Raw genomic sequence first — 55,799 nt, 5'->3', positions numbered from 1 at the left:
GATCGACAGTTTTCCCATGGACGCGAGTTTAACAAAGGCTTGACCCGCCCTGCGCCCTCCGAACAAAATGCCTTGAAACCCATAACAGGAAGGCATCATGCTCGATACCAAGCTCCCCGACTTCACCCTCCCCGCGACCAGCGGTACGTCGTTCAGGCTGTCTGAGCAGCACGGCAAGATCGTCGTCATCTACTTCTACCCCAAGGACAGCACGCCGGGCTGCACCACCGAGGGTCAGAATTTCCGTGACCTGCACGACCAGTTCGTCGCCGCCGGCGCCGTGGTTCTCGGCATTTCCCGCGACAGCCTGAAGGCCCATGAGAACTTCAAGGCCAAGCAGTCCTTCCCCTTCGAACTCGGCTCGGACGCTGATGAAGCCGTGTGCACGCTGTTCGACGTGATCAAGCAGAAGATGATGTACGGCAAAGCCTGTCGCGGCATCGAGCGCAGCACCTTCGTGATCGACCGCGACGGCGTTCTGCGCCGCGAATGGCGCGGCCTGAAGGTGGCCGGCCATGCCCAGGAAGTCCTCGATTTCGTGAAGTCCCTCTGACCCCTTCTCCAACCCCGCCGAGACCATTCCATGCCGCGCCAACCCGCCGCCAAGAAATCCACGATGACCAAGATTTTCGTGCTCGACACCAACGTCCTGATGCACGATCCCAGTTGCCTGTTCCGCTTCGAGGAACACGACATCTTCCTGCCCATCATGACGCTGGAAGAACTCGACAACCACAAGAAGGGCATGTCCGAAATCGCCCGCAACGCCCGCCAGGCCTCGCGCACGCTCGACGAGATGCTGGCCGGCGCCGATGTCGACATCGACGAGGGCATCGATCTCAGGGGCCCGTCGAGCAAGCTGGCCAGCGGCCGCCTGTTCCTGCAGACTGAGGCAATCAGCGCCGAGTTGCCGCAGGGCCTGCCAACCTCCAAGGTGGACAACCAGATCCTGTCAGTGGTCATCCACCTGCAGAAGAAATTCCCCAAGCGCCCGGTGATCCTGGTGTCGAAAGACATCAACATGCGCATCAAGTCGCGCGCGCTCAACCTGCTGGCCGAGGACTACTTCAACGACAAGGTGCTCGAGGATACCGACATCCTCTACGCCGGCACGCGCGCCCTGCCCGAGGATTTTTGGGACAAGCACGGCAAGGGCATGGAATCCTGGAAAAAGGACGCCAAGACCTACTACAAGGTCACCGGCCCGCTCTGCCCGCAATTGCTGGTCAACGAATTCGTCTGGCTGGAGAAGGACGGTTTTTCGGCCATCGTCAAGGAAGTCGCCGGCAAGACTGCCGTCCTCGAAACCCTGATCGATTACACGCATCCGAAAAATGCCGTGTGGGGCATCACGGCGCGCAACCGCGAGCAGAATTTCGCGCTCAACCTGCTGATGAATCCGGATATCGACTTCGTCACCCTGCTCGGCCAGGCCGGCACCGGCAAGACCCTGCTGACGCTGGCGGCGGGCCTGACCCAGACGCTGGAAGGCAAGCAGTTCGCCGAGATCATCATGACCCGTGTCACCGTACCGGTCGGCGAGGACATCGGCTTCCTGCCGGGCAGCGAGGAAGAGAAAATGGCACCGTGGATGGGCGCCCTCGAGGACAACCTCGAAGTCCTCACCCACACCGACGAAAGCAGCCCCTACGGCGGCGACTGGGGCAAGGCGGCGACGCATGACATCATCCGCTCGAAGATCAAGGTCAAGTCGCTGAATTTCATGCGCGGCCGCACCTTCCTGAAGAAATACCTGATCATCGACGAGGCCCAGAACCTGACGCCGAAGCAGATGAAAACACTGGTCACCCGCGCCGGCCCCGGCACCAAGGTGGTCTGCCTGGGCAATATCGCCCAGATCGACACGCCTTACCTGACCGAGGGCAGTTCCGGCCTGACCTATGTCGTCGACCGCTTCAAGGGCTGGACGCACTCCGGTCACATTACCTTACAAAGAGGCGAACGTTCGCGTCTGGCAGACCACGCGGCCGACGTGCTATAGTCGCTGCAAATATTGAGCCACAGGCCGTGTCCACGACACGGCCTTTTCATTTCGAATTCGACATCCGCTCGAGGACAGCCTTGAAACGCAGAGACTTCCTGGCCAGCACCGCCCTTTTTTCCCTGTTTGCCGGCGACGCCCTGGCCGACACCAGGAAAAAGGCCAGTACAACCAAGAAAAAGCCTGCGGCAAAACCGAAGAAAAAAGCCAAGACTCCGGCAAAACGACCAGCTGCCGCAGCTGCTGCAACACCCAGCGTCCACAGCGCCAGCAATCCGCTCATCGACAATCCACCGGACGGCACTTCGTCATCACGCCTGCCGCCGGTCAGGGCACAGGAACTCCCCAGCGAGTGGCAGCACTACCAGATCGTCACGACACTGCAACTCAACGCGCCTGGCAAATCGCTCAAGCTCTGGTTGCCCCTGCCTTCGTCACGGGAAACGACCTACCAGCGAACCACCGGCCACACCTGGCAGGGCAACCCCCACAGCACGGCGATGCAGCGCGAGCCGGACGAGCGGCTTGAAGTCCTGCACTGCGAATGGAAGGATGCGGCCAATGCCAAGCTGCAGCTGGTCACCACCATCAGCACCGCCGACCGTCACTTCGACATCACGCGTCGCACTGTCGCTCCCGACCGCGACGACATCCTGCGTGCCAGTCTCCGCGCCAGCAACCGGATTCCCAACGATGGCCCGGCCAGGAGCCTGGGCGAAAGCATCGTCGGCCGGATCAGGGATCCGATTGCCCAGGTCAAGGCAATTTACGACTGGGTCTGCGAACACGCCATTTACGACCCGAACGCCCCGGGTTGCGGCATCGGCGATGTCCGCGAGCTCCTTTATTCCGGGCGATACATGGGCCGCTCCGCCGACATCAATGGACTGTTTGTTGCCATCTGCCGCGGCATCGGCATTCCCGCACGCTGCGTATTCGGCATCCGCACCGGCCCTTCCCGCCTGTTCCGCAGCCTGGGATTGCGCAGCGACGATGCCAGCCAGGGACAGCATGTCCGCGCCGAGTTCTATCTGCCCGGCTACGGCTGGATTCCGGTCGATCCGAGTGATGTCTGCCGGGCCGCCAGCTACGAAGTCATGTCCAGAAACGACCCCCGCCTGCAATCGCTCAGGCGCGTGCTGTTCGGCGTCTGGGAGATGAACTGGGTGGCCTTCCACAACGGCACCGACCTGCAATTGCCGGGAGACGGCAAGCTCCTGCCCTTCTTCATCCAGCCTGAGTTGCTGCTGGATGGAAAAGCGGCCGGCGAACCGAAAATCGGCGAACGAATCTGGTCGATCAGCGCCCGCCGCATCGCGGGCTGAGCAAAAGAATCAGTCCCGCGCGTCCTGGAAACCGCCCGACGCGAGATTCTCGAAACGCGTGTATTCGCCGAGGAAGGCCAGGCGTACGGTCCCGGTCGGTCCGTTACGCTGCTTGCCGATGATCACTTCGGCCATGCCCTTGTCGGGCGAATCCGGCTTGTAGTATTCGTCACGGTACATCATCAGGATCACGTCGGCATCCTGCTCGATGGCGCCTGATTCGCGCAAGTCGGACATCATCGGGCGCTTGTCGGTGCGCTCCTCGACCTTACGCGACAACTGCGACAGGGCAACGATGGGTACCTGCAGCTCCTTGGCCAGCGACTTGATCGAGCGGGAGATTTCGGACACTTCGGTGGCCCGGTTCTCGCCCTGCTTGTTGCCGCTCATCAGCTGGATGTAGTCGATCACCAGCAGGCCGAGCTTGCCGCCGTACTGGCGCGCCAGGCGCCGGGCACGGGCGCGCAGGTTGGCCGGACTGAGGCCGCCGGTCTCGTCGATGTAGATCGGCGCTTCGTGCAGCTTGCCGAGCGCAAACGACAGGCGCGACCACTCGTCGTCGCTCATGCGGCCGGTGCGCAGGCTTTGCGAGTTGAGCCGGCCGATCGACGCCAGCATCCGCATGGCCAGCTGGGCACCACCCATTTCCATGGAGAACACGCCGACCGGCAGGCCGGTATCGACCGCCACGTTCTCGGCGATGTTCAGCGCGAACGCCGTCTTGCCCATCGACGGACGGCCGGCAACGATGATCAGGTCACCGGGCTGGAACCCCGAGGTCTTCTGGTCGAGGTCGGCGAACCCGGTCGGCACACCGGTAATGTCGGACGGATTGTCGCGGTCGTGCAGTTCCTGGATACGCTCGACCACCTGGGTCAACAGGGGATTGATATGCACGAAGCCTTCGGCATGGCCGGCACCGGCTTCGGCGATCTTGAAAATCTTCGACTCGGCTTCGTCGAGCAGGGTGGCGGCATCGCGGCCGAGCGGGTTGAGCGCATCGCCGGCGATTTCGTCGGCCGTCGCCACCAGCTGCCGGAGAACGGCGCGTTCGCGGACGATTTCGGCATAGCGGCGGATATTCGCCGCCGACGGCGTATTCGCTGCCAACTCGCCGAGGTAGGCCAGACCGCCGGTCTGCTCCCCTTCCCCGGCCGCATCCAGCGCTTCGGCCACCGTGACCACGTCGGCCGGTTTGGCCTTTTCCAGCAGATTGCGGATCTGGCGGAAGATGCGCCGGTGCTCGTCGCGGTAGAAATCGGTTTCGGCTACCTGGTCGCCGATACGATCCCAGGCATTGTTGTCGAGGAGCAGGCCACCGAGCACCGACTGCTCGGCCTCGATCGAGTGCGGTGGCACGCGCAGCGCGTCCAGTGAGGGATCGGTGGTTCTCTGCTTGCTCTGACGCTGATTCATGGTGATGCCCGAAATGAAAAAGGCCTCGCGATTGCGAGGCCCTGAAGCGTAAGTTAAACCGTCTTACTCGGCAACTACCGCCACGCTGATATTGACCACCACATCGGTGTGCAGGGCAACATCAACCGGGAATTCGCCGATTGCCTTGAGCGGGCCGTCCGGCAGGCGGATGGCCGACTTGTCGACGGTGAAACCGGCACCGGCCAGTGCTTCGGCGATATCGGCATTGCCGACGGAACCGAACAGACGACCGTCCATGCCAGCCTTGCGGGCGACGGAAACGGCAACGCCGTTCATCTTTTCGGCAACGCCCTGGGCAGCAGCCAGCTTCTCGGCGGCAGCCTTTTCCAGTTCGGCGCGGCGTGCTTCGAACTCGGCCATGGCAGCCGGCGTGGCACGCTTGGCCATACGTTGCGGAATCAGGAAGTTACGGGCGTAACCGTCCTTGACCTTGACCACATCACCCAGGTTACCCAGGTTGACAACCTTCTCGAGCAGAATGATTTGCATGTTTCGTCTCCCCGGAAATTATTGATGATTGTCGGTGTAGGGCAGCAGGGCCAGGAAGCGGGCGCGCTTGATCGCGGTGCCCAGCTGGCGCTGATAGCCGGCCTTGGTGCCGGTCAGGCGAGCCGGCATGATCTTGGCGTTTTCCTGGATGTATTCCTTGAGGACGTCGACGTCCTTGTAGTCGATCTGTTCGACCTTTTCTGCCGTGAAGCGGCAGAACTTGCGACGCTTGAACAGGCTGTTGCCGCGACGCTTTTTCTTGTCATCAATCTTCTTCTTGAAGAATCGTGCCATTTTCGTTTCCTTCCAAATATTCGATAGTGTTCGCGTGGATCACGGGTGTTCTGCTGTTGCGTCCCCGGGCGGCAATGAATCCTTCGATTCGCATCATGCCGCCGAGCGGTGCTGCCTCCAGCCAGCGTGCTGCATCACCGAGCGCCAGGACTGCCATTTCAACTTCCACCTGTCTTTCGCTGCCGTTTTCGATCAGCGTCGAGTGGTGTTGCAGCCTGCCTTCACTGACCGGTATGCCTGCCGGTGTGTAGCGCAAGGCTTTGCGCTCGACCAGGCTGCCGGACAGGGTGATGGTATTCAGTACGCGCTTCCCCGTGAAACCCGGATCAGGCAGCAGCGTCGGCTGCAGCTTCGGTTTCGCCAGCCAGCAGCGACTTCGACTTTTCTTCCTTCATCATCGGGGAAGGCGTCGTCACGGCGGACTTCATCTTGACGGTCAGATGACGCAGGACTGCATCATTGAACTTGAAGGAATGCTCGAGTTCGCCCAGCGTCTCGCCGTCGCATTCGATATTCATCAGCACGTAGTGTGCCTTGTGGATCTTCTGGATCGGGTAGGCCAGTTGACGGCGACCCCAGTCCTCCAGACGATGCACCGAACCACCCTTGGCGGTCACGATGGAACGATAGCGCTCGACCATGCCGGGCACTTGCTCGCTCTGGTCCGGATGGACGATGAAGCAGATTTCATAATGGCGCATGCAAACTCCTTTTGGGATAAACCCCCCGTCATGCGTTAGCGGTGGGGCAAGGTGGAAAAGCCCGCGACTATATCACAGATCGCGGGCATGATGAAGCATTTCAAGAATCGGGAACAAACAGCCGAATCAGGCTTGAGCAGCCTTTTCCTTTTCCATCCGGTTGGCTGTTTCCTTCAGTTCGATCAGGAAAAGAATTTCCTCGACCACCGGCAACGGGAAGCCCAGACGCTGACCGCCGCGATTGTCGCGAAGCAGCTGGTACATGTAGGCGACCACATCTTCCGCCTCCCACATCCGTACAATCGTGGACATGATGCGAGGCATCTCCTCGACGCCTTGCGGCTTCGGCATCGCCGGCGCCGCACCGGTCACACCATCGCCATCGAGTACCAGATCGACCGTTGCCGAGGCGGAGACATCCCAGGGCTGAATCTCGACATTGAACTGCTGGTTGAGATTGCGAGCCAGGACATCGAACTCTTCCCGCATACCGGCCATCCGGTAGACGTCCATCAGGCGCAACCAGGGCTGCAGCGCTTCCGAAGGATTGTTATCGACATATTCCTGCAGTGCCTGCGCAGCCCCCTTGACGCGGCCGAACGAGAGCATGATGTCGGCCAGTTCCATGACCGGGTTGGCTTCGAAATGCTCATCCAGCGTCGTCGCGTTGATCGACAGGATGGAATCCCCCGGACGCGCCGGCAAAGGTGCAGGCGCCTCCTGCGCCGGGGCGCCACCTCCCTCAAGCTCGACATCGACCTGCGCCTTGGCACCGGCAGTATCCGCATCGAGGTGAAGGTCGATGACGGCCTTCTCCTGCAATTCCTCATCGCGCGGAGCATCCATCACCGGCTCGGGCGAAGCGGCCAGCAGGGAACTCAGCGCTTCGTCGTTTGCCGCATGCTGCTGACGCCGGCGCCAGAAAAGCCAGCCAGCCAACCCCAGCAAAAGCCCAAGCAGCAAACCATAGAATCCCCAGCTGGCGAACAGGTCATCGCCGTGAACAGGTGCCGGTGCAATCGTTTGCGCCGGCGTTTCGCGCGCCGGTGGCGTGGATGCAGCCTGCCCGCCCGCTTTTTCAGTCAGAGCAAGCGTCTTGCTCTGCAACTCGTCCAGCGCGGCTTCCATGCCGCGCAACTTTTCCGCCGCCGCCAGCTGACTACTGGCCTGCTCGTGCAACGCCGCGAGCATGCGGTATTCCAGGCGGAGTATTTCCCGTTGCGCCTCGGCGATCTCCCCGGCCAGCATGTGCTCGCCAAGGACCGCATCGAGCCGCAGCGCACTTTCCCCATCACCGCCGCCAGCCGAAAGCATCAGCCGGTCACCGCCATCCCCGGGCACCGCGGGCAGCGCGACAGCTTCCCTCGGCGGCGCCGGCTGGGACTGCCGGGCTTTCGGAACAGCCTGCGTTCGCGGCGGCCTGGGCGGCGCCTTGACCGACTGCCGCTCCATGGACTCGCTCACCCGGGCCGGCACATCGACGACACCGCCAACCGGCAACTCGACGCGAGGTGACGCAAACAGGGTGTATTCCCTGTACACCTCATGTCCGCAGGCAATGTGCAGGGCGACCTGGATAATCGGTTCGCGGACCCTTTGCCGGCCGGCAATCGACAATACCGGCGGCTTTCCTTGCTGAATACGCAGGTCAGCGTCACGCAGCCAGGGCAACTGATCTTCGCCGCGCGGCTTGATCAGCCGGAAACAGGCGGCGTCGAGCACGATGCCGTCGGCACCCAGGACACTGACGGAAAGTTCGGGATGATCGCCAAGAACGAGTTGTCCACGCAAATCGCCAAGGCCAATAGCCGCCGCCGCACCTGATGCGGCGAATGCTAGTGCGCCCAGCGTTAAGCGAAACCCCTGTCGATTCAACGACACACCCCTCAATGACGATCCAATATCTTAATTGTAGCGCTTATTTATCGGAAAGATAACGAGAATCTTCGAAAGAATCCACCCAATTGGGTCTGTACACGACAAAAAGTGTCAACACCATACCGGATAACCACGCCTCTGAAAATGCCAATAGCAAATAATAGAGGAAATATTCGTCGAACAGGTATGCCCATGAATAGGCCCCCGCCGCCCCTAACAACAGGGTCGACGCCAAACCGACAGCCATGATCACCAAGCCGCCGCAAAGGAAGGCATTGACGAAGACGTAGATGAAAAAATGCGGGGGCAACAAGCGGGCAACCAGCCTGTATAGCTGATGCGCGACGAACACCGAGACACCGGCCAGCAAGAGCGCGTTTGCCGCAAAGGCAAAACCACCGGCGGCGCCGTTCAGGGTGATGCCCAGCGTCACCAGCGACAGGCCGATGAAGGCCAGGTGCGGCCCGAAAGCCAGGGTAAAGACATTGGCACCGAGCAGGTGCAATGAGAGACCGGGCTTGACGCCGGCCTTGAGGCTCCAGACCAGGATCAGCAGGACAACCATGCCGAGCCAGAGGTTGGATTGCTCCGATTCCCGGAAGCGCTTCCACGGTGCCCGCCAGACACTATGGGCGAAAAGCGGCAGCCAGACGGCCCAAGCCGCCCAGTACCACATTTCGCCCAGCAGATCGTCGGTCAGATTCACCCGGGCATTTTAGCCCAGCGACTGCTCCAGTTGCGGCACCGTCTCGAAAAGATCGGCGACCAGACCATAGTCGGCCACCTGGAAGATCGGTGCGTCCGGATCCTTGTTGATCGCCACGATCACCTTGGAGTCCTTCATCCCGGCCAGGTGCTGGATGGCGCCGGAAATACCGATGGCCAGGTAGAGTTGCGGCGCAACCACCTTGCCGGTCTGACCGACCTGGTAGTCGTTCGGCACGAAACCCGCGTCGACGGCGGCACGGCTGGCGCCGAGCGCAGCACCGAGCTTGTCGGCCAGCGGCTCGAGCAGCTTGTGATAATTCTCGCCGCTGCCCAGACCACGACCACCGGAAACAATGATCTTGGCGGCCCCCAGTTCGGGACGCTCGGACTTGGTCAGTTCGCGACCCTGCAACTGGGTCGTGGCGGTATCGACCGCGGCCGCAATCGCTTCGACCGGCGCATTGTTGCCGGCAGCGACGGCGTCGAAAGCCGTCGTCCGCACGGTGATGACCTTGACCGGATCGGCACTCTGCACGGTGGCCATGGCATTGCCGGCGTAGATCGGGCGGACGAAGGTATCGGCCGATTCCACCGCGGTGATTTCGGAAATCTGGGCGACGTCGAGCAGTGCTGCGACACGCGGCAGCAGATTCTTGCCGAAGGTCGTAGCCGGCGCCAGGATATGGGTACGACCGGCAGCATTGGCGAGCACTAGCGCGGCCAGGTTTTCCGCGGTCTGCGCTTCGTAGTGGGCGGCATCGGCCACCAGCACCTTGCTTACCCCCTGCAGGGTGGCGGCCTGAGCGGCGGCAGCCGCACAACCGGCACCGGCGACCAGGACATGGATATCGCCACCGATCCGGGCGGCGGCGGCAACGGTATTGAGCGTTGCTGCCTTCAGGGTTTGCTGGTCATGTTCCGCAATGACGAGAATGCTCATGTCAGATCACCTTCGCTTCGTTCTTGAGTTTGTTCACCAGTTCGGCCACATCGGCCACCTTGACACCGGCCGAGCGCTTGGCCGGCTCGACCACCTTGAGGGTCTTCAGGCGCGGCGTCACGTCGACGCCCAGGTCTTCCGGCTTGACCGTGTCGAGCGGCTTCTTCTTGGCCTTCATGATGTTCGGCAGCGTCGCGTAGCGCGGCTCGTTCAGGCGCAGATCGGTAGTCACGACCGCCGGCAGGGCAAATTGCAGGGTTTCCAGACCGCCGTCGATTTCACGGGTGACCGTGGCCTTGCCGTCGGCAACGACCACCTTCGAGGCAAAGGTGGCCTGCGGCCAGCCGGCCAGTGCGGCCAGCATCTGGCCGGTCTGGTTGGCGTCGTCGTCGATGGCCTGCTTGCCGCACACGACCAGTTGCGGCTGTTCCTTGTCGCACAGGGCCTTGAGCAGTTTGGCGACTGCCAGCGGCTGCAACTCGACATCGGTTTCAACGAGGATGCCGCGATCGGCGCCGATGGCCATCGCAGTACGCAGGGTTTCCTGGCAGGCCGCCGGGCCGCAGGAAATGGCGATGACCTCAGTGGCAATACCGGCTTCCTTGAGACGAACCGCTTCTTCGACGGCGATTTCGTCGAACGGGTTCATGCTCATCTTGACGCTGGCCAGATCGACACCGCTGCCATCCGCCTTGACCCGGACCTTGACGTTGTAGTCCACCACCCGTTTGACGGGAACGAGAATTTTCACTGGCATCTCCTTTATCGGTCAGTAGTTATCAGGATTGTCGCTGTTTGACAGACGACCTGGCAAACCGCACAATCGCCATACTGTGTCGTATGGAAAAGCATACGGTAGCGTATGGAAAATAAACCTGTCAAGTCCCCCGCCCGAAACCGGCGCATCACGACCGGCGACAAGCCCGCCGGCAGCCGCACCCAGCTCGATCCGACGCGCTGGGTGGATGTTGCCATCGACCTGCTCGCCCGCGAAGGCATTGCCGGCCTGCGCGTCGAAGTTCTGGCCAAGCGCTGCGGGGTCACCAAGGGCAGTTTCTACTGGCATTTCAAGGATCGTCAGGCGCTGCTCGACGCCGTGCTGGAGCGCTGGCGCGAAGGCCGCATCCGCGACATCGAGAAAACCACCAGCGTACTTCCCGGCAAGGAGCTCGAGCAACTCCATTATGCCATCGAGGTTTATGGCGCCAGCCGTAACCGCAAGGGCATGTCGATCGAACTGGCGGTGCGCGACTGGGCCCGTCATGACGCGCGCGCTGCCGCCGTGGTCGAATCGGTCGATCTTTACCGCCTGGAATGCACGCGCCGGCTGTTCGTCGCTTCCGGCATGAGCGATGCCGACGCCAAGAGCCGCAGCCTGCTGCTCTATGCCTGCGTGTTCGGGCTGTCGCTGATGCACTACAGCCATTTCGACGACCGCCTGGACGATCTCAAGCAACGGATCGCCGAGCGCATCGTCGCCCGCTGACGCCCGCCTATTTGCGGGCGCGGACCAGGAACTCGCGTCCGATCTGCTTCCAGACCACCGTTTCCTCGCTCAAGGCGGCAGCCGTCCAGGGGTTTCCGGCCAGCCAGGCATCGGGTAGTTCCAGCAGATAACCCCGCTCGGTGGTGGACACGCGCCAGGCCGGCAGCGCACGGTCATCGCGCGTGCGGTGCAGCGAAACCGCCAGCCGCAAGCAGAACACCAGGCGCCAGATGCTGTCCTCGGCCGGCACCGCCCCCAGTTTTTCCAGCTTGCCCCGGTGACCGAGCACCAGCATCGCCAGGCGCGCCTGTTCCTTCTTCGAGAAACCCGGCATGTCCGCGTAAGTCAGGATGTAGGCACCATGCTTGTGGTAGGCGTTGTGGGCGACGGAAATGCCGATCTCGTGCAGGCGGCAAGCCCACGACAGGTACTGCAGGTCGTTTTCGTCGGGTGTCCCGCCGGACAGCTGGGTCAAGGCGGAAAGCGCCGTCGCCTCGACGCGCTCGACCTGATCGCGCTCAACCTGGTAACGCTTGCGGAAGCTCTTGACCGTCGAATCGCGCATGTCGTGATGATGGAAACGCCCGAGCAGGTCGTACAGCACGCCAAGGCGCAAGGCACCGTCGGCATAGGTCATTCGTTCGATGTCCAGCTCTTCGAATACCGCCGCCATGATGGCAATACCCCCGGGCAGGACCGGCAGACGGTCCCCCTTGACGCCGCGCAGTTCTAGCGCGTCGGCCGAACCCGCCTTGACCATCAGCGAGCACAGACGCTCCAGCCCGACCCGGGTGATGCCGCTCTCGCCGCCGGGATTCATGTCGTTCATCTCGAGGATGTCGGCAATGGCACGCGCCGACCCCGAAGAGCCGACGGCTTCCTTCCAGCCAAAGCGCTGGTAGTCGTGAGCAATCAGTTCGATTTCCTTGGCCGCGGCGACCTGTGCCTCGCGCAGGCGGCGCTTGTCGACCTTGCCGCCGGGGAAGTAGCGCATGGTGAAGCTGACACAGCCCATGTACAGGGATTCCATCAACTGCGGATCGTGGCGCTTGCCGATGATGAACTCGGTTGAGCCACCACCGATATCGACGACCAGACGCTTGTGCCCGGCGGTCGGCAGGGAATGCGAGGCACCGAGGTAAATCAGGCGGGCCTCTTCGCGCCCGGCGATGACCTCGATCGGAAATCCCAGGGCTTTTTCCGCCTGCGGCAGGAAGGAAGACACGTTCTTGGCCACGCGCAGGGTATTGGTGGCGACAGCACGAACGGCAGCGCCGTCGAGACCGCGCAGGCGCTCACCGAAGCGACGCAAGGCGGCCAACGCACGCTCCTGGGCTTCGACATCGAGCAGTTTGTCGGGCGTCAGGCCGGAAGCCAGGCGCACCGGCTCCTTGAGTGCATCGAGTGGGTAGATCTGGTCGTCGACGACACGTCCGACCTGGAGACGGAAACTGTTGGAACCCAGGTCGACCGCAGCTACGGTTTCATAAATCATCGCTTGGCATCATCGCTAAGATCAGGCAGCCGGGGATTTTAGCACTGTGACCGGCGCCGGATTCTTACAGTGGAAGACATAAAAAACCCGCCGGTTTCAAGCGGCGGGTTTTTGCGGGCAGGAAAACGATCAGCCGGCCAGCAGCTTCTTGATGTTTTCCAGCGTGGACGGATCTTCGATCGTCGTCAGATCGCCCGGATCGCGACCTTCAGCCAGCGCCTGCAGCGAACGGCGCAGCATCTTGCCGGAACGGGTCTTCGGCAGGCCGGTGACGAAATGCACGCGGGCCGGACGACCGATCGCCCCCAGAATGCCGTCCACCGTGGCGAACACTTCCTTTTCCAGGGCCTTGACCATTTCGGGCGTTGCCACCTTGCTGGCATCCTTGACCACGGCAAACGCCATCGGCACCTGGCCCTTGAGCTTGTCCTCGATGCCGACCACGGCCACTTCGGCGATGGCCGGGTGGTTCTGCACGGCTTCCTCGATTTCACGCGTGCCCAGACGGTGGCCGGCAACGTTGATCACGTCGTCGGTGCGGCCGAGGATGGTGAAGTAACCGTCTTCGTCCTTGATCGCCCAGTCGTAGGAGGAGTAAACCAGCGGCTCCTTGAACAGCGTGAAGTAGGTGCTGACGAAACGGTCGTCCTGCCCCCAGACGGTGGACAGGCAGCCCGGCGGCAGCGGCGGGATGACCGCGGCGATGCCCTTCTCGTTGGCGCCGCACTCGGAACCGTCCTCGCGGAAGATCTTGAGGTTGTAGCCGTAGACCGGGAAGCTCGGCGAACCGAACTTGATCGGCGTCTTTTCGACACCGTGCAGCGCAGCCAGCATCGGCCAGCCGGTTTCGGTCTGCCAGTAGTTGTCGATGACCGGACGGCCCAGTTCGTTCTGGAACCACTCGTGCGTCGGCTGGTCGAGCGGCTCGCCGGCCATGAACACGTGCTTGAGCGACGACAGGTCGTACTTGTGCATGTAGGCCGGATCCTGCTTCTTCAGCACGCGGGCGGCGGTCGGTGCGGAGAACATCACCGAGACCTTGTACTTCTCGACGATCTGCCACCAGATGCCCGGATCGGGACGCAGCGGCGTGCCTTCGTACATGATCGTGGCCATGCCGGCGATCAGCGGACCGTAGATGATGTAGGAGTGACCGACGACCCAGCCGATATCCGAAGTCGAGAAATAGGTTTCACCCTCGTTGCCGCAATAGATGTGCTTCATCGACGAAGCCAGGGCCACGGCGTAACCACCGGTATCGCGCTGCACGCCCTTCGGCTTGCCGGTGGTGCCGGAGGTGTAGAGGATGTAGGACGGCTCGGACGATTCCAGCCACTCACACTCGACGCGGGCATTCAGATTCTGCTCGCGCAGCGTGGCGTAATCGACGTCACGCCCGGCAACCTTGTTGAATCCCTTGTCCAGGCCGCGATCGACCATCAGCACATGGGCCGGCTTGTGTTCGGCAATCTCGATGGCTTCGTCGAGCAGGTGCTTGTACGGCACGGCCTTGCCGCCGCGCATGCCGGCATCGCTGGAAACGATCAGTGCCGGCTTGGCATCGTCGATGCGGGTGGCCAGCGAGCCGGAAGCGAAACCGCCGAACACCACCGAGTGGATGGCGCCGATGCGGGCTGCCGCGAACATCGCGAAGGCTGCCTGCGGAATCATCGGCATGTAGATCAGGACGCGGTCGCCCTTCTTGACGCCGAGACCTTTGTAGATCGCCGCCATGCGCTCGACTTCGGTCTGCAGTTCGGCGAAGGAGTAAATCTTCTCCTCGTCGGTCTCGGTCGACACGAAGATCAGCGCCTTGTCGTTCGGACGCTTCGCCGCATGGCGGTCGATGGCGTTGTGGCAGAGATTGGTCTTGCCACCGACGAACCATTTGGCAAACGGCGGACGCGAAAAATCGCAAACCTGGGTGAACGGTTCCTTCCAGTCGATGAGCTGGGCCTGCTCGGTCCAGAAAGCATCCGGTTGCTCGATCGAATACTGGTGAAACTCCTTGTAAGTCGCCATATAACTCCCTCTAGCTAGTGGTTTCCTGCACATCAAAACAAAAGAACGGATTATTTTTTGGCCTGTGCCCGTTCGCTCAAATAACGCTCGATCCGCTCGATCGGCAGATCCAGGCCCATTTCCTTTTCCATCAGCGCCAGCAGCGGCGTCAGTTGCCCAAGCAGGGCATCCAGATGCGACATGACCGGTCCCGGGCGATTGGCACGCAACAGTTCAAGTGCGTGCTGCAGGGAAATCGGCCGCGTTGCCGGCAGACTGCCGCCGGCCTCGGTACGGTTACCGCCAGCCTGCATCGCCTTCTGCATCCGTTGTTCGGCGAGTTCGAGCAAGGCGCCAGCCGAACTGACCAGATCGGTCGGCACGCTGGCCAGACCGATACTCACCGTCAACCCGAGCGACTGCCCCTGCACCGAGAGCCGCGACGCCTCGACCGCCTGGCGGACGCGCTCGGCGAAACTGACGCAGTAATTTGCCGCCGTTCCCGGCGAAACCACCGCAAAACGCCCTTCGGCGACATGTCCGAGGCTGTCCTCCTGACGCATCTTGCTGCCCAGCATCTTGGCGAAACGGTTGCCGACTTCCTCGGCCAGCGCCGGCCCGAGCTTGTGCGTGAGGACGTCGTAACCGTCGAAGCCGAGCACCATCAGGCTGACGTCGATGCCGTGCCGGGCCGAATGCGACAGCGCCTGCGCCGCCTGCAGTTCCAGATACTTGCGAGTGAACAGCCCGGTCGCCGGGTTCTGCACCATCTGCTCGCGACCGGAGTCGAGATTTTCCTGGGCCTGCTGCAAGGCCAGCAGATTGCCGAGCCGGGTCAGGATTTCGATCGCGCCGCTGCCCTTGGTGATGAAATCCGACGCCCCCAGGCCGCGCGCCTTGCCGCGCTCCTCCTCGGTCTCCTCGCCGGAAACCAGGATGAACGGCATTTGCTGCAGACGACGCAGGCGCGAGGTGCGCAGGCGCTCCAGCAATTCGTAGCCGTTCATTTTCGGCATCTGCAGGTCCGACACCACGGCCCGGATCGACTGATCGAGCACCAGCGTCTGCCAGGCAGCTTCGCCGTCAGCCTCCTCGCGCACCTCGTACTGTGCCTTGATGTGCTGAGCCAGCGACGCCCGGACGACCTTGGAGTCGTCAACAATCAGGACGCGGGGCAACTCGGCCATCTCAGCCACCGGCCACTTCAACCACAACGCGGCCCTTGGCCCGACCGCCGATGTATTCGTCGAAGGTCGCCGGCAGGTCGGCAAAGGGAATCGAGCGGGACATGCGGGCCAGGTGCGGCGGCCGCAAATCGCCGGCCAGTCGTTGCCAGACGCCGCTGCGGTAAGGCTCGCGGATGTAGCCGGAGTCGATGCCGAGCAGCGAGACGCCGCGCAGGATGAACGGCGCGACCGTGGTATTCAGCGACATGCTGGCGGCCAGGCCGATGCTGGCAATGGTGCCGCCCTGTTCCATCGTGCTGGCGATCCAGGCCAGCACATCGCCGCCCAGATTATCGACCGCCCCGGCCCAGCGCGCCCGGTCGAGCGGACGAATCCGGCTCAGGTCGAGGTCCTGGCGCAACATGACTTCCGCCGCCCCCAGACCGCGCAGGTAATCGGCTTCGCTCTCCTTGCCGGTCAGCGCCACGACGCGGTAACCGCGCTGGGCAAGCATATCCACGGCCAGACTGCCGACACCACCGGTGGCGCCGGTGACGATCACGGGCCCCTTGTCCGGGGTCAAGCCATTTTCTTCCATGCGCACGATGCCGAGTGCCGCGGTAAAACCAGCGGTTCCCAGGGCCATGGCGTCGTAGAGACTCAAACCGGCCGGCAGCGGCACCACCCAGTCGGCCGGCACGCGTGCCAGTTCGGCATAACCGCCGTGATGGGCCACACCGATATCGAAACTGGTGGCGATCACCGGATCGCCGGGTTTGAATCGCGGATCGGCACTTTCAAGCACGGTCCCCGACATGTCAATGCCGCCAACACAGGGAAAACGCCGGATGATCTTGCCGGCGCCGGTCGCTGCCAGCGCATCCTTGAAATTGATGCTCGAATAGGCGACCCGGATGACGACTTCGCCTGCGTCAAGTTCATCACGCGTCATGTCGACGAAACGATGTCCGACCTTGCCTTCGTGTTCCTCAATCAGCAATGCCTTGAAGGAATCCATTGTGTTGTGCTCCTCACTTCTCAGGGTTCAAATTGTATTCATAATTACGGATTATGAACATAGTTCCTCCGTCATCCGCCTAGGCAGATCGCGTTCGAGACTTTACAGGCCGGAAAATTTCAAATAGATTAAGCGCCCATGAAATCCGGCTTCGCCCCTCTCCTGCTCGCCGCCTGTCTGGCCTTGAACGTCCAGACGGCCGTTCACGCCAGCGAAACGACGCGCCAGCAGGAAGCGCCGATGTCCTTGTTCGAACGTTACACCAACGCCACGCAGGATGTCATCCTTGAAGGCCTGAAGCTGGTTGGCGTGCGTTACAAGATGGGCGGCAACAGCATCGAGGCCGGACTGGATTGCAGCAGTTTCGTGCAAACCGTGTTCAAGGAAAGCATCGGTGCCTACCTGCCGCGCACAGCCCGCGAACAAAGTCAGGTTGGCGAGCAGGTGGACTTGAGCCAGTTGAAACCGGGCGATCTGGTGTTCTTCAACACCATGCGCCGTGCCTTTTCGCACGTCGGCATCTATCTTGGCGACAACCATTTCCTGCACGCGCCGCGCGCCGGTGCCGAAGTCCGCGTCGAGAACATGAACAACAGCTACTGGATGACCCGCTTCAACGGCGCCCGCCGGATCATCGAAGCCCAGTAAGCCAGTTGGAACAAACGACCTGCGGGTCGTTTTTTTTCGCCACAACACAATAACAGTTCTCATTAACCAAAAAAACCAATACAATGAAAAAGAACCATTCTCATATCGTTTAACTTCAGGAGCTGTACATGAAAACGAAAGCCACGCTCATCGCGTTGACCCTTGTTGCCGCGTTCCAGCCAGCCATCGCTCAGGAAAAAGTGCTCAATCTGTATTCGGCACGCCACTACCAGACCGACGATGCCCTCTACGCCGACTTCACCAAGCAAACCGGCATCAAGATCAATCGCATCGAAGGCAAGGAAGAGGAACTCCTCGAGCGTATCCGCAACGAAGGCGCCAACAGCCCGGCTGACGTGCTGCTGACGGTTGACGCGTCGCGCCTGGCCAAGGCCCGCGAACTGGGGCTGTTCGCCCCGCTCAAGTCGAAGGTGCTGGAAAGCCGCATTCCGGCCCATCTGCGTACCGACGAATGGGCTTCGTTCTCGACCCGTGCCCGCGTCATCGTCTATAACAAGGCCCGCGTCCAGGCTGCCGACGTGCAAAACTACGCCGACCTGGCCAACCCGAAGCTGAAGGGCATGGTCTGCTCGCGCTCGGGCTCGCACCCCTACAACCTCTCGCTGCTGGCTTCGGTCATCGCCAATGAAGGCGAAGCCAGGGCCGAGCAACTGGCTCGCGGCATGGTGGCCAATTTCGCCCGCAGCCCGAAGGGTGGCGACACTGACCAGATCAAGGCAGTGGCCGCCGGCGAATGCGGCGTCGCCATTTCCAACAGCTACTACGTTGCCCGCCTGATGCGCTCGACCAAGCCCGAAGACCAGAAGGTGATCGACAACATCGGCATCGTCTGGCCGAACCAAGGCACCACAGGCACCCACATCAACGTTTCCGGCGGCGGCGTGCTCAAGCATGCGCCGAACAAGGAAGCGGCAATCAAATTCCTGGAATACCTGGCCTCCGATTCGGCACAGCGCTACTTCGCCGACGGCAACAACGAGTGGCCGGTGGTCGCTTCGGTCAAGGTTGCCAACCCGGCATTGACCAAGCTGGGCGCCTTCAAGGCCGACAAACTGCCGGTCAACAGCCTGGCCATGTATCAGGTCAAGGCCCAGATGATCTTCGACCGCGCCGGTTTCAAATAAACGACATTGTCGCCAGGCCTCGCCAAAGCGGTTGGCTTCCCCTAGAATTTCCTCAATTGAAGAGAAGGAAACCATGGGATCCAACAGCTTTGGCACCAGCCCACTGATTGAAGCGATCCGGGCAAACAGTCTGCCCCGGGTCATCGCCGCTCTTGAGGACGGCGGGGATGTCGAAGAAAAAGACATCCACGGTTATGCCGGATTGCCGTTACGAACTGCCTGTTTTTCCGGCAATGTTCCGATCATCCGGGAATTGCTCAAGTTTGGCGCCGACGTCAACGCCCCCACCGCCGACGGGCCGGGCGCGCCGCTCCGGGCCGCCATGCGCGCGGGCAATACCGAGATCGTCGCCCTGCTGCTCTCCCACGACGCCCAGATTCCCTTCGGCCTGGAAATCCCGATGGCGGTCTATGAGCGCGCCAAGGAGCTGACCGCCGGCAACACAGAAACGCTTGACGTTCCCATGCTGGAATTCGAGCGACACGACCTACCCCCGGCATCCTCCGCGCCCGCTGCCGAAAAGACCGACGCCAAGCAGTTTCGCGGCAACGTGATTGAATTCACACCCGTCGAAGTCAATGTCGAGGAAGTCGATCTGCGGGGCGTTTACGGTGTGGACACCAGCGTCCTGGCGCTCGATTTCGAACGTGCCAGCGGTGCCTGGGAAAAGGTCGAGGGCGTCGTCAAGAAGGACGACACCTAGAGTTGCCAGGCCTCGCCACCGCCCTGCAGGGTCATCTCGATTACCCGCTTGTTGAGATGCGGCGCAAACAGTTCGATGAAGTCGTAGTCGAAACGGCGTAAATAACTACCTCGGCGCACCGCCAGCCGGGTCGTGTTCGACTCGAACAGGTGGCCGGCGTCGATGGCCACCAAACCGGCGTCGCGCTGCGCATCGAAAGCCAGCTTGGCGATGATTCCCAAACCCAGCCCCAGGCTGACATAGGTCTTGATCACGTCGGCATCGAGTGCGGTCAGCGCGATGTTCGGTTCGATTTCCAGGCGCTCGAAGGCGCGGTTGATCCGCGAACGGCCGGTGAACGCCGCGTCGTAGGTGATCAGCGGCCAGCGCGCCAGTTCCTGCAGCGACAAGGGCTGGCTGGAGAGGATCGGATGACCGGCCGGCGCGATCACGCAATGTGACCATTGCTGCACCGGGAAGGAAACGAGCTGCGGATGCTGGTCGAGCGACTCGGTGGCAATGCCGATATCGGCCTCGCCCGACGCCACCCAGTCGGCGATCTGCAGCGGATTGCCCTGATGCATCTCCAGCTTCACATTGGGGTGGCGGGCCACGAAATCGCGGACCACGGTCGGCAACGCGTAGCGCGCCTGCGTATGCGTTGCCGCCAGCACCAGCTTGCCGGAATCGCCGCTGGAAAACTCGGCACTGGCCCGCTTGAGGTTTTCCGCCTCGCGCAGGATGCGTCGGGCGATGTCGATGACCACCCTGCCCGGTTCGGTGACGCCGGTGAAACGCTTGCCGCTACGCTCGAAGATGGCGATGCCGAGTTCGTCCTCAAGCAGCTTGATCTGCTTGGACACGCCAGGCTGCGACGTGAATAGCACCTCGGCCGCCTCGGAGACGTTGAGTCCCTGGCGTTCGATCTCGACGATGTAGCGCAGCTGCTGAAGTTTCATGAATGTCTTAATAACAAAATACGATAACAATCTAACGCAATATTCTTTTTGATTCAATGCTCGCCGGTTACGATGCGCTCCTCGAATCATTGCCGCAATTGCGCGCGGCCAGCAGAGGAAACGCATGTACAAATACGACGCCATCGACCGCCAGCTGATCCTCGACCGGGTCGAGCAGTTCCGTGACCAGGTCCGCCGCTGGCAGGCGGGCGAGCTGACCGACGACGAATTCCGCCCGCTGCGTCTGCAGAACGGGCTCTACATCCAGCGTCACGCACCGATGTTCCGCATCGCCGTGCCTTACGGCATGCTCAATTCGGCGCAGCTGCGCAAGCTCGCCCACGTCGCCCGCAAGTACGACCGCGGCTACGGCCACTTCACCACCCGCCACAACCTGCAGCTGAACTGGCCGAAGCTGACCGACGTGCCCGAAATCCTGGCCGAGCTGGCCGAGGTCGACCTGCACGCCATCCAGACCTCGGGCAACTGCCTGCGCAACATCACCACCGACCAGTTCGCCGGCGTCGCCGCCGACGAGATCATCGACCCGCGCCCGCTGGCCGAAATTCTCCGCCAGTGGACCACCTTCCACCCGGAATTCGCCTTCCTGCCGCGCAAGTTCAAGATCGCCATTTCCGGCACCGAGGAAGACCGCGCGGTCACCTGGTTCCACGACATCGGCCTGCATCTCAAGGTAGTCGACGGCGTTGTCGGCTTCACCGTGATCGTCGGCGGCGGCCTCGGCCGCACCCCGATCCGCGGCCAGGTGGTGCGCGAATTCCTGCCCTGGCAGCACATCCTCACCTATTGCGAGGCGATCCTCCGCGTCTATAACCGCTTCGGCCGCCGCGACAACGCCTACAAGGCGCGCATCAAGATCCTGGTGCAGGCGCTCGGCGTCGAGGAATTCGGCAAGCTGGTCGAAGCCGAATGGGCGCATGGCAAGGATGGCCCGGCGACCATCACCCAGGCCGAGTACGACCGCGTCGCCGCGCATTTCGGCGCCCCGGCCTACGAGACGATCACCACGGTCGACGCGGCCTACCAGGCAAAAACCCTTGCCGACAAAGCCTTCGCCCGCTGGGTCGAGCGCAACACGCAGCCGCACAAGGTGCCCGGCTACGCGGCGGTGACGCTGTCGCTGAAAAAGCATGGCGTCGCGCCGGGCGACATCACGTCCGACCAGATGGAAGTCGTCGCCGACCTCGCCGATCGCTACAGCTTCGGCGAACTGCGCGTCAGCCACGAGCAGAACGTCATCCTCGCCGACGTCCGCCTCGCCGACCTCCCCGAGGTCTGGCGCGTGGCCAAGCTCGCCGGCCTGGCGACACCGAACATCGGCCTCCTGACCAGCATCATCTGCTGCCCCGGCGGCGATTTCTGCGACCTCGCCAACGCCAAGTCGATTCCCATCGCCACCGCCATCCAGCAGCGTTTCGACGACCTCGACTACCTGTTCGAGATCGGCGAAATCGACCTCAACATCTCGGGCTGCATGAACGCCTGCGGCCACCACCATGTCGGCCATATCGGCGTGCTCGGTGTCGACAAGAACGAGGCCGAGTTCTACCAGGTCACGCTCGGCGGTCGCCAGGGCAACGACGCCAGGCTCGGCAAGGTGATCGGCCCGTCGTTCTCGGCCGAGGAGATGCCCGACGTGGTCGAGAAGATCATCAAGGTGTACCTGGAGAACCGCCACCCCGACGAGCGTTTCATCGACACCTTCGACCGGATCGGCATCGACCCGTTCAAGAACCGCGTTTACGAAGGCCGCGCCCACGGCAAGGCCAAGCAGAAGGAGGCCGCATAAATGGCACAACTGATCAAGCAGGGCAATGTCACGGCCGACACCTGGAAAACCCTGGAAATCGGCGAGGGTGAAACCCCCGAAACCGTCGTCCTGCCCGCCGGCGACGTCATTTTCCCGCTCGCCGTGTGGCTGGCGCGCAAGAACGAGATCGTCTCCTGCCACAAGCGCATCGGCCTGCTGCTGCTGCCCGACGACAAGGTCGAGGACGTTGCCGCCGACCTCGAGTACTTCGTCGTCGTTGCCGTGCATTTCCCCAAATTCGTCGACGGCCGCGGCTACTCGACCGCCGCCCTGCTCCGCCAGCGCTATCATTATCAGGGCGAACTGCGTGCCGTCGGCGACGTGCTGCACGACCAGCTGTTCTTCATGCAGCGCGTCGGCTTCGACAGCTACGCGCTGAAGGACGGCAAGGACGCCATCCACGCCATCGGCAAGGGCTTCGCGCCGTTCTCCGAGACCTACCAGGCCTCGACCGACCAGCCCGAACCGCACTTCCGCCGCCGCACCGCCTGAAAGCCCAGCCAGCCATGACGCCAGCCCTGCTCAACATCACCCCTGAACTCGCCGCCAGCACCGCCGCCAAGGCAGACGCTGCGCGCGCGCTGCTCGCCGACATCGCCGGCGCGTGGTCGCCGGCCGCCTTCGCCAACAGCCTCGGCGCCGAAGACATGGTCCTCACCGACCTGATCGTCAAGGCCAAGCTGCCGATCGAAGTCTTCAGCCTCGACACCGGCCGCCTGCCGGCTGAAACCTACGACCTGATGGCGGCGGTCGACCGGCACTACGGGCTGAAATTGAAGCTCTACTTCCCGCAAGCCGAGGAAGTCGAAAGCTACGTCCGCCAGCACGGCATCAACGCCTTCTACGACTCGGTGACGCTCAGGAAGGCCTGCTGCTACGCGCGCAAGGTCGAACCGCTGCGCCGCGCCCTGGCCGGCAAGCGCGCCTGGATCACCGGCATGCGCGCCGAACAGGCGGCCACCCGCGGCCAGCTGGCGACGCAGGAATACGACGAAGGCAACGGCCTGGAAAAATTCAACCCGCTCGCCGCCTGGAGCGAGAATGAAGTCTGGACCTACATCAAGCAGAACGCCGTGCCCTACAACGCCCTGCACGACAAGTTCTACCCCAGCATCGGCTGCGCCCCCTGCACTCGCGCCGTCTCCCTCGGCGAAGACATCCGCGCCGGCAGATGGTGGTGGGAAGCACCGGAATCCAAGGAGTGTGGACTGCACGTAAAGGCGTAATCGCTGTCAAAGCGGCTGAACCTCAACGAGAAAGGACGCTGCAATGAAAACGAAGTGGTTACGCCGACTGGGTTTATCGAGCCTCCTGGCCCTCCTCGGCCTGCCGCTGGCGCAGGCACAACCGGCCTGTCCGGGCTTGCTCAACCACCAGTTCGCCAATCTTCAGGATGGCTCGCCGATGCCGCTCTGCCAGTACGCCGGCAAGGTCATCCTAGTCGTCAACACGGCCAGCAAGTGCGCCTTCACCTCGCAGTACGAAGGCCTGGAGAAACTCTACGCCGAACTGAAGGATCGCGGCCTGGTCGTGCTCGGTTTTCCGTCCAACGACTTCGGCGAACAGGAGCCGGGCAGTAACCAGCAGATCGCCGACTTCTGCCGGATGACCTACGGCGTCGAGTTCCCGATGGTCGCCAAGACCGTGGTCAAGGGACCGCAGGCCAACGGCTTCTACCGCCAACTGGCCGAACGCACCGGCAGCACCCCGAAATGGAACTTCCACAAGTACCTGATCAACCGCGATGGCAGCCAGATCGTCGCCTACACCAGCCTGACCTCGCCCGACAGCAGCAGCCTGCGCAAAAAGATCGATCAGTTCCTTGCCCAGCCCTGATGCATCAAGGTGGATGAAGATTTCATCAATGCAAAGATTTGGTTGTCGCCCTCTCCTGTTGCATAAGCACCAGAATAAAAAACCATTTTCGCATTATGGAAAAACAACGTACGATGCTGCCTAGGTAACGAACGGGGTCGCATCGGTCTCCGCGTGCCGCCACTGCGAATTCCGGCCTCCCGGCCGGGCCTGATCGATTCGCACAAAAACCAAACAGGGAAGGTGGCACCGCAATGGGGTTGTCAGAGGAAGACATGGGTGAAGCATCCCGCGTGACCGGGATCGCCGAACCGGACGATGAACCAACGCGTTTCAATCCGACGCGTCCGCGTTATGTGGTCGGCATCGGCGCGTCTGCCGGTGGACTGGAAGCGCTGACCGCACTGATTTCGCACCTGCCGGTCGATCTCGGCATCTGCTACGTGGTCATCCAGCATTTGTCGCCGACCTATCGCAGCATGATGGCCCAGTTGCTGGGTCGCGATACCGAAATGGCGGTACGCGAAGCCGAGGAAGGCGGGCAACTCGAAGCCGATACCATCTTCATCGCCCCCGCCAATCGCAATCTGACGCTTGAAGGCGACACTTTCGTCCTGGTCGAGACGCCCCCCCGGGTGGCGCCAAAGCCCTCGGTCAATGTCTTCCTCGCTTCGCTGGCCGAAGCCCGTGGCAGTGACGCCATCGGGGTCATCCTTTCCGGCACGGGCAGCGATGGCGCGCAGGCCATCGGCAGCATCAAGGCCGCCGGCGGTTTCACTTTTGCCCAGGAACCCGCCAGCGCCAAGTATTCCGGCATGCCGCAAGCGGCCATTGACAGCGGCACCATCGACTGGGTGCTACCCCCGGAGCAAATCGCCCGGCGGATTGCTGAAATCGCCCGTTCCCGCGAACATCTGGCGCCGCCTGAAAGCAACCTGGGCAGCGCTTCGACGCTGAAGAAACTGCTGGCCAAGGTCCGCCAGCACACCAAGGTCGACCTCAACGGTTACAAGGAAAACACCATCTGGCGACGGATCGAGCGACGGATGGCGGCGAATCGCATGGTTTCGCTCGAGGAATATCTTGCCCACGTCGATGCGGTACCTGATGAACTGGACCTGCTCTACAAGGATGTCCTGATTTCGGTGACCGCCTTCTTCCGCGACCCGGCAGCCTTCGATGCCCTGGGCAACGTACTCGAAGGCCTGCTGCGGGAGAAGCGCCCAGGCGACGAATTGCGCGTCTGGGTCGCAGGCTGCGCCACCGGCGAGGAAGCCTATTCGGTCGCCATGTTGCTGTGCGAACGTGGCGGATCGGCGCTGAGCAATCTGCGCGTGCAGATATTCGCCACCGATCTCGATCTCAACGCGATGTCCATCGCCCGCAAGGGGGTGTATTCGGCATCGGCCATCGCAACGCTCGAAAGCGAAATGGTTGCCCGCTATTTCGTTCCCCGGGGTGATGCCTACGAGGTTTCGAAAACCTTGCGCGAAATGGTCGTCTTTGCCCGCCAGGATCTGGTCCAGGACCCGCCCTTCCTGCGTCTTGACCTGATCACCTGCCGCAATGTGCTGATCTATTTCCAGTCGGAACTCCAGGCCCGCATCCTGTCCGTCTTCCACTATGCATTACGGCCCGACGGCTATCTATTCCTTGGCAAATCGGAGAATGTCTACCAGCAGGACTCACTTTTCGGCTCGGTACACAAGGATGCCCGGATATTTCGCCGGGAAAACGTGCTGACGCGTCCCAACCTGTCTGCCGGCGCCTTCATCCTGTCGCCGGCGGAACGGGCCGGCACCGAAATCGACAAGGTGGTCGAAAAAACCGCCGCCACCCTTTATCAGGAGTCGGCTGCCCGCTTCTATCAGCCGCCCGGCATCCTGATCAACGGCAATTTCGACATCCTGCACCTGCAAGGCAATGTCAGCGACTTCCTCAACGTCGCCGAAGGCCGGCCGAATTTCGACCTGCCCCATCTGATCCGCAAGGAATTTGCCGCCGATCTGCAGACACTGACGCACCAGGCAAGGCACAAACAGGGATCGGCCTGCGGTCGGGCGCGGACGCTGAAACTGGCCGACGGCAAGCGCGCCGTGCGCATGGTCGTCCATGCCGTCGAAGCGAACCAGAGCAATGCCATGTTCCTGGTTGTATTCGAACCTGTCGCCAGGATTCGCAGTGTCGCTGGCCCAGGCAATAGTGAATCCGGGGCAACCGTACGCGAACTGGAGGACGAAATCGTCGCCATGCGCGAGCATCTGCAGGCGGTGATCGAGGAACTGGAAACCTCGAACGAGGAAATGCAGGCCCTCAACGAAGAGGTGCAGGCGGCCAACGAGGAATTGCAGTCGTCGAACGAGGAACTGGAGGCCTCGAACGAGGAGCTTCAGGCGACCAACGAGGAATTGACCACGGTCAACGAAGAATTGCAGATCAAGAGCACGCAGTTGCTGGAGTTCAACTACGACCTCGAAAGCATCCAGAACTGCATCGGTTTCCCGCTGATTTCGGTCAATCGCGGCCTGGAGATCGAGCGCTTCAACCAATTGGCTGCCGGCCTGTTCTCGCTGGGTACGCCGGCGGTCGGCATGTCCCTGAACCGCATCAAGTTGCCGCACGGCATGCAGGACTTCAGCCATCTGGTCCATCAGGTGATCGTGGACGGCGAACCGGTCGAACAGGCCATCAGTTCAATCAGCCGTCACTACGCCCTGCACATCGCGCCGAACATCTCGCCGCGCGGAATCCGGGGCGCCATCGTCCTGCTCATCGACGACACCGAACTGCACACCTCGGAACAGATCCTGCGCACCAACCAGCAGAAGCTGACGGCAATCATGAACGCCTCGCCAACGCTGTCCAGCCTGAAGGACACGGCCGGCCGCTATGTTTTCGTCAACCACAAGTTCGAGGAGCATTTCGGCGTCAACGCCGACGACATTATTGGCAAGACCGATCGCCAGATATTCGGCGGACGCATCGCCGACGAATTCCGTCAGCGCGACCTGGAAGTGCTGCGCAACAATTCAGCGCAGGAGGTTGAGGAAAGGGTGCCGACGGCCCGCGGCGAACGCATCCTGAACTCGGTGCGTTTCCCGCTGCTCGGCGACGACGGCGTCGTTTATGCCATATGCACACAATCGTCGGACGTCACCGAGCGCAAGCATGCCGAGGACCAGCTCCGACTTGCCGCCCGCGTTTTCGATCACTCCGGCGAAGGCATTGTCGTCACCGACGCCAATGCCCGCATCCTCACGGTCAACGACGCGTTCAAGCGGGTCACCGGCTACAGCGAACGCGAGGCGATCGGGCGCAGCCCGTCGATGCTCAGTTCGGGCAAGCACGGCACCGAGTTCTTCGAGGAAATGTGGAAATCGATCCAGAATAACGGCTGGTGGCAGGGTGAAGTGTGGAACCGGCGCAAGAATGGCGACCTCTACCCGGAATGGCTGACCATCAACAGCGTCCGCGATGCCGAAGGCGAGCTCGTCAACTACGTCGGCATCTTCAGCGACATCAGCGTCGTCAAGCAGTCGCAGAAACGTATCGAATACCTGGCCACTCACGACGAACTGACCGGCCTGCCCAACCGCATGCTGTTCAACGACCGCCTGAAAATGGCGATCAGCAAATGCGAGCGCAACCAAAGTCAACTGGCCGTCCTGTTCGTCGACGTCGATAACTTCAAACTGATCAACGACACCATGGGCCACGATGTCGGCGACATCCTGATCAAACAGGTCGCCGAATCGCTCAAGCTCTGCATCCGTGCCGGCGACACGGTCTCGCGCTTCGGCGGGGACGAATTCACGATCATTTTCGAGATCGAGAATACCAGTGAAGTGGTCGTTGCGGCCCAACGTATCGTTGACAGCCTGTCGCTACCGCACCAACTCGACGGCAAGCAGGTGTTCACCACCGCCAGCATCGGCATCAGCCTCTACCCCGACGACGGGGCGGATTGCCAGACCTTGCTGAAAAATGCGGACATCGCCATGTACAAGGCCAAGGAGCGCGGCAAGAACAACTACCAGTTCTTCACCGGCGAACTGCGCACCCTCTCGCACGATCGCATGTACCTGATCAACGATCTGCGCCAGGCGCTCGCCAGCAACGCCTTTCATCTGGTGTACCAGCCCCAGCTCGACATGCAGACCGGCGAACTCACCGGGCTCGAAGCACTGCTGCGCTGGCGGCATGCCGAGCGCGGCCTGGTCTTGCCGGGTACATTCATTCCACTGGCCGAAGAGATCGGCCTGATCGGCGCCATCGGCGAATGGGTGCTCGACGCGGTGTGCACCCAGATCGTCGCCTGGCGCGAGGCCGGCCTGAAACCGCCGAAGGTGGCAATCAACCTGTCGCCCAAGCAGTTCCGCAAGTCCCATGTGCCGAGCCTGATTTCACGCATGCTGTCCGAGCACGGACTGCAACCGGACTGCCTGGCGCTGGAATTGACCGAATACGCGCTGATGGACGATACCGATTACACCCTGCAGATGCTCACCGAATTGCAGCAGCTCGGCGTGCATCTGGCCGTGGACGATTTCGGCACCGGTTATTCGTCGCTGAGCTACCTGAAGCGCTATCCGATCAACGAAATCAAGATCGATCACAGCTTCGTCGACGGCATCGCCGACGACGCCAACGACGAGGCGATTGCGCGCACCATCATCGCCATGGCCAATGTCATGGGGATGGATGTCGTCGCCGAAGGCGTGGAAACGGAGGAGCAGCGGCAGGCATTGCTGAGCAACGGATGCCGTGTCGCCCAGGGCTACCTGTTCGCCCGGCCCATGCCGGTCGGTCAGGTTGAAGCCTGTTTCAGCGGCAATACGCTGCTGGCCCCGGGTGCCTGATATTTCCATCAACCCGAGCAGACCGGATAATTATGTTGCAGTGCACAATATTCTTCCGTTATACTGTACAGCGAACACTTTCATGACCATTCAAGGAGACAGCAATGTCCATCAATACCGAGCAATTCGCCGCCGCCAACAAGGCCACCGTTGATTCCCTGCTGTCCGTCGCCAACACGGCACTGGCCTCCGCAGAGCGCATCGCCGCCCTCAACCTGAACACCGCCCGCGCCGCTCTGGAAGACACCGCTTCCGGCGTCAAGACCGTGCTCGAAGCCAAGGACCCGCAAGCCGCCCTGGCCGCCCAGAAGGCACTGGCCCAGCCGGCCGTCGAGAAGGCTGTTGCCTACTCGCGTTCGGTCTACGAAATCTCCAGCCAGACCCAGCAGGAACTGGCCAAGATGGTCGAAGCCCAGTTCGGCGAATTCCAGAAGTCGATCGCCAACATGGTCGACCTGGCCGCCAAGTCCGCGCCGGCCGGTTCCGAAGGTGCCGTTGCCGCCGTGCAGAGCGCCATCGCCGCTGCCAACTCGGCCTTCGGCAACATGAACGCCATCGCCAAGCAATTCTCCGATGCCGCCCAGAAGAACATCGCTGCCGCGATGAAGCAGGGCAAGTAATTCCCGGGCTTGCATGACGAAAGGCCCCGCGCGACCCGCGGGGCCTTTTCTTTCGTATCGCCGCAAGACCCACGGAGCCCCCCATGCCGGAAGAAAAGACCGACGCAGAAATCGACAGCATGCTGCACGCAGCGCTGGGCGGTCTGACGCCGCACCAGGCACTGCTGCAGGCATCGCTCGCCGACGCTGCCAAGGTAGACGAACGCGCTGCCGCCATCGCCAAGAATCGCGAGCGGGCATTGCGATTGCTGGCAGCCCTCGAAAAATCGCAGGGCTGACATCGCCAGCAACTTTCCCGAAAAACCCTCTATACTCAAAACGCTCGACAGGAACACAACAGCCACTTCCCTGGAGGCGTGTATGCACTTGATCTGTAACGATGCCGTGGATCGTATGCACCGCGACCACGACTATCTGCTCGACCTGATCCAGCGCATCAAGGCTGTTTGCGACCGTGGCGAAGGGATAGACAACTGCCGCGATTGCCCCTCCGGCCACCGCGAGTCTTGCCACAGCAACATCGAGCAACTGGTCCGAACCTTCGTCGAAGCCACGCTCAAGCACAACGCGGTCGAATCGGTCTATATGGCCGACAACGTCCCCAAGGCCCATCGTCTTGCCCACAACCAGGCCCACCAGGCCATCGGCGAGCAGTTACGGGCCATCCGCCTGGTCTTCTCGGCCGACGGCAATTGCGTACTGGCCATCCAGGGAATCGACGAAGTCCTGCACACCCTGCAGGCACACTTCCGGGAATTCGACCAGCATCTGGAAACCTTCCTGAACACCCCGACCTGAGCCAGCCCCCCAAATACGCAAACCTACGCAATCTGACGTATTTGCCCGGAAGCTCGCCCTCCTTAATCTGACGTTGCACCGCAGCAAACGCTTTTTCCGAAACGTCAGTCAATTCAGATCAAGGAGTTTTCATGAGCACTCGTCGCAGCTTCATCAAGGCCACCGTCCTCGCCGCCGCCCTGTCGTCGATCGGCATGGCCGCCCACGCCGCCGACACGATCAAGGTCGGCATCCTGCACTCGCTGTCCGGCACCATGGCGATTTCCGAAACGGCGCTGAAGGAAACCGCGCTGATGACCATCGAGGAAATCAACAAGAAGGGCGGCGTCCTCGGCAAGAAACTCGAGCCGGTGGTCGTCGATCCGGCCTCCAACTGGCCGCTGTTCGCCGAAAAGGCCCGCCAGCTGCTGACCCAGGACAAGGTTGCCGTCACCTTCGGCTGCTGGACCTCGGTGTCGCGCAAGTCGGTCCTGCCGGTCTACAAGGAACTCAACGGCCTGCTCTTCTACCCGGTTCAGTACGAGGGTGAAGAACTCGAGAAGAACGTCTTCTACACCGGCGCCGCGCCCAACCAGCAAGCCATCCCGGCCGTCGAATACCTGATGTCCAAGGACGGCGGCGAAGCCAAGCGCTTCGTGCTGCTCGGCACCGACTACGTCTATCCGCGCACGACCAACAAGATCCTGCGCGCCTTCCTGAAGTCCAAGGGCGTTGCCGACGCCGACATCATGGAAGAGTACACCCCGTTCGGTCACAGCGATTACCAGACCATCATCGCCAAGATCAAGCAGTTCGCCTCCCAGGGCAAGAAGACCGCCGTCGTGTCGACCATCAACGGTGACTCCAACGTGCCGTTCTACAAGGAACTCGGCAACGCCGGCCTCAAGGCCACCGACGTGCCGGTCGTCGCTTTCTCGGTCGGCGAGGAAGAACTGCGCGGCGTCGATACCAAGCCGCTGGTCGGCCACCTAGCCGCCTGGAACTACTTCCAGTCGCTGAAGAACCCGGAAAACACCAAGTTCATCAAGATGTACAAGGACTGGGCCGCCAAGCAGAAGCTGCCGAACGCCGCCACCGTCGTCACCAACGACCCGATGGAAGCCACCTACATCGGCATCCACATGTGGGCCCAGGCCGTCGAGAAGGCCAAGTCCACCGACACCGACAAGGTCATCGCCGCGATGGCCGGCCAGACCTTCAAGGCGCCGTCGGGCTTCACCGTCAAGATGGACGAAAAGAACCACCACCTGCACAAGCCCGTATTCATCGGCGAAGTGAAGGCCGACGGTCAGTTCAACGTCGTCTGGAAGACCAAGGGTCCGGTCCGCGCCCAGCCGTGGTCGCCTTACATCCCGGGCAACGACAAGAAGAAGGACGTGCCGGAAGGCAAGTAAGCCGGCATTTCAGCCACAACGAAAAACGGGGGCCGCGGCCCCCGTTTTTTTTGGCGTTGCAGCAAGATCACTGCTTGAGCAGACCGACCACGTCATCAACCAGATCGGCCTTCTCCTTGATCAGGTCGGACACTGGATGACCACGCCCAGCCAGTTCAATCTGGACCTTGGGTTCGGCAGACTGGGTGAAGGCCTTCGGCTGCCACGCGGCCCAGCGATCGTTCTTGTTGTAGGCAAACAGTTTCTTGGTCTGGGTCATCGGCAATCCGCGATCATCCACCGAGGCGAACTGGATCACCGTATTGAAGACCCCGTCATCCTGACTGCGTGCATAGTTGGCAGCCAGTTCGCCACCACGGCTATGGCCCATCAGGGAAATCTTCGTCGCCCCGGTTTCCCTGGCATGCGCGACCACCGCTGCAACTTCGTTGAAACCGGCACCGGCCTGACCGGCCCAGCTCGGGGCAATCACGCGAAAGCCGGCGGCAGCGAGCGCCTGCCCCATCTCACCGCCGTTCTTGCCGAAGAAAAAGCGTCGGTCGTTCCCGCCTGCGCCATGCAATGCGATGACGACATGCTCGCCCGCCCCCATGGTCATCACCGAGACATTCATCTCGCCATGCTTGATCACAGACTCTTCCTGGGCTTGCAACGGAGCAGCACCGAAAGAGACCACACACCCCATTACCGCCATCCATTTCCTGAACATTATTGTCACTCCCTAGAACGGTCATTGAAAGACTGCATTGGCCCGCCCTGGAGGCGATGACGCGCCCAGGACTTGCCAGCAGCATCATAGCCAATCGCAAGAAATCCAACAGCCAGCAATTACCCCAGTGGGTTCGAATTCAGGCGTCGGGGTGCGCGGCACGCCAGGCCCGGTAAAGGCACAGGGCGACATGGGCGTCGTTGGCGGCGTAGCGCAGTTGCCGCTCGTCGAGACGGCGTGCGGCCCAGTTGCTGGTACCGGTCTTTTTCGACTTCTGGAGTCGCAGGCCGAAAAAGTGCGCGACCGCGACCTTGGCGCCAACGGTACCCCGATGACCGGGACCGCGCAGTTTTTCGCCAAGATCGAGCAGGTTGCGCGGCACGATGTCGAGACGACGCTTGAGGGCGCTGCGGTCGTTGCCCAGGCCGAAGCCGACCTTGAGCAGCGTCGGCGATTCGAGTATCTCGCGCAGCAAGGGATGAGCTTCGGCATTGGCCACCTGGAACAACCAGGCATGATCGTCGGTGGCAAGCTGGATCAGGTGTGGCCCGGTCGATTCCTCGCCTTTGCGGAAGGTCGGCTTGGATTCGCTGTCGAAACCGATCACCGCTGCCGCCCGCAGGGCGTCGGCGGCCGCGGCCAGGGCCGCCTCGCCTTCGACCAGGATGATCCGGTCCAGATCGAGCCCGGGATACGGCGGCAGATCGTCGGTCAGACCGGCGCGACTGACTTCCGCCGCGCTCATGCCAGGCGCACCTGCAGCCAGTGGCCGATATCGGCAATTTCCTCGACGCAGACACTGTGTGGCATCGGGTATTCATGCCAGTCGACGGCATAGCCTTCGCCCAGCAGCAGGTCGCGCGCCTGTTTGCCGAGAACGGGCGAGACCACGTCGTCGTCGCTGCCGTGGGCCGCAAATACCGGGATCTGGCGGTTGGCCGGCGCCGCCTCGCGTACCAGCAAGGACGCCGACGGAATGTAGGTCGATAGCGCAATCACGCCGCCAAGTGCCTGCGGATGCGTCAGCGCCCCCAGGTAAGCGACCGCCCCGCCCTGCGAAAAGCCGGCGACGAAAATCCGCGAACAGGGAATGCCACGCTCGTTTTCCCGGGCAATCAGGCAACGCAGCGCTTCGCGGGAAGCAAGCAGGCCGGCTTCGTCGATCCGCCGTTCGTTCGGCGACAGCGACAGGATGTCATACCAGGCCGGCATCACCCAGCCGCCGTTGCAGGTCACCGGAATTTCCGGTGCGTGCGGAAAGATGAAGCGGACGCCGACCCTGTCGGGCAGGCCCAACTCGGGGACCACCGGCACGAAATCCGAACCGTCGGCCCCCAGGCCGTGCAGCCAGATGACACTATGGCTGGGCGGCATGCTGCCGTGTTCGACTTCGATGGCGGGCAAACAATCCTGCATGGCAACTCCTGACGGCAAATGAACTCGGCGGCGAATGACGCTCAGGCGCAGTATAGCGGCAGTGACACCGACGCAAGCCAGGCGCTGCGCCTACCCGGTCGGTATACTGGCGAACCTTCCACCGACCGCGAGACGCAAGCCATGGCCTCCTCCGCATTTTTCGCGCTGCTGCGCGACGTCAGCAAACTCGCCGCCAGCGCAGCCGACGACCTCGCCGCGCAGAGCGCCAAACTCTCCGCGGCGGCCGACGACATCGCAACGCTGACCGGCAAGGCGGCGGTCAAGACGGCTGGCGTCGCTGGCGATGATCTGGCGGTCGGCGCCGGCCAGGTCGCCGGCGTCTCGCCCAACCGGGAACTGCCCGCCTTGTGGCGGATCACCAAGGGCAGTGCGGTGAACAAGGTGTGGCTGGCCGCATTGCTGCTGGTCGTCGGCTACTTCCTGCCGCCGGCGATCACCATCGCCCTGACCCTGGGTGCGCTCTACCTCGCCTTCGAGGGCGGCGAGGGCCTGCTCGAGTATTTCCACGATGACAGCGACGGGGCTGCCGAAGCGGCGCCGATGACCGAGGACGAAAAGGTCCGAGGTGCCATCAAGACCGACATCGTGCTCAGCTTCGAGATGCTGGTGATCTCGCTCGCCGCCACCGGCGACGCCCCACTCGGCTACAAGATCGCCGTGCTCGCGCTGGTCGGCGTGGTGATGACGGTCGGCGTCTATGGCCTGATCGGCCTGATCATCCGGCTCGACGACATGGGACTGGCGCTCGCCCGTAAAGGCGAAGGCTGGCGCCGCCGCCTCGGCCTGGCAATGGCCAACGCGGCACCGGTCATCCTGAAGGTGCTCGGCCCGGTCGGCATGGTCGCGATGTTCGCCGTCGCCGGCGGCATCCTCGGCCACCTGCTCCATCTCGAGATCGGCCACTGGGCGCTGGCGCTGCTCGCCGACATCGCCATCGGCGTCGTCGTCGGCCTGCTGCTGGTCGGCCTGCACCACCTCTGGGCCAAGTGGCGCGGCAAGCACTGAGCGGCGCAACGGTTGCGGTTTTAGCGGAATCATCCCTCGGCTTTTCCGAGGCCCGGCGCATTGACCGGCCCCGACCCACCGCCTATTGTCGACGGCATTTTTCGGTAGCCGCCCGGCCACCGCTCATCGTCGGGGAACACTTTGGAAACTGTAGGTAGCTGGGGCCTGTGGGCCACGTTTTTCGGCATTGTGCTGACGATGCTGGCCATCGACCTGTTCGTCGTTGGCGGCGGCAAACAGCACCGCGTCTCGGTACGCGAAGCCGGCACCTGGACGCTGATCTGGATCACCGTCTCGATGCTCTTTGCCCTGGGCTTGTGGGCCTATCTCGACGAGACCGCCGGCCGTGCGATGGCCAACCAGAAGGCGCTGGAATTCGTCACCGGCTACCTGATCGAGAAATCGCTGGCCGTGGACAACCTGTTCGTCTGGCTGATGCTGTTCAATTTCTTCGCCATTCCCATGGAGTTGCAGAAACGGGTGCTGATCTACGGCGTCCTGGGCGCCATCGTCCTGCGTACCGGGATGATCTTCGCCGGCGTCTGGCTGGTGGCGCAGTTCCACTGGCTGCTCTACGTCTTTGGTGCCTTCCTGCTGGTCACCGGGATCAAGATGTGGTGGTTCGCCGACCAGGAACCCGATCTCGAGACCAATCCCATCCTGCGCTGGATTCGCGGCCACATGAAGGTCACCAATCAGCTCGAAGGCGAGCGCTTCGTGGTGTATCGCGAGGAAGGCGGCAAGCTGGTGCGCTACGTCACCCCCCTGTTCCTGGTGCTGGTGCTGGTCGAGTTCTCCGACATCATCTTCGCGGTGGATTCGATCCCGGCGATCTTCGCGATCACCACCGACCCGTTCATCGTGCTGACTTCCAACATCTTCGCCATCCTCGGCCTGCGCGCCATGTACTTCCTGCTCGCCGACATGGCCGACCGCTTCGCGCTGTTGAAATACGGCCTGTCGATGGTGCTCATCTTCATCGGCGCCAAGATGCTGTTGATCGACATCTACAAGATCCCCGTCTTGTTCTCGCTCGGCGTCGTTGCCGCAATCATCGGCACCTCGGTGATCCTCTCGCTGCGCCAGACCCGCCAGCGCTGATCGACCGGGCCGGCGGTCCGCCGCCGGCCCTACGCAATTCATCGTATTCCCCGTCGGGGGCCCGCTCCGTAATCTGTCGCTGCACTGCACAAATTGCGGACGGACCCGATGAAAAAAACCCTGTTATCCCTGCTGCTCTGGGCCTTCGGCCTGAGTGCCCTGGCCGCGCCGGATCCGGCGCTGCTGCGTCAGCTGGCTGCCGACGACAATTCCGACAAGATCGCCGCCATCCAGCAACTGGCCGCCGATGCCGAACCCGGCACGGCAAAAATCCTGCAGGCAATGGCCGACGACAGCCTGTACGCGCTCGACGACAAGCTGTTCGTCTTCGACGGCGAGAACACGTTCGACGCCTTCAGCGGCGAAGCCGCCGAACTGCCCGAAGGCGCCGACACGATCACGGTCAACAACCGCCTGCGCGGCGAACTGGCCAACGCGCTGGCCGCGCTCAGGCTGTTCGACGAGGATCGCAGCCAGCGCCTGAGCGCCGCCCGCGAACTGCAGAGCAATGTCGGCGCCGAACTGGCGCCGGTGCTGGCCAAGGCCAAAGCCAGCGAGAGCGACCCGCAGATCCTTGAACTGCTGACCACGGCCCACGCCAAGGCCACTCTTCAGGATGCCGACCCGGCCGTCCGCCTTGCCGCCGTGGCGGCACTCGCCGAAGTCAAGACGCCGGCGGTGCGCAGCCTGCTGCTGCCGCTGACCGATCCGGCCAATGAGGCCGACAAGTCGGTACGCGAAGCGGCCAGCCAGGCGCTCAAGGCCATCGAACGCAGCCTGGCCTGGGGCGATACCCTGGCCGCCGTCTTCTCCGGCCTGTCGCTCGGTTCCATCCTGCTGCTGGCCGCGCTCGGCCTGGCCATCACCTACGGCGTCATGGGCATCATCAACATGGCCCACGGCGAACTGCTGATGATCGGCGCCTACACCGCCTACGTGACGCAGAGCCTGTTCCGCACGCATTTTCCGGAGCTGATCGACTGGTATCTGCCGGCGGCGATTCCGGTCGCCTTCTTCACCGCCGCCGCGGTCGGCGTGCTGATGGAACGCACGGTGATCCGCTGGCTGTACGGCCGTACGCTGGAAACCCTGCTCGCCACCTGGGGCCTGTCGCTGATCCTGATTCAAGCGGCGCGCGTGATCTTCGGCGCGCAGAACGTCGAGGTCGCCAATCCGAGCTGGATGTCGGGTGGCGTCGAACTGTTGCCCAACCTGATCCTGCCGTGGAACCGCGTGATCATCATCGGCTTCGCACTGTTCGTGCTGTTCCTGGTGTGGGTGCTGATGAACAAGACCCGGCTCGGCATGTTCGTCCGCGCCGTCACCCAGAACCGCCCGATGGCCGGCTGCGTCGGCGTGCCGACGGCGCGCATCGACACCATGGCCTTTGCGCTCGGTGCAGGTATCGCCGGCCTGGGTGGTGTCGCCCTGTCGCAGATTTCCAACGTCGGCCCCGACATGGGCCAGGGCTATATCGTCGATTCCTTCATGGTCGTCGTCGTCGGCGGCGTCGGCCAACTGGCCGGCGCGGTCTGGGCGGCGCTTGGCCTGGGCATCTTCTCCAAGCTGCTCGAAGGCTGGGCGGGCGCGGTGATCGCCAAGATCATGATCCTCGTCGCCATCATCATCTTCATCCAGAAGCGTCCGCAGGGCATCTTTGCCTTGAAGGGCCGCTTTGCCGACCAGTAAGGAGCGACACATGTCCGCCATTACTTCCGCCCTCCCGCTCCCCGCGACCGGCCGCGTGCCGCTGACCCTGCGCGTCTTCGCCGCGCTCGACCGCAAGGCCTGGATCGCGCTCGGCGTCTTCCTCGCCCTGGCGCTGGTCGTCGTCCCGGTGCTGCACCTGGCAGTACCGCAGGACAGCGTCTTCCATGTGTCGACCTACGCGATCACGCTGATCGGCAAGATCATGTGCTACGCGCTGGTTGCCGTGGCGATGGACCTGATCTGGGGCTACGGCGGCATCCTGTCGCTCGGCCACGGGCTGTTCTTCGCGCTCGGCGGCTACGCCTTCGGCATGTACCTGATGCGCCAGATCGGCCGCGACGGCAGCTACGGTGCCGACCTGCCCGACTTCATGGTCTTCCTCGACTGGAAGGAGCTGCCGTGGTTCTGGCTCGGCACCGACAGTTTTGGCTGGTCTGCCTTCCTGGTCCTCGCGGTACCGGCCGTGGTCGCCTTCGTCTTCGGCTACTTCGCCTTCCGCTCGCGGATCAAGGGCGTCTATTTCTCGATCATCACCCAGGCGCTGACTTACGCCGCCATGTTGCTGTTCTTCCGCAACGAAACCGGCTTCGGCGGCAACAACGGCTTCACCGATTTCAAGCGCATCCTCGGCTATTCGATCACCGCCCCGGAAACCCGGCTGGTGCTGTTCGGACTGACCGCCATCGCGCTCGCTGCGACGCTGGTTTTCGCCGCCTGGCTGGTCAAGTCGAAGTTCGGCCGGGTGCTCACCGCCATCCGTGACGCCGAATCCCGCGTCATGTTCATCGGCTACAACCCGCTCTGGTACAAGCTGACCATCTGGGTCATCTCGGCCGTGCTGTGCGGCATCGCCGGCGCACTCTACGTGCCGCAGGTCGGCATCATCAACCCGTCGGAAATGAGCGCCGCCAACTCCATCGAAATCGCCATCTGGGTCGCCGTCGGCGGGCGCGGCACGCTGATCGGCCCGGTCATCGGCGCCTTCACGGTCAACCTCGCCAAGAGCTGGTTCACCGTGTCCTTCCCCGAATACTGGCTGTTCTTCCTCGGCCTGCTGTTCATCGTCGTCACGCTGATGCTGCCGCAAGGCCTGGTCGGTCTGTGGAAGAAAATCATCAGCAAGAAACAAGGAGCCCAGGCATGAACGCCCAAGCAGCCCTCATCGATCAGCCGGACGGCGGCGACAGCGCCACCCAGCTCGGCCACGTCGTCACCGGCGAACTGGACCTGTCGCACGGCGTCGCGCTCTACCTCGAAGACATCACCGTCAGCTTCGACGGCTTCAAGGCGCTGAACAATCTCAGCCTGGCCATCGACGCCGGCGAACTGCGCTGCATCATCGGCCCCAACGGCGCCGGCAAGACGACGATGATGGACGTCATCACCGGCAAGACCCGGCCCGATTCCGGCAAGGCCTTCTTCGGCCAGAGCATCGACCTGACCCGGCTGACCGAACCGGAAATCGCCCACGTCGGCATCGGCCGCAAGTTCCAGAAACCGACCATCTTCGAACAGCACACCGCTTTCGAGAACCTCGAACTGGCGATGAAGACCGACAAGCGCGTGTGGAAAAGCCTGATGGCCTGGCTGAGCGGCGACGACCGCGACCGCATCGCCGACACGCTCAAACTGATCCGCCTCGACGGCGAAGCCGACCGCCCGGCCGGCCTCCTGTCGCACGGCCAGAAGCAGTGGCTGGAAATCGGCATGCTGCTGATGCAGGAGCCGAAGCTGCTGCTGCTCGACGAACCGGTCGCCGGGATGACCGACGACGAAACCATGCGCACCGCCGAACTCTTCGTCTCGCTGGCCGGCAAGCATTCGCTGGTCGTCGTCGAACACGACATGGCCTTCGTCGAAAAACTCGGCGGCAAGGTCACCGTACTGCACGAAGGCTCGGTGCTGGCCGAAGGCGACCTGGCCACCGTGCAAAACGACCAACGGGTCATCGAAGTCTATCTGGGACGCTGAACCATGCTCAAAATCGATAACCTCCATCAAGCCTACGGCGGCTCGCACATCCTGCGCGGCCTCAGCTTCGAGCTGCAGAAGGGCGAAGTCACCACCCTGCTCGGCCGCAACGGCGTCGGCAAGACCACGCTGCTGAAAACGTTGATGGGCCTGGTCAAGCCGAAATCCGGCAGCATCACCCTGGCCGGCCGCGACATCACCGCGCTGCCGCCGCACGAACGGGTCAAGGCCGGCATCGGCTACGTGCCGCAGGGGCGCGAGATCTTCCCGCGGCTGACGGTCGAGGAGAACCTGCTGATGGGCCTAGCGACCAAGCCCGGCAGCACCAAGATTCCGCAGCGCATCTTCGACATGTTCCCGGTCCTCAAACAGATGATGCACCGCCGCGGTGGCGACCTCTCCGGCGGCCAGCAACAGCAACTGGCAATCGGCCGCGCGCTGGCCATGGGCCCGTCGCTGCTGATCCTCGACGAACCGACCGAGGGCATCCAGCCGTCGATCATCAAGGACATCGAGCGCGCCATCCGCATGCTCGCCGAAACCGGCGAAATGGCCATCCTGCTGGTCGAGCAGTACTACGACTTCGCCGAGTCGCTGGCCGACCAGTATCTGCTGATGGAACGCGGTGAATTCATCATGCGCGGGCGCGGCGAGACCATGCCGCAGGACGGGGTACGGGAGGCGCTGGCGGTGTGAGCGTCAGCCGTGGCAATCAGATCCCGAATTCCCGCATGGCGGCAATGACCGCCTGCGGATCGCTGAGGTGGGGGAGATGGCCGGTGGCATCGATATGGGCAAGCCGGCTGTGCGGGATATGCCGGTGCATGTAATCGGCAACCTCGTGAGGCACGGCGATGTCCTCGCCGGACTGGATGATCAGGGTAGGAACGCTGACCTTGCCGAGGTCCGCGCGATGATCCGACTTGAGGATGGTGAACAGGATTTTGGCTGCCCGGGAGAACGGGATGCCGCTGAGATGGCGGGCGAAATATTCGTGTAGCTCCGGTTTTTCCGGATGCGCCATCGCCGACATGGCGTAGGTCTTCGTCCAGTCCTGATAATTCTGATACATCGCCATGTGGATGCCGCTGAGCATATCTTCGGTGAACCCGCCGTGATAGCCCGTGTCATTCAGGTAGCGCGGGGAAGCCGCGATGAGCACCAGGCGCGAAAACATCGCCGGATTCTGCAAACTGGCCAGCAGCGAGATCATTCCCCCGACCGAGTGTCCGACCAGGGTGGCATCGCGCAGTTCGAGAAGCTGCCCGACCTCGACCAGATCCTCGGCGTAGCCGCGCAGGGTCAGATAGCGTGCCGACGCGCGCTCGAAAGCTTCGACATCGGAATCCCCGGCGCCGGCATTGTCGAGCAGGACCAAGCGATAACTGTCGGCAAACGCCGGGGTGACCGCCGACCAGACGTCCTGATCCGTCCCGAAACCATGAACGAAGACCAGCATCTTGCCGGCCTCGGGATTACCGGCGACGTTCACATTATTGCGGCGCAAGGAGGCAGACTGTTCCATGGCGATTCCTCTGCAGGCAGAATGGAAGGACGATTGTGCCAGAGACGAAAGGGTCGCGTCGAACGGGCCCGGATTGAACGATCAGGAGGAATCATGGACGCATTCATGCAGGCCGCCATCGACGAAGCGCGTCGCGGATTGGCCGAAGGTGGCATCCCCATCGGCTCGGTGATCGTGCATGATGGGCGCATCATCGGCCGTGGCCATAACCGCCGGGTCCAGAACGGCAGCGCCATTCTGCATGGCGAAATGGATGCCTTCGAGAATGCCGGGCGCCAGCCGGCTTCGGTGTACCACCAGGCGGTGCTGTACACCACGCTGTCGCCTTGTGCGATGTGCAGCGGGGCGATACTGCTCTATGGCATTCGCCGGGTCGTCGTCGGGGAAAACAAGACTTTCATGGGCGAGGAGGAATTGCTGCGCTCGCGCGGTGTTACGGTCGAGGTCCTGCAGGACGAGACCTGCATCGGCCTGATGCGAGATTTCATCGTCGCCCACCCGGCGCTCTGGAACGAGGACATCGGCGTCGAACCGGCGTGACCAAGGCGACCGACCCGGTGGCCGGCACAGCTTACCTGCGCCGCCCTTCGTGCAAGCAGCGCAACAGCGCCTGGAACAGGCTGGCAGGATCGACCGGCTTGCTGATGTGTTCGTCCATGCCGGCGTCGAGGCAGGTCTTGCGGTCTTCCTCGAAGGCATTGGCCGTCATCGCCAGGATCGGCGTATCGCGGTTCATCGATTCGCGGCGGATTTCCCGGGCGGCATCCAGCCCATTGAGATTCGGCATCTGCATGTCGAGCAGGATCAGCTGGTAGGACCTGCGTCGCGCGAACTCCACCGCCTCGCGTCCGTCGTTGGCCAGATCGACGCAAAGGCCCACGTCTTCCAGCAGGCTGCGCGAAACCTCCTGGTTGACCGGCTCGTCTTCGGCCAGCAACACGCGGGCGCCGGCATATTCCTGACGCAGACGAAGCTCGGCCGAGCCGTTCGGGTCCGTCGTCCGGATGTGGCCGGCACCGCCGCTGACACGGTTCAAGCAGGCGGTGAACCAGAAACGACTGCCCTCGCCCGGCGTGCTGACGACCCCGATCTCGCCGCCCATCAAGTGCGACAACTGCTTGCAGATGGCCAGCCCCAGTCCCGATCCTCCGTACTTCCGGGTCATCGAACTGTCGGCCTGCTCGAATGGCGAGAACAGGCGCTGCTGATCCTCGGCGGCGATACCAATGCCGGTATCGACAACATCGAAACGCAGATGCAGGCGCTCGCCGTCCTCGCCCAGCAAACGGACACCGAGGGTAATGCCGCCTTGACTGGTGAACTTGACCGCATTGCCGGTCAGATTGAGCAATATCTGCCCGAGCCGCAGGGGATCGCCCTCGAAACGGGCAGCCGCCAGTTCGGGCGGCAGATCGACGGACAACGACAACTGCTTGTCGGCGACCCGCTCCGCCATCAGGCTGGTGACGTTCTCGAACACCTCGCCCAGCCGGAACTCGACATGTTCCAGCACCAGACGCTCGGCCTCGATTTTCGACAGGTCGAGAATATCGTTGATCACCGCCAGCAAGACCTTCGACGATTGCTTGGCCTTGCCCAGCTGGGTGCGGACCTTGTCGTCGGCGGTCTGACGCAGCGCCAGGTCGATCATGCCCATGATGCCGTTCATGGGCGTGCGCAGCTCATGGCTCATGTTGGCCAGGAAGGCGCTCTTGGCACGGCTGGCGGCCTCGGCCGCCTCCTTGGCCACGGACAGCGCCTGGGTCCGCTCGGCAACCTGCGTTTCCAGTTGGTCGCGGTGATGCAACAGGGCCTCCTGAGACTGTTCCCGCTCGCGTTCCCAGCGCATGGACTGCCGGGCACCGACGGCAATCCCGGCCAGGCCGACCAGCCAGATCAGCGCATGACTCAGGCCAAGCTGCAGGCGCGATTCACCGATCCGCTCCAGATACGGTGCCAGCGGCAGGCTGAGTCCGGTGGCGCCGCGCATGTCGCCGGTCTTGTACCCGAGGACCGCGTGACATTTATCGCAACCGTCCTCCATGTACATCGCGCGCAGATAGCGCAGGTAAGGCTGACCATCGATCTCGGAAACCTCCCAGATCTCCTTGCGCTCGCCACGCTCGAAACCTTCGAGTTGCCGGCGCTCCCAGTCGTCCGGTGCGTTGCCCGGGTTGAGGTATTTAAGTCCGGTAATCCGTCCGCGGACCCCGTATTCCTCGGCGTAGAAATCCATCATCTGGCGCAACATCGAGGCCGGATTGAGCAAAGTCAACCGGCGACCGTCGTTGGTCACGACGTCGCGGCCGGGAACGTGTTCCAGCCAGGGAACCGACTTCTGGGTTTCGGTGACGGGCACATACACCCCGCCGTGCATCGTTCCCCAGCGCCGGAAGGAAATATCCTTGTTGAGGTTGGCGCGCGCCTCGGCATACGCCATCGACATCGCCTGCTTGCCGGTCTGGTCCAGGTTCCAGGCCAGTGAAAGTGCCAGCACGGCGGTCCACACCAGCGCTGCCAGGGTCGACATGCGTAGCGAGAAGTTTCCGTAGGCCAGGGCCATTTCTGCCACACTCAAATCTGTTCGTGATGGCTTAAGCATATACCGCTTTGCAGAATTCCTGCGGCATTTTCTGCACTGACGCACGACACGGTGCTTGCAGTAAAATGCCGGCCATGACCGATCCCAGCATTCTCTCCCCGCTCGGCAAGCCGACCGAATACCGCGCCGACTACGCCCCCGAACTGCTTTACCCGATTCCGCGCCAACTGAAGCGCGACGAATTGGGCATCCAGGCCGGTTGTTTGCCTTTTGTCGGCGAGGACCTTTGGAACGCCTACGAACTTTCCTGGCTGAACCCTCGCGGCAAGCCGGTGGTTGCCGTCGCCAGTTTCCGGGTGCCGGCGGACAGCCCGATGCTGATCGAGTCGAAATCCTTCAAGCTCTACCTGAATTCCTTCAACCAGACGGTTTTCGCCGATCTGGCGGCGGTCGAGGCCTGCCTGGTCCGCGACCTGAGCAGCGCCGCCGGCGCCCCGGTAGCGGTGGCTATCGCCGATTTGCGCGACCGACCGCAGGCCTTCATCGGCAGCCCGGCCGGCATCCTGCTCGACGACCTGGACATCGATTGCGATTGCTACCAGCCCAGCCCGCAGTTGCTGGGCACCCTGCCGGGTTCGCCGGTCGAGGAAACCCTGTACTCGCACCTGCTCAAGTCGAACTGCCTGGTCACCGGCCAACCGGACTGGGCCATGGTCGTCGTCCGCTACCGCGGCCAGCCGATCGACCGGGCCGGACTGTTGCGCTACCTGGTTTCCTTCCGCAATCACAACGAATTTCACGAGCAGTGCGTCGAACGCATTTTCTGCGACATCCGGCGCGCCTGCGCGCCCGCCGCGCTCGCCGTCCATGCCCGGTATACCCGACGCGGCGGCCTGGACATCAATCCCTTCCGCAGCACCGGCGATTTCCCCCCGCCGGACAACACGCGCGAAATCCGGCAATAAACCTGCTGCACCGCCATGGTGCCAAAAGCATGTAAAGCGTTAAACTGACGACTCGTTTCAGGGGGAGGAACGAGTGAGCGCAAAATTACAGAAAATTCTGGCCATCATCGGACTGCTACTGCTATCGGCCTGTGGCAATCAGGAACCGATCCGCATCGGCCTGCTCGCCGGATTGTCCGACCGCGGCTCGGACTTCGGCGAGAGCGTGCGCAACGGCGTCATTCTGGCCATCGAGCAACAAAATCGTGCCGGCGGCATTCATGGTCGGCCGATCGAGCTCATCGTCCGCGACGACGGCCAGGAGCGCGAGCAGGCGATCCGCGCCGCCGAGGAGCTGATCGCCCTCAAGCCCGAGATCATCATCGGTCCGGTGACCAGTTCGATGGCCAGCATCGTCGTGCCGATGATGAACCGTGCCGATCAACTGATCATCAGCCCGACCGTGGCCTCGACCGACTTTCACGGTAAGGACGACAATTTCTTCCGGGTGAACCGGACCACCCGCGAGGCGGCGATCCATCACGCCGGCGTGCTGTTCGAACGCGGCTCCCGGCGGGTCGGCATCGCTTTCGACGCCTCCAACCTGCAGTACTCGGAAACCTGGGTGAAGGCATTCCGCGATCAGTTCGAACATCTGGGCGGTCATGTGACCGAAACCAGCCGCTTCGAATCGGCGGCAACGCCGAGCTTTGCCGAGGTCATCGCCAAGCTGCTGCCATCGACCCCGGACACCCTGCTCTTCGTCGCCAGTTCGCTCGACACCGCCCGTCTCAGCCAGCAGGCCCGCCGCCAGGCGCCGGGGCTGCTGATCACGTCGACCGAGTGGGCGGCATCCGGCGAGTTGCTGAGCGAAATGGGCGGCGAGTCGGTCGATGGCCTGCTGATCGCCCACGCCTACGACCGCAACGACTCGCGCCAGCCCTACCAGTCCTTCCGCGAGGCCTACAAGCAGCGCTTCCAGCGCGAATTCGGTTCCTTCTCCCTGCTCGCCTACGACACCGCGAACATCGTCATCACCGCGCTGCAACGCCGTCAGGACGGCGAAAGCCTCAAGCAGGCCCTGCTCAGGTACGGCCCTTACGAAGGCACGCAGCAGCAGATCGTGTTCGATGCCAACGGCGACACCACCCGCCAGGTGTACTTCACCGAAATCCGCAACGGCAATTTCGAGCAGGTCAGATGAGCAGATCGCAGCGGCGCGAATGGCGCCTGCACAACTTCCTCGGCGTCCTGCTGGCACTGACCTCGGTGCTCAGCTTCACCATCGTCGCCTCGGTCTTCCTGTTCAACCGGATTCCGCAACTGGAACAGGAAATCCGCAGCAGCGCCGAAGGCGACGCGCGCGAACTGGCCTTGCGCATCGAACTGCAACTCGGCGCACTGCAGGACCAGCTGCTCCTGCTCGGCGAAGCGCTGGACAACCATGGCCGGACCCGCCAATTGATGGACAAGGCGGTTGGCGAGGGCAAGACCTTCCGCGCCCTCTACCTGCTTTCGCCGGACGGCCGGGTGACCACCGCCAGTCTGGCGCCGAGCTACCGTCACCTGCAGGCCGAAGTGGTCGGCAGCGACCTGTCGTCGGCACCGATGTTCCTCGAGGTTCGGGACAGGCGGAGCGTCGTCTGGAGCGACAAATACCTGTCGTCGTTGACCGGCATCGTCACCGTCGGCCTGGGCATACCGCTGGCCGACCGGGGAATGCTGCTGGCCGAACTGCCGCTGTCCTACCTGCTCGACCTTGGCCGGGGCAACGAAACCCACCAGCGCGCCATCTGGGTCATCGACCAGCGTGGCGAGGTCCTGGCCGATACTGCCTCGACCGCCCGCACCGGCAGCGCCCTCAACCTCTATTCGTCGCCGCTGCTGGCCGCCGTGCTGGGCGGCACGCCGCTGCCCAGGCAGTTCGCGGTCGACGGCGAAAACTACTATGTAGGCGGCGCCCGCTCGCAACAGCTCGGCTGGTCGTTCATCGCCCGCGTACCGGCCGGCCTCGCCCACCCGGAAATCCGCATGACCGTATTCACTGTCGTCGGCGGTTTCCTGGCCTCGCTGATGATCGGTACGCTGCTCGCCCTGTACGGCGCATCGCGCCTGTTGCGTCCTTTACGGGCCATCATCCTGCGCGCCGACCGGCTGGCCCGGGGCGAAAAGGTCGACGAATGGCCGCGCGGACGGATCGCCGAATTCAACCGCCTGTCCGGCGACATCGGCCGCATGGCGAAGGCCATTCTCGACCGCGAGCAGACGCTGCGCGAACTGAACGCCAGCCTGGAAGCGCGCGTCGCCGAACGGACCACCGCGCTGCAGCAGGCCAAGGAAGCTGCCGAAGCCGCCAGCCGCGCCAAGAGCACCTTCCTGGCCAACATGAGCCACGAAATCCGCACCCCGCTCAATGCCATCAGCGGCATGGCCCACCTGATCCGCCGCGGCGGCCTGCCGCCCGAACAGGGGGTCCGCCTGGACAAGCTGGAAGCCGCCGGTCAGCATCTGCTCGAAGTCATCAACATGGTGCTCGACCTGTCGAAGATCGAGGCCGGCAAGCTCGAACTCGAGGAAACACCCTTCCGCCCGGGCAGCCTGTTCGAAAACGTGCGCTCGATGATCCAGGAAAAAGCCAGCGCCAAACGCTTGCGCCTGCTCGTCGACGCCGCCAACCTGCCCGACCAGTTGATTGGCGACTCGACCCGCCTGCAGCAGGCCATGCTGAATTACGCCAGCAACGCGATCAAATTCACCGAACACGGCGAAATCCGCCTCGCGGGCCGGATCATCGATGAAACGCCGGACGACCTCCTGCTACGCTTCGAAGTCAGCGACACCGGCATCGGCATTTCCCCGGAGGCCTGCGAACGCCTGTTCAAGCCGTTCGAGCAGGCCGACACCTCAACCACGCGCAAATACGGCGGCACCGGCCTCGGCCTGGCGATCACCGCCAAGATCGTCGAAGCCATGAACGGCATAGTCGGGGTGAGCAGCGTGCCGGGACAAGGCAGCACCTTCTGGTTTACCGCCAGGCTGAAAAGGATGCCGGCAGCCACGGCCAATCCGGAACCGACGCCGCTCGATCACGAAACCCGGTTGCGCAGCCTCTACGCCGGCCGCCGCATCCTGCTGGTCGAGGACGAACCGATCAACCGGGAAATCGCCCTGATGCTGCTGACCGATGCCGGCCTGGTCACCGATGCCGCCGAAGACGGCATGCAGGCCGTGGAGATGGCCGCCAGCCGTACCTACGACCTGATCCTGATGGACATGCAGATGCCTCATCTGGACGGCGTCGAGGCAACACGCCGAATACGCCGGCTGGACAATTGCCGCAGCATTCCGATCGCCGCGATGACCGCCAATGCCTTTGCCGAAGACCGCGCCCGCTGTTTCGCCGCCGGGATGAACGAATTCATCGCCAAGCCGATCGATCCGGACGCTTTCTATGCCCTGCTGTTCGATTGCCTGTCGGGAAATTTCCGGGCGTCAGCGCCCGATGAAACCCATGACGTCACTGAGCAGCATCAGTTGCGGCTGGGCGTCCAGCCAGTCACGAGCCTCGACTAGCGTCGGGCAGACCTCGCACTCGTAAGATTTCAGGTCGCCACCAAGGACCTTGCGGATTGCTTCGGCCAGTCCCGAGTCCGTCGTCACGAAGACGATCCGGCAATTCGGCGACGACAGCTTGGCTCCGTAATGCAGTGCCGCCAGGTCGGTCAGCGCCGACTGCCCGATATCGTGCCGGCTGACCGCCGAAAAATCGTGGATCACGTAACGGGCATCGTCAAAACGCGGATCACTCTGGATCCGGCGCACCGTGTCGAGAAAGCCGCCCGACGGCAGCCCGCCCTCGTAAATCGCCAACACGCCTTCCGGTTCCCAGACCAGCCTGCACGTCATGAGCCTGTCCTCTCGAGACCACTGCCCGGCATATTGCCAAAGCATTATTGTATGCCGGACATCTTAATCCAGAATGCCGCCCGGATGAACCTAGTATATCCCCCAGCCTCGGTTTTCATCCTCCAGAAAACGCACCACATTGAAGCCAATGCGACAAAAACATCCCTGATCTGGGGCGACAAACCCACACCAAAAGAAAAACAAGCAGAAGAACAAAACACAATGAATACAAACAACTAGAAAACAAAAGAAGACAAAAAACGCTCTGGCACGCAGCGTGCTTATACGTCACCACTGGTCTGACCGGTCTGAACGGATAACCCAATGCCTAGCCTAGCCAACATCGCAGCCCAAACCCTGCAACGCCGCATCCTCGACGGCCACTATCCGGCCGGTAGTGCCCTGCCCGGACAACGCGAACTCTCCGAGAACCTCGGCATCAGCCGCGCCTCGCTGCGCGAAGCCATTTCCATGCTGGAAGCGCTCGGCCTGCTGCGCTCGCAGGCCGGTAAAGGGGTCTTCGTCACCGCCGGCAAGCCGGCCAGCGCCGCCGACCTGCCGGCCGGGCCGAGCGCCATGCCGCCGGCCGCCATTTTCCAGATGCGCTACGTCGTCGAACCGGCCAATGCCGCACTGGCCGCCCGCCAGGCCGGCCCCGAGGGCATTGAGGCACTGCGCGAATGCATGCTGGAAATGCAGCGGGCGCTGGCCGCCAGCGACCTGGTCACCGCCGCCGACTGCGACTTGCGCTTTCACCTGGCGCTGGCCGAACTTTCCGGCAACCCGGCGCTGACCGCGCTGACCGAACACTTCCAGGCCCACCTCGCCTACAGCCTGCGCCTGCCCTTCGCCGACCGCAGCCATATCTGGCAACCGGCCGACGAGCACAACGCCATCCTCGCCGCCGTCGCTGCGGGCAACGCCAGCGCCGCGCGCAAAGCCATGCAGCAGCACCTGAACTCGGCCGCCGGCCGCGTCGGCATCACTTTCGTCAAACCCTGAACCTTCCCTGGAGCCTCGCCATGCAAAAACGTACCTTCCTCAAAGCCGTCCTCGCCACCGCCGTCTTCTCGGCCGGATTCAGCGGTCTCGCCCACGCCGACGTGCTGGCCAACGTCCAGAAGGCCGGCGTGTTGCGCGTCGCCGTACCGCAGGACTTCCCGCCCTTCGGCACCGTCGGCCCCGACCTCAAGCCGCGCGGCTACGACATCGACGTTGCCAACCTGATCGGCCGCGAACTTGGCGTCAAGGTCGAACTGATCCCGGTCACCAGCACCAACCGCATTCCCTACCTGACCACGGGCAAGGCCGACCTGGTCATTTCCAGTCTGGGCAAGAATCCGGACCGCGAGAAGGTGATCGACTTCTCGATCGCCTATGCCCCGTTCTTCAACGGCGTGTTCGGCCCGGCCGACAGCACGGTCAAGGGCGCCGCCGACACCGCCGGCAAGACGCTGGGTGTCACCCGCGGTTCGGTCGAGGACCTGGAATTCACCAAGATCGCCCCGCCGACGGTGAACATCAAGCGCTACGAGGACAACAACGCCACCATCTCGGCCTACCTGTCCGGCCAGGTGCAACTGATCGCCACCGGCAACGTCGTCGCCGCCGCGGTCAACGAGCGCACCAAGATCCGCCGCCTCGACACCAAGTTCCTGATCAAGAACTCGCCCTGCTACGTCGGCGTGAACAAGGGAGAGGCCGCGCTGCTGGCCAAGGTCAACGAGGTCATCGCCAAGCTCAAGAAGAACGGCGACCTGAACCAGGTTTCGCAACGCTGGCTGCAAGCCCCGCTGCCGGCCGACCTCTGATTCACTGACCCTGCTGGGTGCCGCCTGCGGGCGGCACCGGAGAAATCCATGTCCTACGTCTTCGATTTTCCGGCGGTTTTCGAGCATACCGATGCGCTGCTCGCCGGCACCGGCCGCACGCTGGCGCTGACCGCCATCGGCGCCGTTGTCGGCATTGCGCTCGGCATCGTCGGCGCCGTCTGCCGCGCCTGGCGGCTGGCGCCCTTCGACCGGCTGTTCGCGGTCTATGTCGAGCTGATCCGCAACACGCCCTTTCTGGTCCAGCTGTTCTTCATCTTCTTCGGCCTGCCGGCCATCGGGGTGCAGATGAACGAATGGCAGGCGGCCATCCTGGCGGTGATCATCAATCTCGGCGCCTATTCGACCGAGATCATCCGCGCCGGCATCGAAGCGACCCCCAAGGGCCAGATCGAGGCGGCCCAGTCGCTGGCGCTCAACCGCCTGCAGACCTTCCGCCACGTCGTCCTGCCGCCGGCGCTGCTCAAGGTCTGGCCGGCGCTGTGCAGTCAGGTGGTGATCGTCATGCTCGGCACCTCGGTGTGCTCGCAGATCGCCGCCGAGGAACTGACCTTCGCCGCCAACTTCATCCAGTCGCGCAATTTCCGCGCTTTCGAAACCTATTTCATCGTCACCGCGATCTACTTCCTGCTGGCCATCGGCATCCGCCAGCTGATGATGCAGATCGGCCGGCGGCTGATCGCGCGGAGGCCGTGATGAACGACATTTCAACCTGGGACATCGTCCGCAACCTGTTCGACGGCGCCGTGTGGACGCTCGCCCTGTCGCTCACCGCCTTCGTCTTCGGCGGCCTGGCCGGGCTGGCCATCCTCTTCGCCCGCATTGCCAAACACGCCCTGCCGCGCCGTCTGGCCCTCGGCTACATCGAGATTTTCCAGGGCACGCCCTTGCTGATGCAGTTGTTCATCATCTTCTTCGGCGGCAGCCTGATCGGCCTGGAAATCTCGCCGTGGATCGCCGCCGCCATCGGCCTGACGCTGTTCACCAGCGCCTATCTCGCGGAAATCTGGCGCGGCTGCGTCGAGGCGATTCCCAAAGGACAATGGGAAGCCTCGGCCAGCCTGGCGTTGTCGCGCTTCGAGCAGATGCGCCACGTGATCCTGCCGCAGGCCCTGCGCATCGCCATCGCGCCGACCGTCGGCTTCTCGGTGCAGGTGGTCAAGGGCACGGCGGTGGCGTCGATCATCGGTTTCGTCGAACTGACCAAGACCGGCTCGATGCTCGCCAACGCCACCTACCAACCCTTCCTCGTCTTCGGCTTCGTCGCCCTCGGCTACTTCGCCCTGTGCTACCCACTCTCGGCCTATGCCCGCACTCTCGAAAGGAATCTCCATGGCGCTCGTTCGCATTGACGCGCTGCACAAGCATTTTGGCAGCAACCACGTGCTCAAGGGCATCGACCTCGACATCGAAGAAGGCCAGGTGATCGCCCTGATCGGCCGCAGCGGCTCGGGCAAGAGCACCCTGCTGCGCACCATCAACGGCCTGGAAAGCTTCGACGAAGGCTGCATCGAGGTCGACGGCGAGCGCATCCACCCGCACGAAACCGACCTGCGCGCGCTGCGCCAGAAGGTCGGCATGGTCTTCCAGCAGTTCAACCTGTTCCCGCACCTCTCCGCCGGCCAGAACGTCATGCTGGCGACACGCATCGTGCGCAAGATGCCGGAAGCCGAAGCCCGCGAACTGGCCAAGGCGATGCTGCTCAAGGTCGGCCTGCAGGACAAGTTCGACGCCTTCCCCGACCAGTTGTCCGGCGGCCAGCAGCAGCGCGTCGCCATCGCCCGCGCGCTGGCCATGCAACCGCGCGTGCTGCTGTGCGACGAAATCACCTCGGCGCTCGATCCGGAACTGGTCAATGAAGTGCTGGCCGTGGTCAAGGACCTGGCGGCCGAAGGCATGACGCTGATCATGGTGACGCACGAAATGCGTTTCGCCCGCGAAGTCGGCGATAAACTGGTGTTCATGTACCAGGGCCGCGTGCATGAAACCGGCGACCCCCGCGACGTCTTCGCCAATCCCCAAACCCCGGAACTGGCCGCCTTCATCGGCGCCATCCAGTAAGAGACCGACATGGACAACGCTCCCTTCCTGACCGCCCCGGCCGCCGAGCTGCCGGCCTGGGCCAGACAGCAGATCAACCTGGCCGACCCGCGCCTGGGCGCCGAAACGCTGGCCTGCTCCGATGATTTCTTCGCCCCCATGGCCCGCCTGCTGCAACCGCAAGCCGCCATCTTCGTTCCGGGCAAGTACGACGCCAACGGCAAATGGATGGACGGCTGGGAATCGCGCCGCAAGCGCGTCGCCGGCCACGATTGGTGCATCGTCAAATTGGCTCGCCCGGGACAGATTGCCGGCGTGGACATCGACACCAGTTTCTTCACCGGCAACTACCCGCCCGCCGCCTCGCTCGACGGCTGCCCGGCCGGCGCCGACCCGGACGATGCGGCAAGCTGGACGACGCTGCTGCCGGCCACGCCCCTGAATGGCAACCAGCACCACCTGATCCCGCTCACCGCCACCGGCAGCTACAGCCACCTCCGGCTCAACATCCTGCCCGACGGCGGTATCGCCCGCCTGCGCGTCTATGGCCGCCCGAGCGGCGCCGCAACGCCCGGCGCCGACGGCCTGGTCGACCTCGCCGCCGCCCTCAACGGCGGCTACCCGGTCGCCTGGAACGACGCCCATTTCGGCGTTGCCGGCAACCTGCTGCTGCCCGGTCGCGGCGTGGACATGGGCGACGGCTGGGAAACCCGTCGCCGCCGCGAACCCGGCTTCGACTGGTGCATCGTCGCCCTCGGCCAGCCTGGGACGATCCGCCGCATCGAAGTCGACACCGCCCACTTCAAGGGCAATTTCCCCGACCGCTGCTCACTCCAGGCCGGCTACGCCCCCGGCGTCAGCGATACGGCGCTGGTCGCCCAGGCCCAGTTCTGGCCGACGCTGCTGCCCGAAGTCAAACTGCAGGCCGACCACATCCACGTCTTCGCCGAGCCGCTGACTGCGCTCGGGCCGGTGACCCATGTCCGCCTCAATCTGCATCCGGACGGCGGCGTGTCGCGCCTGCGCCTGTGGGGCGAGGTTGCCCCGGCATGAGTGCTTCGCTCCGATTGTTGCCGGCACAGCCGCTGACCGCCGAAGCCTTCGCGCCCTACGGCCAGGTCATCGAATGCGCCGGGCACGCCAGTTATGCGGTCAACGAGGGCAGCAGCCAGCGTTTCAGCGATCTGGCGCAGCTTGCAGCCGACGCCGATGGGCGCCTGGCACTCAGCATCTTTCGCGCCCGCCGGCGGAACGCCCCCTACCGCCTGAACTGCCTGGAACGCCACCCGCTCGGTTCGCAGGCCTTCGTGCCGCTGGACCGCCAGGCCTTCCTGATCGTCGTTGCCGATGAAGCACCGCGGGCCGGACGACCGGCGCCGGAAAGCCTGCGTGTTTTCCTGGCCGAAGGCGGTCAGGGCATCAACTTCAACCGGGACACCTGGCACCATCCCTTGCTGGCGCTGGCCGACGGCGACTTCCTGGTCGCCGACCGGCTCGGTCCGGGCGACAATTGCGAACCGGTCGACATCACCGGCTGGCAACTGGGCATTGAGCAGCCCTGAGCCCCGGCAGCGTGCGCAATCCTGCGTATTTGCCCGGCCCGGCGACTCACGGATAATGCCAGCATGACCTCCCGCCTGCCCGATCCCCTGCCCGCCCCGGTGTGGCACGCCGAACTCGAACTCGGCTTCGCCCGCCAGGGCGAACGGACCGTGCTGCGTCACAACCGGCATGTCGGCCCGCTGCGCGTGCAGAAAGCGCTCTACCCGGAAGGCGAGGCCGTCTGCCAGGCGCTGCTGCTGCATCCGCCGTCGGGCATTGCCGGTGGCGATCATCTGGCGATCGACATCGCCGTCGACCGCGACAGCCGCGCCCAGATCACCACGCCGGGCGCCGGCAAGTGGTACCGCTCGGGCGGCGCGGCGGCATCGCAGACGGTAACGCTGAACGTCGCTGCCGGCGCGACGCTGGAATGGCTGCCGCAGGAGAGCATCGTCTTCGCCGGCGCCATCGCCCGCATGGACACCCGCGTGACGCTCGCCGCCGACAGCCGTTACCTGGGCTGGGACATCCTCTGCCTGGGCCGCGCGGCGTCCGGCGAACGTTTCGAGCACGGGCGTTTCGACCTGTTCTGCCGCATCGACCGCGACGGCAAGCCGCTGTGGATCGAGCGCGGCGGGGTCTCGGGCAGCGACGCGCTACTCGCCAGCCCGGCCGCCTGGACCGGCAAGACGGTCTGCGGCACGCTGCTGTGCAGCTTCCCGGAACTGCCGCAACAGGCCGCTGCGCTGCTTGACAGCCTGCGCACCGTCGCGCCCACCGATGCTGCGCTGCATGGCATCACCGCCCCGCCCGGTCTGCTCATCGCCCGTTACCTCGGCGACAGCAGCGAAGCCGCCCGGCTGTGGTTTGCCGAACTGTGGAAAATCCTGCGTCCGGCCGGCTGCGGCCGACCGGCAGTGCTGCCCCGAATCTGGAATACCTGAAGGAGTCGTCATGGAACTGACACCGCGTGAGAAGGACAAGCTCTTGATCTTCACCGCCGGCCTGCTCGCCGAGCGGCGCAAGGCCAAGGGCCTGAAGCTCAACTACCCGGAAGCCGTCGCGCTGATCACCTGCGCGATCATGGAAGGCGCCCGCGAAGGCAAGACGGTGGCCGAGCTAATGCACGAAGGCACGCAGGTGCTGAGCCGCGCCGACGTCATGGACGGCATCGCCGAGCTGATCCCGGAAATCCAGGTCGAAGCCACCTTCCCGGACGGGACCAAGCTGGTCACCGTGCATAACCCCATCGTTTGAGGAGCTGACATGATCCCCGGAGAACTCCTCGCCGAACCCGGCGAACTCGAATTGAACGTCGGCCGCCCGACCATCACCCTCGTGGTGGCCAACACCGGCGACCGGCCGATTCAGGTCGGCTCGCACTACCATTTTTACGAAACCAATGCCGGCTTGAGCTTCGACCGTGAAGCCGCGCGTGGCTACCGCCTCGACATCGCCGCCGGCACCGCCGTGCGCTTCGAGCCGGGCCAGAGCCGCACCGTGCAACTGGTCGCGCTGGCCGGCGAGCGCAAGGTTTATGGTTTCCGCGGCCTCGTTCAGGGAGCACTGTGATGGCGAACAAGATTACCCGTCAGGCCTATGCCGAGATGTTCGGCCCGACCACCGGAGATCGTCTCCGCTTGGCCGATACCGAGCTGATCATTGAGGTCGAAAAGGACTACACGATCTATGGCGAGGAAGTGAAATTCGGCGGCGGCAAGGTCATCCGCGACGGCATGGGGCAGAGCCAGCGCGTTTCCGCCGAGACCGTCGATACCGTCATCACCAACGCGCTGATCGTCGATGCCATCACCGGCATCATCAAGGCCGACATCGGCCTGAAGGAT

Annotated in this window: 59 protein-coding genes and 1 pseudogene (1 of these 60 running past the window's edge); 39 read left to right on the top strand and 21 right to left on the bottom strand. The window is 63.1% G+C overall.

The window, feature by feature from the left end; all coding sequences use genetic code 11:
* Positions 1-18, bottom strand: the start of a protein-coding gene (locus tag Q0799_RS14260; RefSeq protein ID WP_298399535.1) for an ABC transporter substrate-binding protein. It extends 2,127 nt beyond the left edge of the window; the window shows 18 of its 2,145 coding nt (coding positions 1-18); it begins with the start codon at positions 16-18; its stop codon lies beyond the left edge, outside the window.
* Between the two features lie 79 nt (positions 19-97).
* Here Q0799_RS14260 and Q0799_RS14255 point away from each other — a divergent pair, with 79 nt between their 5' ends.
* The 3 genes from Q0799_RS14255 to Q0799_RS14245 all read left to right on the top strand — a co-directional run bounded on the left by Q0799_RS14255 (position 98) and on the right by Q0799_RS14245 (position 3,327).
* Positions 98-553 (top strand): peroxiredoxin, encoded by a 456-nt coding sequence (locus Q0799_RS14255; RefSeq protein WP_298399533.1) that lies wholly within the window; start codon positions 98-100, stop codon positions 551-553.
* A gap of 30 nt (positions 554-583) precedes the next feature.
* The gene (locus Q0799_RS14250; protein ID WP_298399531.1) at positions 584-2,002 is read left to right on the top strand and encodes a PhoH family protein; all 1,419 of its coding nucleotides are present in this window, start codon (positions 584-586) and stop codon (positions 2,000-2,002) included.
* Between the two features lie 80 nt (positions 2,003-2,082).
* A complete protein-coding gene (locus Q0799_RS14245) occupies positions 2,083-3,327 on the top strand; it encodes a transglutaminase-like domain-containing protein (RefSeq protein ID WP_298399529.1) in 1,245 nt (414 codons plus the stop codon).
* Positions 3,328-3,336: 9 nt separating this feature from the next.
* Here the strand turns inward: Q0799_RS14245 and dnaB are convergent, their stop codons facing one another.
* The 6 genes from dnaB to Q0799_RS14215 all read right to left on the bottom strand — a co-directional run bounded on the left by dnaB (position 3,337) and on the right by Q0799_RS14215 (position 7,790).
* Positions 3,337-4,743 carry a replicative DNA helicase gene (gene dnaB / locus Q0799_RS14240; RefSeq protein WP_298399527.1) on the bottom strand — a complete coding sequence of 469 codons (1,407 nt, stop codon included), beginning with the start codon at positions 4,741-4,743 and terminating at the stop codon, positions 3,337-3,339.
* Positions 4,744-4,806: 63 nt separating this feature from the next.
* Complete coding sequence (gene rplI, locus Q0799_RS14235) at positions 4,807-5,253, bottom strand: 50S ribosomal protein L9 (protein ID WP_298399525.1); 447 nt, start codon at positions 5,251-5,253, stop codon at positions 4,807-4,809.
* Positions 5,254-5,271: 18 nt separating this feature from the next.
* Positions 5,272-5,547, bottom strand: a complete 276-nt coding sequence (gene rpsR, locus Q0799_RS14230; RefSeq protein ID WP_028995326.1) for a 30S ribosomal protein S18 — start codon at positions 5,545-5,547, stop codon at positions 5,272-5,274.
* Positions 5,519-5,833, bottom strand: coding sequence for a primosomal replication protein N (gene priB / locus Q0799_RS14225; RefSeq protein WP_211226421.1), 315 nt, complete (start codon positions 5,831-5,833; stop codon positions 5,519-5,521). Before priB ends, rpsR begins: the two co-directional genes overlap by 29 nt.
* Positions 5,834-5,873: 40 nt before the next feature.
* The gene (gene rpsF, locus Q0799_RS14220) at positions 5,874-6,248 is read right to left on the bottom strand and encodes a 30S ribosomal protein S6 (protein WP_281981807.1); all 375 of its coding nucleotides are present in this window, start codon (positions 6,246-6,248) and stop codon (positions 5,874-5,876) included.
* Positions 6,249-6,374: 126 nt separating this feature from the next.
* Positions 6,375-7,790 carry a hypothetical protein gene (locus Q0799_RS14215; protein ID WP_298399521.1) on the bottom strand — a complete coding sequence of 472 codons (1,416 nt, stop codon included), beginning with the start codon at positions 7,788-7,790 and terminating at the stop codon, positions 6,375-6,377.
* A 3-nt stretch (positions 7,791-7,793) separates the two neighbouring features.
* Here Q0799_RS14215 and Q0799_RS14210 point away from each other — a divergent pair, with 3 nt between their 5' ends.
* Complete coding sequence (locus Q0799_RS14210) at positions 7,794-8,072, top strand: hypothetical protein (protein WP_298399519.1); 279 nt, start codon at positions 7,794-7,796, stop codon at positions 8,070-8,072.
* Positions 8,073-8,166: 94 nt separating this feature from the next.
* Here the strand turns inward: Q0799_RS14210 and Q0799_RS14205 are convergent, their stop codons facing one another.
* The 3 genes from Q0799_RS14205 to Q0799_RS14195 are packed head-to-tail and all read right to left on the bottom strand — an operon-like array spanning position 8,167 to position 10,525.
* Positions 8,167-8,832, bottom strand: coding sequence for an energy-coupling factor ABC transporter permease (locus tag Q0799_RS14205; protein ID WP_298399517.1), 666 nt, complete (start codon positions 8,830-8,832; stop codon positions 8,167-8,169).
* Positions 8,833-8,841: 9 nt separating this feature from the next.
* On the bottom strand, positions 8,842-9,774 hold the full coding sequence (locus Q0799_RS14200; RefSeq protein WP_298399515.1) for an FAD-binding protein: 933 nt from the start codon (positions 9,772-9,774) through the stop codon (positions 8,842-8,844).
* Position 9,775: 1 nt separating this feature from the next.
* A complete protein-coding gene (locus Q0799_RS14195) occupies positions 9,776-10,525 on the bottom strand; it encodes an electron transfer flavoprotein subunit beta/FixA family protein (RefSeq protein ID WP_298399513.1) in 750 nt (249 codons plus the stop codon).
* A 111-nt stretch (positions 10,526-10,636) separates the two neighbouring features.
* Between Q0799_RS14195 and Q0799_RS14190 the strand changes: the two genes are divergently transcribed.
* Positions 10,637-11,260: a TetR/AcrR family transcriptional regulator gene (locus tag Q0799_RS14190; RefSeq protein ID WP_051295439.1), complete on the top strand. Its 624-nt coding sequence runs from the start codon at positions 10,637-10,639 to the stop codon at positions 11,258-11,260.
* A 7-nt stretch (positions 11,261-11,267) separates the two neighbouring features.
* On the opposite strand, the gene ppx is transcribed toward Q0799_RS14190, so the two are convergent.
* The 4 genes from ppx to Q0799_RS14170 form a co-directional block, all read right to left on the bottom strand.
* On the bottom strand, positions 11,268-12,755 hold the full coding sequence (gene ppx, locus Q0799_RS14185) for an exopolyphosphatase (RefSeq protein WP_298399510.1): 1,488 nt from the start codon (positions 12,753-12,755) through the stop codon (positions 11,268-11,270).
* 129 nt (positions 12,756-12,884) lie between these two features.
* Positions 12,885-14,777: a propionate--CoA ligase gene (locus Q0799_RS14180; protein WP_298399508.1), complete on the bottom strand. Its 1,893-nt coding sequence runs from the start codon at positions 14,775-14,777 to the stop codon at positions 12,885-12,887.
* 50 nt (positions 14,778-14,827) lie between these two features.
* A complete protein-coding gene (locus tag Q0799_RS14175) occupies positions 14,828-15,943 on the bottom strand; it encodes a response regulator (RefSeq protein WP_298399505.1) in 1,116 nt (371 codons plus the stop codon).
* A 1-nt stretch (position 15,944) separates the two neighbouring features.
* Positions 15,945-16,940, bottom strand: coding sequence for an oxidoreductase (locus tag Q0799_RS14170; protein ID WP_298399503.1), 996 nt, complete (start codon positions 16,938-16,940; stop codon positions 15,945-15,947).
* Between the two features lie 138 nt (positions 16,941-17,078).
* Between Q0799_RS14170 and Q0799_RS14165 the strand changes: the two genes are divergently transcribed.
* The 3 genes from Q0799_RS14165 to Q0799_RS14155 all read left to right on the top strand — a co-directional run bounded on the left by Q0799_RS14165 (position 17,079) and on the right by Q0799_RS14155 (position 19,436).
* Positions 17,079-17,588: a C40 family peptidase gene (locus tag Q0799_RS14165; RefSeq protein ID WP_298399501.1), complete on the top strand. Its 510-nt coding sequence runs from the start codon at positions 17,079-17,081 to the stop codon at positions 17,586-17,588.
* Positions 17,589-17,716: 128 nt separating this feature from the next.
* A complete protein-coding gene (locus Q0799_RS14160) occupies positions 17,717-18,733 on the top strand; it encodes an extracellular solute-binding protein (RefSeq protein ID WP_298399499.1) in 1,017 nt (338 codons plus the stop codon).
* A gap of 73 nt (positions 18,734-18,806) precedes the next feature.
* Positions 18,807-19,436 (top strand): ankyrin repeat domain-containing protein, encoded by a 630-nt coding sequence (locus Q0799_RS14155; protein ID WP_298399498.1) that lies wholly within the window; start codon positions 18,807-18,809, stop codon positions 19,434-19,436.
* On the opposite strand, the gene Q0799_RS14150 is transcribed toward Q0799_RS14155, so the two are convergent.
* Positions 19,433-20,374, bottom strand: coding sequence for a CysB family HTH-type transcriptional regulator (locus Q0799_RS14150; RefSeq protein WP_298399496.1), 942 nt, complete (start codon positions 20,372-20,374; stop codon positions 19,433-19,435). The two genes, Q0799_RS14155 and Q0799_RS14150, sit on opposite strands and share 4 nt — an antisense overlap.
* Positions 20,375-20,498: 124 nt before the next feature.
* Between Q0799_RS14150 and Q0799_RS14145 the strand changes: the two genes are divergently transcribed.
* From Q0799_RS14145 to urtA, 9 genes are all read left to right on the top strand, one after another.
* Entirely contained in the window at positions 20,499-22,184 is a 1,686-nt protein-coding gene (locus tag Q0799_RS14145) for a nitrite/sulfite reductase (protein ID WP_298399494.1), read from the top strand.
* Positions 22,185-22,697: a DUF934 domain-containing protein gene (locus tag Q0799_RS14140; protein ID WP_298399492.1), complete on the top strand. Its 513-nt coding sequence runs from the start codon at positions 22,185-22,187 to the stop codon at positions 22,695-22,697.
* 14 nt (positions 22,698-22,711) lie between these two features.
* On the top strand, positions 22,712-23,431 hold the full coding sequence (locus Q0799_RS14135) for a phosphoadenylyl-sulfate reductase (RefSeq protein WP_298399491.1): 720 nt from the start codon (positions 22,712-22,714) through the stop codon (positions 23,429-23,431).
* A 43-nt stretch (positions 23,432-23,474) separates the two neighbouring features.
* Positions 23,475-24,041 (top strand): glutathione peroxidase, encoded by a 567-nt coding sequence (locus tag Q0799_RS14130; protein WP_298399489.1) that lies wholly within the window; start codon positions 23,475-23,477, stop codon positions 24,039-24,041.
* Between the two features lie 254 nt (positions 24,042-24,295).
* Positions 24,296-28,879: an EAL domain-containing protein gene (locus Q0799_RS14125; RefSeq protein WP_298399487.1), complete on the top strand. Its 4,584-nt coding sequence runs from the start codon at positions 24,296-24,298 to the stop codon at positions 28,877-28,879.
* A 104-nt stretch (positions 28,880-28,983) separates the two neighbouring features.
* Positions 28,984-29,499: a phasin family protein gene (locus tag Q0799_RS14120; RefSeq protein ID WP_298399485.1), complete on the top strand. Its 516-nt coding sequence runs from the start codon at positions 28,984-28,986 to the stop codon at positions 29,497-29,499.
* A gap of 83 nt (positions 29,500-29,582) precedes the next feature.
* Positions 29,583-29,777: a hypothetical protein gene (locus Q0799_RS14115; protein ID WP_298399484.1), complete on the top strand. Its 195-nt coding sequence runs from the start codon at positions 29,583-29,585 to the stop codon at positions 29,775-29,777.
* An 82-nt stretch (positions 29,778-29,859) separates the two neighbouring features.
* The gene (locus Q0799_RS14110; protein WP_298399482.1) at positions 29,860-30,297 is read left to right on the top strand and encodes a hemerythrin domain-containing protein; all 438 of its coding nucleotides are present in this window, start codon (positions 29,860-29,862) and stop codon (positions 30,295-30,297) included.
* A gap of 131 nt (positions 30,298-30,428) precedes the next feature.
* Positions 30,429-31,691, top strand: coding sequence for an urea ABC transporter substrate-binding protein (gene urtA, locus Q0799_RS14105; RefSeq protein ID WP_298399480.1), 1,263 nt, complete (start codon positions 30,429-30,431; stop codon positions 31,689-31,691).
* 67 nt (positions 31,692-31,758) lie between these two features.
* Here the strand turns inward: urtA and Q0799_RS14100 are convergent, their stop codons facing one another.
* The 3 genes from Q0799_RS14100 to Q0799_RS14090 all read right to left on the bottom strand — a co-directional run bounded on the left by Q0799_RS14100 (position 31,759) and on the right by Q0799_RS14090 (position 33,816).
* Positions 31,759-32,322: an alpha/beta fold hydrolase gene (locus tag Q0799_RS14100; protein ID WP_298399478.1), complete on the bottom strand. Its 564-nt coding sequence runs from the start codon at positions 32,320-32,322 to the stop codon at positions 31,759-31,761.
* 217 nt (positions 32,323-32,539) lie between these two features.
* On the bottom strand, positions 32,540-33,145 hold the full coding sequence (locus Q0799_RS14095) for a 3'-5' exonuclease (RefSeq protein ID WP_298399476.1): 606 nt from the start codon (positions 33,143-33,145) through the stop codon (positions 32,540-32,542).
* Positions 33,142-33,816 carry a carboxylesterase gene (locus Q0799_RS14090; RefSeq protein ID WP_298399474.1) on the bottom strand — a complete coding sequence of 225 codons (675 nt, stop codon included), beginning with the start codon at positions 33,814-33,816 and terminating at the stop codon, positions 33,142-33,144. Before Q0799_RS14090 ends, Q0799_RS14095 begins: the two co-directional genes overlap by 4 nt.
* 141 nt (positions 33,817-33,957) lie before the next feature.
* Between Q0799_RS14090 and Q0799_RS14085 the strand changes: the two genes are divergently transcribed.
* From Q0799_RS14085 to urtE, 6 genes are all read left to right on the top strand, one after another.
* The gene (locus Q0799_RS14085; RefSeq protein WP_298399472.1) at positions 33,958-34,842 is read left to right on the top strand and encodes a DUF808 family protein; all 885 of its coding nucleotides are present in this window, start codon (positions 33,958-33,960) and stop codon (positions 34,840-34,842) included.
* 141 nt (positions 34,843-34,983) lie between these two features.
* On the top strand, positions 34,984-35,943 hold the full coding sequence (locus Q0799_RS14080) for a TerC family protein (protein ID WP_298399470.1): 960 nt from the start codon (positions 34,984-34,986) through the stop codon (positions 35,941-35,943).
* Positions 35,944-36,051: 108 nt separating this feature from the next.
* The gene (gene urtB, locus Q0799_RS14075) at positions 36,052-37,632 is read left to right on the top strand and encodes an urea ABC transporter permease subunit UrtB (RefSeq protein ID WP_298399468.1); all 1,581 of its coding nucleotides are present in this window, start codon (positions 36,052-36,054) and stop codon (positions 37,630-37,632) included.
* Between the two features lie 10 nt (positions 37,633-37,642).
* Positions 37,643-38,797 (top strand): urea ABC transporter permease subunit UrtC, encoded by a 1,155-nt coding sequence (gene urtC / locus Q0799_RS14070; RefSeq protein WP_298399466.1) that lies wholly within the window; start codon positions 37,643-37,645, stop codon positions 38,795-38,797.
* Positions 38,794-39,624, top strand: a complete 831-nt coding sequence (gene urtD, locus Q0799_RS14065; RefSeq protein WP_298399464.1) for an urea ABC transporter ATP-binding protein UrtD — start codon at positions 38,794-38,796, stop codon at positions 39,622-39,624. Before urtC ends, urtD begins: the two co-directional genes overlap by 4 nt.
* A 3-nt stretch (positions 39,625-39,627) precedes the next feature.
* Complete coding sequence (gene urtE, locus Q0799_RS14060; protein WP_298399462.1) at positions 39,628-40,320, top strand: urea ABC transporter ATP-binding subunit UrtE; 693 nt, start codon at positions 39,628-39,630, stop codon at positions 40,318-40,320.
* A 16-nt stretch (positions 40,321-40,336) separates the two neighbouring features.
* Here the strand turns inward: urtE and Q0799_RS14055 are convergent, their stop codons facing one another.
* Positions 40,337-41,149, bottom strand: a complete 813-nt coding sequence (locus Q0799_RS14055; RefSeq protein ID WP_298399461.1) for an alpha/beta hydrolase — start codon at positions 41,147-41,149, stop codon at positions 40,337-40,339.
* A 93-nt stretch (positions 41,150-41,242) separates the two neighbouring features.
* Here Q0799_RS14055 and Q0799_RS14050 point away from each other — a divergent pair, with 93 nt between their 5' ends.
* A complete protein-coding gene (locus Q0799_RS14050) occupies positions 41,243-41,689 on the top strand; it encodes a nucleoside deaminase (RefSeq protein ID WP_298399460.1) in 447 nt (148 codons plus the stop codon).
* A gap of 31 nt (positions 41,690-41,720) precedes the next feature.
* Here the strand turns inward: Q0799_RS14050 and Q0799_RS14045 are convergent, their stop codons facing one another.
* On the bottom strand, positions 41,721-43,712 hold the full coding sequence (locus Q0799_RS14045) for an ATP-binding protein (protein WP_298399458.1): 1,992 nt from the start codon (positions 43,710-43,712) through the stop codon (positions 41,721-41,723).
* A gap of 113 nt (positions 43,713-43,825) precedes the next feature.
* Between Q0799_RS14045 and queF the strand changes: the two genes are divergently transcribed.
* The 3 genes from queF to Q0799_RS14030 all read left to right on the top strand — a co-directional run bounded on the left by queF (position 43,826) and on the right by Q0799_RS14030 (position 48,208).
* On the top strand, positions 43,826-44,656 hold the full coding sequence (gene queF / locus Q0799_RS14040) for an NADPH-dependent 7-cyano-7-deazaguanine reductase QueF (protein WP_298399455.1): 831 nt from the start codon (positions 43,826-43,828) through the stop codon (positions 44,654-44,656).
* 73 nt (positions 44,657-44,729) lie between these two features.
* Complete coding sequence (locus Q0799_RS14035) at positions 44,730-45,839, top strand: ABC transporter substrate-binding protein (protein ID WP_298399451.1); 1,110 nt, start codon at positions 44,730-44,732, stop codon at positions 45,837-45,839.
* Positions 45,836-48,208 (top strand): hybrid sensor histidine kinase/response regulator, encoded by a 2,373-nt coding sequence (locus tag Q0799_RS14030; protein ID WP_298399449.1) that lies wholly within the window; start codon positions 45,836-45,838, stop codon positions 48,206-48,208. Before Q0799_RS14035 ends, Q0799_RS14030 begins: the two co-directional genes overlap by 4 nt.
* On the opposite strand, the gene Q0799_RS14025 is transcribed toward Q0799_RS14030, so the two are convergent.
* Positions 48,128-48,541: a hypothetical protein gene (locus Q0799_RS14025; RefSeq protein ID WP_298399447.1), complete on the bottom strand. Its 414-nt coding sequence runs from the start codon at positions 48,539-48,541 to the stop codon at positions 48,128-48,130. The two genes, Q0799_RS14030 and Q0799_RS14025, sit on opposite strands and share 81 nt — an antisense overlap.
* Before the next feature lie 51 nt (positions 48,542-48,592).
* Here Q0799_RS14025 and Q0799_RS14020 point away from each other — a divergent pair, with 51 nt between their 5' ends.
* From Q0799_RS14020 to ureC, 12 genes and pseudogenes are all read left to right on the top strand, one after another.
* Positions 48,593-48,781 (top strand): hypothetical protein, encoded by a 189-nt coding sequence (locus Q0799_RS14020; protein ID WP_298399445.1) that lies wholly within the window; start codon positions 48,593-48,595, stop codon positions 48,779-48,781.
* A gap of 84 nt (positions 48,782-48,865) precedes the next feature.
* Positions 48,866-49,543: an FCD domain-containing protein gene (locus Q0799_RS14015; protein WP_298399443.1), complete on the top strand. Its 678-nt coding sequence runs from the start codon at positions 48,866-48,868 to the stop codon at positions 49,541-49,543.
* A 20-nt stretch (positions 49,544-49,563) separates the two neighbouring features.
* Positions 49,564-50,352: a transporter substrate-binding domain-containing protein gene (locus Q0799_RS14010; RefSeq protein ID WP_298399441.1), complete on the top strand. Its 789-nt coding sequence runs from the start codon at positions 49,564-49,566 to the stop codon at positions 50,350-50,352.
* 48 nt (positions 50,353-50,400) lie between these two features.
* Positions 50,401-51,066, top strand: a complete 666-nt coding sequence (locus tag Q0799_RS14005; RefSeq protein WP_298399439.1) for an amino acid ABC transporter permease — start codon at positions 50,401-50,403, stop codon at positions 51,064-51,066.
* Positions 51,066-51,722, top strand: coding sequence for an amino acid ABC transporter permease (locus Q0799_RS14000; RefSeq protein ID WP_298399437.1), 657 nt, complete (start codon positions 51,066-51,068; stop codon positions 51,720-51,722). Before Q0799_RS14005 ends, Q0799_RS14000 begins: the two co-directional genes overlap by 1 nt.
* Positions 51,703-52,431 carry an amino acid ABC transporter ATP-binding protein gene (locus Q0799_RS13995; RefSeq protein WP_298399435.1) on the top strand — a complete coding sequence of 243 codons (729 nt, stop codon included), beginning with the start codon at positions 51,703-51,705 and terminating at the stop codon, positions 52,429-52,431. The genes Q0799_RS14000 and Q0799_RS13995 overlap by 20 nt, the downstream gene beginning before the upstream one ends.
* A gap of 9 nt (positions 52,432-52,440) precedes the next feature.
* Complete coding sequence (gene alc, locus Q0799_RS13990; protein WP_298399433.1) at positions 52,441-53,463, top strand: allantoicase; 1,023 nt, start codon at positions 52,441-52,443, stop codon at positions 53,461-53,463.
* Entirely contained in the window at positions 53,460-53,972 is a 513-nt protein-coding gene (locus Q0799_RS13985) for an ureidoglycolate lyase (RefSeq protein ID WP_298399431.1), read from the top strand. Before alc ends, Q0799_RS13985 begins: the two co-directional genes overlap by 4 nt.
* A 63-nt stretch (positions 53,973-54,035) precedes the next feature.
* Positions 54,036-54,896, top strand: coding sequence for an urease accessory protein UreD (locus Q0799_RS13980; protein WP_298399429.1), 861 nt, complete (start codon positions 54,036-54,038; stop codon positions 54,894-54,896).
* 10 nt (positions 54,897-54,906) lie between these two features.
* Positions 54,907-55,209: an urease subunit gamma gene (ureA, locus tag Q0799_RS13975; RefSeq protein WP_119490793.1), complete on the top strand. Its 303-nt coding sequence runs from the start codon at positions 54,907-54,909 to the stop codon at positions 55,207-55,209.
* 9 nt (positions 55,210-55,218) lie between these two features.
* The gene (locus Q0799_RS13970; RefSeq protein WP_298399424.1) at positions 55,219-55,524 is read left to right on the top strand and encodes an urease subunit beta; all 306 of its coding nucleotides are present in this window, start codon (positions 55,219-55,221) and stop codon (positions 55,522-55,524) included.
* Positions 55,524-55,799: pseudogene (ureC, locus tag Q0799_RS13965) on the top strand (urease subunit alpha); the annotation flags it as partial. The gene Q0799_RS13970 and the pseudogene ureC, both read left to right, overlap by 1 nt.

It is taken from the genome of uncultured Azonexus sp., assembly GCF_937982035.1.
Classification (GTDB): domain Bacteria; phylum Pseudomonadota; class Gammaproteobacteria; order Burkholderiales; family Rhodocyclaceae; genus Azonexus.
The sequence above is the reverse complement of the archived record's forward strand: the minus strand, read 5'-3'. Positions and strand labels throughout refer to the sequence as shown.

Bases quoted from the DNA above. Each gene is read 5' to 3' on its own strand.
- Q0799_RS14255 (WP_298399533.1), top strand. From the start codon at position 98: ATGCTCGATACCAAGCTCCCCGACTTCACCCTCCCCGCGACCAGCGGT.
- Q0799_RS14250 (WP_298399531.1), top strand. From the start codon at position 584: ATGCCGCGCCAACCCGCCGCCAAGAAATCCACGATGACCAAGATTTTC.
- dnaB (WP_298399527.1), bottom strand. From the start codon at position 4,743: ATGAATCAGCGTCAGAGCAAGCAGAGAACCACCGATCCCTCACTGGAC.
- rplI (WP_298399525.1), bottom strand. From the start codon at position 5,253: ATGCAAATCATTCTGCTCGAGAAGGTTGTCAACCTGGGTAACCTGGGT.
- rpsR (WP_028995326.1), bottom strand. From the start codon at position 5,547: ATGGCACGATTCTTCAAGAAGAAGATTGATGACAAGAAAAAGCGTCGC.
- rpsF (WP_281981807.1), bottom strand. From the start codon at position 6,248: ATGCGCCATTATGAAATCTGCTTCATCGTCCATCCGGACCAGAGCGAG.
- Q0799_RS14210 (WP_298399519.1), top strand. From the start codon at position 7,794: ATGTCCGCAGGCAATGTGCAGGGCGACCTGGATAATCGGTTCGCGGAC.
- Q0799_RS14200 (WP_298399515.1), bottom strand. From the start codon at position 9,774: ATGAGCATTCTCGTCATTGCGGAACATGACCAGCAAACCCTGAAGGCA.
- Q0799_RS14190 (WP_051295439.1), top strand. From the start codon at position 10,637: ATGGAAAATAAACCTGTCAAGTCCCCCGCCCGAAACCGGCGCATCACG.
- ppx (WP_298399510.1), bottom strand. From the start codon at position 12,755: ATGATTTATGAAACCGTAGCTGCGGTCGACCTGGGTTCCAACAGTTTC.
- Q0799_RS14180 (WP_298399508.1), bottom strand. From the start codon at position 14,777: ATGGCGACTTACAAGGAGTTTCACCAGTATTCGATCGAGCAACCGGAT.
- Q0799_RS14175 (WP_298399505.1), bottom strand. From the start codon at position 15,943: ATGGCCGAGTTGCCCCGCGTCCTGATTGTTGACGACTCCAAGGTCGTC.
- Q0799_RS14170 (WP_298399503.1), bottom strand. From the start codon at position 16,940: ATGGATTCCTTCAAGGCATTGCTGATTGAGGAACACGAAGGCAAGGTC.
- Q0799_RS14165 (WP_298399501.1), top strand. From the start codon at position 17,079: ATGAAATCCGGCTTCGCCCCTCTCCTGCTCGCCGCCTGTCTGGCCTTG.
- Q0799_RS14160 (WP_298399499.1), top strand. From the start codon at position 17,717: ATGAAAACGAAAGCCACGCTCATCGCGTTGACCCTTGTTGCCGCGTTC.
- Q0799_RS14155 (WP_298399498.1), top strand. From the start codon at position 18,807: ATGGGATCCAACAGCTTTGGCACCAGCCCACTGATTGAAGCGATCCGG.
- Q0799_RS14150 (WP_298399496.1), bottom strand. From the start codon at position 20,374: ATGAAACTTCAGCAGCTGCGCTACATCGTCGAGATCGAACGCCAGGGA.
- Q0799_RS14145 (WP_298399494.1), top strand. From the start codon at position 20,499: ATGTACAAATACGACGCCATCGACCGCCAGCTGATCCTCGACCGGGTC.
- Q0799_RS14140 (WP_298399492.1), top strand. From the start codon at position 22,185: ATGGCACAACTGATCAAGCAGGGCAATGTCACGGCCGACACCTGGAAA.
- Q0799_RS14135 (WP_298399491.1), top strand. From the start codon at position 22,712: ATGACGCCAGCCCTGCTCAACATCACCCCTGAACTCGCCGCCAGCACC.
- Q0799_RS14130 (WP_298399489.1), top strand. From the start codon at position 23,475: ATGAAAACGAAGTGGTTACGCCGACTGGGTTTATCGAGCCTCCTGGCC.
- Q0799_RS14125 (WP_298399487.1), top strand. From the start codon at position 24,296: ATGGGTGAAGCATCCCGCGTGACCGGGATCGCCGAACCGGACGATGAA.
- Q0799_RS14120 (WP_298399485.1), top strand. From the start codon at position 28,984: ATGTCCATCAATACCGAGCAATTCGCCGCCGCCAACAAGGCCACCGTT.
- Q0799_RS14115 (WP_298399484.1), top strand. From the start codon at position 29,583: ATGCCGGAAGAAAAGACCGACGCAGAAATCGACAGCATGCTGCACGCA.
- Q0799_RS14110 (WP_298399482.1), top strand. From the start codon at position 29,860: ATGCACTTGATCTGTAACGATGCCGTGGATCGTATGCACCGCGACCAC.
- urtA (WP_298399480.1), top strand. From the start codon at position 30,429: ATGAGCACTCGTCGCAGCTTCATCAAGGCCACCGTCCTCGCCGCCGCC.
- Q0799_RS14095 (WP_298399476.1), bottom strand. From the start codon at position 33,145: ATGAGCGCGGCGGAAGTCAGTCGCGCCGGTCTGACCGACGATCTGCCG.
- Q0799_RS14090 (WP_298399474.1), bottom strand. From the start codon at position 33,816: ATGCAGGATTGTTTGCCCGCCATCGAAGTCGAACACGGCAGCATGCCG.
- Q0799_RS14085 (WP_298399472.1), top strand. From the start codon at position 33,958: ATGGCCTCCTCCGCATTTTTCGCGCTGCTGCGCGACGTCAGCAAACTC.
- urtB (WP_298399468.1), top strand. From the start codon at position 36,052: ATGAAAAAAACCCTGTTATCCCTGCTGCTCTGGGCCTTCGGCCTGAGT.
- urtC (WP_298399466.1), top strand. From the start codon at position 37,643: ATGTCCGCCATTACTTCCGCCCTCCCGCTCCCCGCGACCGGCCGCGTG.
- urtD (WP_298399464.1), top strand. From the start codon at position 38,794: ATGAACGCCCAAGCAGCCCTCATCGATCAGCCGGACGGCGGCGACAGC.
- urtE (WP_298399462.1), top strand. From the start codon at position 39,628: ATGCTCAAAATCGATAACCTCCATCAAGCCTACGGCGGCTCGCACATC.
- Q0799_RS14055 (WP_298399461.1), bottom strand. From the start codon at position 41,149: ATGGAACAGTCTGCCTCCTTGCGCCGCAATAATGTGAACGTCGCCGGT.
- Q0799_RS14050 (WP_298399460.1), top strand. From the start codon at position 41,243: ATGGACGCATTCATGCAGGCCGCCATCGACGAAGCGCGTCGCGGATTG.
- Q0799_RS14045 (WP_298399458.1), bottom strand. From the start codon at position 43,712: ATGGCCCTGGCCTACGGAAACTTCTCGCTACGCATGTCGACCCTGGCA.
- queF (WP_298399455.1), top strand. From the start codon at position 43,826: ATGACCGATCCCAGCATTCTCTCCCCGCTCGGCAAGCCGACCGAATAC.
- Q0799_RS14030 (WP_298399449.1), top strand. From the start codon at position 45,836: ATGAGCAGATCGCAGCGGCGCGAATGGCGCCTGCACAACTTCCTCGGC.
- Q0799_RS14025 (WP_298399447.1), bottom strand. From the start codon at position 48,541: ATGACGTGCAGGCTGGTCTGGGAACCGGAAGGCGTGTTGGCGATTTAC.
- Q0799_RS14020 (WP_298399445.1), top strand. From the start codon at position 48,593: ATGCCGGACATCTTAATCCAGAATGCCGCCCGGATGAACCTAGTATAT.
- Q0799_RS14015 (WP_298399443.1), top strand. From the start codon at position 48,866: ATGCCTAGCCTAGCCAACATCGCAGCCCAAACCCTGCAACGCCGCATC.
- Q0799_RS14010 (WP_298399441.1), top strand. From the start codon at position 49,564: ATGCAAAAACGTACCTTCCTCAAAGCCGTCCTCGCCACCGCCGTCTTC.
- Q0799_RS14005 (WP_298399439.1), top strand. From the start codon at position 50,401: ATGTCCTACGTCTTCGATTTTCCGGCGGTTTTCGAGCATACCGATGCG.
- Q0799_RS14000 (WP_298399437.1), top strand. From the start codon at position 51,066: ATGAACGACATTTCAACCTGGGACATCGTCCGCAACCTGTTCGACGGC.
- Q0799_RS13995 (WP_298399435.1), top strand. From the start codon at position 51,703: ATGGCGCTCGTTCGCATTGACGCGCTGCACAAGCATTTTGGCAGCAAC.
- alc (WP_298399433.1), top strand. From the start codon at position 52,441: ATGGACAACGCTCCCTTCCTGACCGCCCCGGCCGCCGAGCTGCCGGCC.
- Q0799_RS13985 (WP_298399431.1), top strand. From the start codon at position 53,460: ATGAGTGCTTCGCTCCGATTGTTGCCGGCACAGCCGCTGACCGCCGAA.
- Q0799_RS13980 (WP_298399429.1), top strand. From the start codon at position 54,036: ATGACCTCCCGCCTGCCCGATCCCCTGCCCGCCCCGGTGTGGCACGCC.
- ureA (WP_119490793.1), top strand. From the start codon at position 54,907: ATGGAACTGACACCGCGTGAGAAGGACAAGCTCTTGATCTTCACCGCC.
- Q0799_RS13970 (WP_298399424.1), top strand. From the start codon at position 55,219: ATGATCCCCGGAGAACTCCTCGCCGAACCCGGCGAACTCGAATTGAAC.